The following is a 49,919-nucleotide window of genomic DNA, read 5'->3' as shown; positions in this document are numbered from 1 at the left end:
AATTCGTATTTTTCACATCCTACACGTTTCAAACTGAATAGAGACTGAACAATTTTGGACTTTATTGTGACAAAAAAATAAAAATTCATTTAGTTAAAACTATTATCAATACAATAAAATAAAATCATGACAGAATTTTGATTTCAATTAATGTACTCTTCTTAAGATTAATTAAGCAGCTTGTATTTAGAGCACCAGATTTTTTACTATTGGTTATAAATTATTTATTGATGAGTAATTTTTTATTGCTTGATACAATATGAATTGAACAATAGGTGTATGAACAAAAGTTATCGTTTTTTATTATAGGCTTATGGTGCTAAGATAGAACCTTATTTGTGTGATTGAATACAGTCCTGTTTGACCACTCTCTTGTGAGGCTAAATATTGAGTTCGATATCATATTATAACTGTATAAATATAATATATTGCGGGAACTTTTTTTGATATATGGGAAACATTCTTGTTGGGATATGGCTGTTAGTTTGACAGTATTGGCATAACAAAATGCATTTGACACAAGATTGCTGATGAGACGCCTGAAGGCACGTGGGCGTGCTTGTATTGGTGTAGGGCTTTCAATGGTGTAGGAAAATTGACGTTTGTGAAGATGCACATCGGTAGAGAATTTTTGCATAAGAGCATTTAAATCAAAAGTTTTAACACACTCACTTTCTTCACTACGGGCAAAAGCAAGGTAATCTTCTAACATGTTTTGCGTGTCGCTCACATCTTGTTCAAGCAGCTTGATATCAAAGTCAGTATTTGCTAACGCTTGCTGAAGTTTAAAACGGGTGAGAATGGTTCTTAAATCATGGCTTACACCCGAAAGCATCGTGGTGCGTTGTTCGATATAGTTAGAAGATGGTGAGTGTGTGTATTTTGCTGGACATGAGTTTAGGGTTTTACATACACTGGGGCATTCCCCTGGTCATGTTATTTATTTCAATGAAAAAGAGCGCTTAGCCCTCTTGGGTGATGTTCTCTTTCGTGGTTCTATTGGACGTACGGACTTCCCCTTCTGTTCTTATGAAAAATTGATGCAATCTCTTCGAGAAAAAGTTTTACCCTGAGGCGATGATGTTTGTTTTATATGTGGGCATGGTCCCAAAAGTAGCATAGGCTATGAGCTCCAAAATAATCCTTTTCTTCAAGATTTTAATATATGAGCAAATAAAAAACGCTTTGAAGCGTTTTCTTTGCCATTTAAGACTTTTTAGTAGGGCAGAACAGAAGTTAATGTAGTGGGGCATAACAAACGTGTTCCAAACCAGTACGGTCTCGGAAAGTTCCTGTTTTAGGGTTGAAAGAACGGTATTTTTTCTTGCAATATTGAAGCCAATCAGATTCTAATGATTGCTGGAGTGGCTCATATGCCACCGTTTGCTGCACTTGATAAACTCTTTGATTTTGCGGAACTTTTTGATAAATTACCTGATTTTGTGGTACTATTTGATAAACCACTTGTGGCTGTTCTGGTTTTTTTAAAATTGTACCAAGAATCGTACCTGTTGCAAGACCAAGAATACCCACCGCTAAAGCATCTCCTGAGTTATCTATATGAATATTACTGTGTTTTGTCTTTTTGCGCTCGACGTAATGATATGTTTTGTTTTCAACATGATGATAATGGTGGTGGTGGTGATGATGGTGTTGTTGTTGTTCCGTCTTACTATGTTTGGCTACAGACCTTTCATGTTTGGCTTTAAATCTTCTCTTGTCGTCATCAGAACTCTTGTGGAAATCATCAACAAACTTTTGGAAATCATCAGATAAAAAGCTACGTTTTTTATCAGAACAATGGGAGCGAGAAAAACCGCAAGGCAGAATATCAGCTTTCTTCCTCATTTCCCTTATCGCATCATCTGTTTCTTTACGCATCTTCCTCATCATATCATCTATTTCTCTCGAGATAGAGTCACTACGATTCCATGCCATATCCGCAAGCGTTGCATTTAGCGGCATCAAAACGGTCACAGTTGACATTGCTGATAATACCGCTAACCTGATCACTTTTTTCATAATGATGCTCCTTGTGTAAATTCGTATTTTTCACATCCTACACGTTTCAAACTGAATAGAGCCTGAACAATTTTGGACTTTATTGTGACAAAAAAATAAAAATTTATTTAGTTAAATCTATCGCGGAGACAGTAAAATGAAATCATAACAGAATTTTGATTTCAATTAATGTACTCTGCTTGAGGTTAATTAATAAGTTTGTATTGAGAGTCCACGATTTTTTACTATGGAATATAAACTCTTTATTTAGGGATAATTTTTTATTGTTTGGTACAATATGAATTGAACAATAGGGATATGAATAAAAGTTATCATTTTTTATCATAGGCTTATGGTGCTATGATAAAGTCTTATTTTACTTTATTTGTATTATAGGACAGTGTCCTATTTGAATATTTTCTTGTAAGGATAAATAATATTGAGTTAGATATCAGAGTATAACTGTATAAAGATAATATATTTTAGAAATTTTTTATAAAATGTTCTCTCTCATGTTGTTTTAGACAAATTGAAGCACCCTTGATGTTGGAGGTTGTCTATTTTTCGGATAACGCTGTTTGCTTTTGAGCTTTCGTCTTTTTTTAGAAGAGCTGAAGATTATTTTATGCGGTTTGAAATTTTTTGCTCCTTCATTGATTGCGTTTTTTTCGTTTTATTGTTGCTTGATTAGGGGTGTTTTTACGAGATTTTCCTTTTTGATTTTCCAAAATACCAGTGTCCATGGTTGGTCCCATGTGTGCAAGGTTTGGTTTGGAGAAAAGACTTGGTTGTAATACGCGCTCATGGGTGGATTGTTCGCTATGATGTGTTAAGGGATTTTCCGCGAGTTCTAGTTCTATCTTTTGTAATTGTTTGATTTCATCGCGAAGGTGTGCTGCTTCTTCAAAATTAAGATCAGCAGCTGCTTCATGCATTAATTTTTCGAGGTGTTTAATATGAGATGCTAAATTGTTGCCAACCATATTTTTTTTCTCGATGACATCGGGGATATTTGTACGAATATGGTTGTTTTCATAGCATGAATTGAGAATATCTCCGATATTTTTTTTGATACTTTTCGGTGTGATATGGTGTTCTTCATTATAGGCTATTTGTTTTTGTCGACGTCTTTGTGTCTCCTGTAAGGCTCGTTTTATGGAACCAGTGATCGTATCTGCATAGAGGATAACACGGCCATCTACGTTACGTGCAGCACGTCCGATTGTTTGTATGAGGGAAGTTTCAGAGCGCAAAAAGCCCTCTTTATCGGCATCTAGAATGGCAACAAAACCACATTCTGGAATATCTAAGCCTTCTCGGAGCAAGTTGATACCGATGAGGACATCAAAGGTGCCAAGCCGAAGATCGCGTAGAATTTCAATGCGTTCTAATGTATCAATGTCGGAATGCATATAGCGTACACGAATACCTTGTTCGTGGAGATATTCCGTTAAATCTTCGGCCATACGCTTGGTTAGGACGGTCACTAGTGTGCGGTAGCCTTTTTGAATTGTTTTACGAATTTCATTCACAACATCATCGACTTGATTTTTGGCTGGACGAACCTCTGTTGGTGGGTCAACAAGCCCTGTGGGGCGAATAACTTGTTCTGCAAAAGTACCGTGAGATTGTTCTATTTCCCACCGTCCAGGTGTTGCGGAGACAGCAATCGTTTGTGGGCGCATAGCATCCCATTCTTCAAAGCGCAAAGGACGGTTATCCATACAAGAAGGGAGGCGAAAACCATATTCTGCTAAGGTTGCTTTTCTGCGAAAATCACCTCGGTACATACCACCAATTTGGGGAATGGTTACATGGCTTTCATCGATAAAAACAAGAGAATTGAGTGGAATATATTCGAATAAAGTTGGGGGTGGTTCACCGGGATTTCGTCCTGTTAAATAACGTGAATAATTTTCAATTCCCGGACATGAACCGGTGGTTTCCAACATTTCCAAATCAAAAACTGTACGTTGTTCTAAACGTTGTGCTTCTAAAAGACGTCCAGCTTCGTTCAACTCATCGAGGCGTTGAACGAGTTCCATTTTGATAGATTTCATCGCTTGGTTAAGTGTTGGGCGTGGTATTACGTAGTGTGAGTTGGCATAAATTTTAATTGATTGAAGATCGCCTGTTTTTTGTCCGGTGAGAGGATCAAATTCCGTAATTGTTTCCACTTCATCGCCAAAGAGCGAAATACGCCAAGCACGATCTTCGAGGTGGGCAGGGAAAATTTCGATTGTATCCCCTCGTACACGAAAGGAACCACGAACGAAGTTGATATCTTGTCGATAATACTGTTGAGAGACTAAATCAGCCAAGAGTTTTCGTTGATTGAGTTTGTCCCCTTTTTCTATTTCGAAGGTCATGGCCGTATAGGTTTCTACGGAACCAATTCCGTAGATGCAGGAGACAGATGCGACGATAATAACATCATCACGCTCTAAGACAGCGCGTGTTGCAGCATGGCGCATACGGTCGATTTGTTCATTAATTGAGGATTCCTTTTCAATATAAGTGTCTGAGCGTGCAACATAGGCTTCTGGTTGATAATAGTCATAATAGGAAACAAAATATTCGACGGCATTATGGGGAAAAAAACTTTTAAATTCCCCATAAAGCTGCGCTGCTAGAGTTTTATTGGGAGCTAAAATCAGAGCTGGACGCTGTGTTTTTTCAATGATATTGGCCATTGTATAGGTTTTCCCTGAGCCGGTAACACCCAAAAGCACTTGTGTACGTTCATTTTTTTGAATTCCCTCAACCAGAGTTTTAATGGCTTGAGGTTGATCTCCCGCTGGTTTAAAAGATGTTTCGAGTTGAAATGGAATACCACCTTCAGATTTTTCAGGACGAATGGGGCGGTGAGGTGTCCATAATGCACCATTCTTAAAAAGAGGATTACCTGAAGCAATAAGAGCAGAAAGAGCTTCTACTGTTGCAGTAACACCATTTTTCATTGTTGTATCCTTTGATAGAAAAGTGCTGGTGATTTTAAAGAAAATACTAATTTTTACAAATTTATTACGACAACAGCAAAACGTTATTGAACAGATTTGTTTTGGTTTATTGGAGCCTTCATTAGGATATTGATCAAGTTTTTTATGAGACAAATTCTTCGAAGTATTTCTTTGGAAGGAGCATATTTGTGGTTGTTCGTGAACACTATTGTATTTTTGCCATGATGATATTCAAGAGGGCATAAGTTATTATGGCTGTTATGGAGAATAATCGGTACGTTTGGGCATTAAAGACATTGTATATGTGTGATAAAGATCATTTCCATCTTTAAATGAAAGATAACGAGATGACACCCAACCTATTTGAGTGTTATATCGGATATGGCACCAATTTCCTTCACAGTTTTTAACAAAAACTAATTCTCCAGCAGAGATTAAGCCGCAAAGTGCATATTGAGTGCTGGGACCTGTTCTAAAATTAAGATTTCTCGTAACAAAAGCATCTGCTGCCTCTGATATTGTTGTGGCTAAAAAGAAAGAGCCAAACATAGAAAAAATGACGATTTTTTTCATTTTTCTGTAAAGAATTTCTTTAGAGATTTTCTATCCTTCTCTCTTCATATTCTATATAATTTCTTTTACTAGATTATGATAAAACAGAAAAAAATACAATTCTTTCTTCTTTAGGACACTTTAAAGAGAAGAGTGAAGTTTAACGTTTTAAACACCAAAATGAGATGTTTTAATCACTATTTGTGCATGTTTTGTTTCCTTTATTTATTTTTATATGGAAAACAGCGATACTGTACTATATAATAAAAAAGATCGTAGTTTTCGGATTCCAAAAGTAATTTTGGAAGCCGTTTTTTGTATTTTTATTAAACCTTCCGTGTAATAGAAAGGGACGGATTATGGAAAAAGTTCCGATGACTACAGCTGGTTTTGAGAGTCTTAAAGAAGAGTTGCGTTGGCGTCAACAACAGGAGCGTCCGCGAATTATTGAAGCAATTTCTGAGGCGCGTGCGCATGGTGATTTATCTGAAAATGCTGAGTATCATGCAGCTAAAGAAGCACAAAGTCATAATGAGGGGCGTATAAATGAGCTTGAAGATTATATCGCACGAGCAGAAGTTATAGATGTCTCGCGTCTTTCAGGTGACAAAATAAAATTTGGTGCAACCATTAAACTCTTGGATGAGGATACTGAGGAAAAAAAAGTGTATCAGATCGTAGGGGATCAAGAAGCTGATGTAAAGGTTGGTAAAATCTCTATTTCTTCGCCTATCGCACGTGCACTTATTGGCAAGCAAGAAGGTGATGTGATTGAGGTGAATGCACCAGGTGGTGCGCATAATTACGAGATCATTAAGGTTCAGTACATCTAAATAACATATGGATTATTATGCGTGTATCTTTGGACGAAACTGAAATTATTGCGCCTCACTTTAAAAGGCGTTTGTCGGGAGTAACATCTACGATTATTCAGCTTATTCCACTGCAACGCGAACAGGGTGTGCGTATATCCACTTTGGGGTTTGGTTTACCACGAACTTTACCAACTCTTGCCTTTAGGGACCTTTTCGGACTTTGGAAAAGTCCGAAAGGGAAGCCGTTTCGTATTTGGCATGCACGACGCAATATTGAGATGCTTTGTGGGATCTTTTTGCGCGATGTTTTGCGAATGAAGCTGAAACTTATCTTCACATCGGCTTCACAACGTCATCATAAGCCTTTTACCAAATGGTTGATTCGCTGTATGGATAGGGTTATCGCTACCAGTACACGTACGGGCGTCTATTTAGAAGTGCCTCATAAGGTTATTATGCATGGGGTGGATGTGAGGCGTTTTACTCCACCACACACTCTTGATGATTACTTTTCTTCGACAGGATTTCCAGGAAAATATGCGGTAGGATGTTTTGGGCGTCTGCGCTACTCAAAGGGAACAGATTTATTTGTTGATGCCATGATAGCATTATTGCCTGACTATCCTGAATGGACAGCACTTATCGCTGGTCGTACGACAGAGCAATATTATCATTTTGAAAAAGAATTACGCCAAAAGATTGCTAAGGCTGGTCTGGATGATCGCATTATTTTTCTTGGTGAGATTCTGGACATCCCTTTATGGTACCGTCGTTTAACACTTTATGTTGCACCCTCTCGTACAGAAGGTTTCGGTTTAACACCATTAGAAGCAATGGCATCACAGGTTGCGGTTGTAACGAGTGATGCAGGAGCTTATAAAGAATTGGTTGTAGAAGCGACAGGAACAGTTGTAAAAGCAGGAGATGGAGCGGCTTTAACAGCAGCAATTGAACCTTATTTTGCTGATGTAGAAAAAACATTGGCATCCGGAAAGAAAGCTTTAACCCATGTTCGTACGCACTTTCCTTTGGAAAAAGAGGCAAGCAAGATTGAAAGTGTTTACAAAGAACTGTTTGCAGAAAAAAGACTTTGATTATTATATCAAAAATCTTCTTGAGGAATGATAAAAGTATTTTCCTTAAAGGTTTTTCATAGTTATCAAGAAAACAGCTCAATGATATAAATGTTATTTTACAAAATTTATATTGTCTTTAGTAGAACACTATAAGAAGTTCCCAAAATTTTGGATAAAAGATTAAAAATGTATACGCTTGAGAGCGATATGTAGTTTATGATAAAGCATACTAGGAGAGAAGAAAGCTACTTTTATTCATTGATATTTTAGAATAAGAAAATAATGCTTTAACTCAAGTCTGGGGATTTATGCACTATCTTATACGGGGGCGTGCTGATATTGTTGGTTTTGTAAGACTTAAATAGATAGCAAAAAAACGTTTTCTTGTCTTAAAAAGATAATGATGGTATCTCCATGGATAAAATAGTCGTACATATTTTCAATAAATTCATGATAAGATGGATTTAAGATCAATATATATATATATGATTTTTATAGATAACTTACCTTTTCAATTTGAATAAGAGCTTTGAGTAGCGTAAGATTTTCTTATGTCAAATCTGTTGATATTAACAATGAGAGCTATCTTCTTGCACATCACAATTGGAAGAAGGCATGTGGTGGATAAAAACTATTGAAGACAGGGTGTAAAGAGATTTCTTATAAATTGTCTGAAATGCAGGCTGTTACGACATTAATAGAAAGAAAATAATATGGTGGTACTAATTTATATCTTATTTTTTGGTACCGACTTGCACCTTATTGTTATTTAAGTAAAAATGATGGTGCCCATTTTATATCTTTCATGAGGGCTGTCGTGAAATGGGGGTGATGAGTATTGTGAGATGTTTTTTACAAGCTTGTGAGTTCGTAATATAATAGCATTTTTTTCTATAAGGGTGTAACTCTATTAAAGAGAAAAAACACTTTTATCAGCAAATATTCATATTTTTTGCATGAGAGATTATTCGTAAAAAAGAATGTTCTATGCGTCCACTTTATTTGATAAAGAAGATCAATAAAGTGAAGTTTTATATGTTATGGCTTTGAAAATATTGGTATTTGATTGTTTTTGTTGAATTATTTTATATCATTGATATGATGTTTTGTATGAAATTTTAGGAAATCTTCAGTAGATTGGGTGAGGAGTGAATATTATGACGCATACTGTTCTCGCCTTTTTATCTTGTAAATTTTTTATCATGGTAGCATAAAATATCTCTGCATTAGAATTGTTCACGCCAGAAAGCGGGAATAAAAAGGACGAATATTGTTATGATTTCAAGGCGTCCAGCTAACATTAGAAAACTTAAAATCCATAAAGCATGATCGTTGATTGTAGAGAAATTACCAGTGGGGCCAATAATATCTCCAAAGCCTGGACCAACATTTGAAAGTGCGGTTAAGACCCCCGTAAAGGCAGAGGTAAAGTCAAGACCGGTTGTAAGCAAAAGTGCAGTGCCGATAACAAGGCAAAACATATAAAGACAGACAAAAAACAAAACGGCTTGAGCAACATCATTTGATATATTTGAGTGATCGTAGCGCGCTTTTACAACGACATTAGGAGAAAGAAGTTTTTCTATATTTGTTTGTGTAATACGCCAAAGAATAATGAGGCGATTGATTTTCATGCCACCAGAAGTAGAACCAGCACATCCGCCTGTAAAAGAAACAATAAAGAAAATTCCAAGCGCAAACGGTCCCCAAAGTTGATAATCTTCAGCGCTGTAACCGGTGGTGCTAATAATGGATGAAAGGTGAAAAATGACATCAAGGAAAATCAAGTGGAACGCGCGATGATCATAAAACCGTAGCCATGCCGCTAAAGCAAAGCTGAAAAGGAGAACGATATGGAGAAAAACAATCACTTGTGGGTCAAGGAAGCGTTTAGAGTGTCCAGGAAGGACTAATTTAACATAAAGTACGAAAGGTAAAGCAGAAAGCAACATGAAGATTGTTGAAATAATTAAGATGGCTGGTGTATCAGAAAAATAGCCAAAAGAAGCATCATGCGTTGAAAAACCAGCTGTTGCTACTGTACTCATTGCATGGTTAATGGCATCAAATAAATTCATGCCTGCAGCAAAATAAGAAAGCATACAAGCCAATGTTAACCCAACATAAGCGATGATAATTCCGTTAGCAATTTGGTTGATGCGAGGCAATATTTTTTCAGATTTATCAGATGATTCCATATGAAAAAGTCGCACGCCACCCACACGCAGTGAAGGCAAAATTAAGAGGGCTAAACCGATAAAACCAATGCCCCCAATCCAGCATATAAGAGAACGCCATAATAAAATACTTCGCGATAAATTATCAAGATCAGAAAGGACTGTGGAGCCTGTTGTTGTAATTCCAGAAACAGATTCAAAAATGGCTCCTGCTAGAGAAATGGGAAGAGGAGAAAGATAAAGAGGTAAGGCACCTACGATGCTTCCTGTAAGCCAAAGACAAACAGTGAGCATAAAGCCAAGCCGTGCTGAAAAGCGACAAGTAGCTCCCTTAGTTGCTAAAAGAATCAGCGTTGCTAACATGGTGGTTATGGCACAAGAATAGAGAAAGCTTATCCAATTACGATTGTTGTCGTGCAAATCCACAAAAATTGGCAAAAGCATTGCTCCTCCCATGATTAAGGCAAAACGTGCACAGACATTGATAATAAATTGAAAAATGATCGTTCCCTATCTTTGTATCTCTTTTTATTATGGTTTTGTGCTCATAAGAAGTTACATTTTTCTCTTTATAGGATAAGGATTAATTCTTAACATTAGCGTGCCTTGATGAATTAGTAATCAGACCTTTTCATAAAACTTGAAAAGAAGTATACATAACATAATTAGGGCTCTTGAAAAATATTTTTTTAAAAGGCTGCATTCCGTTATCATTTATAGAATAATTAATTTATAATAAAGTGAAGGGGATTTAATGGTACAATCGCATATTCGTCTGCTGATTATTGGCTCAGGTCCGGCTGGTTATACAGCGGCGGTCTATGCAGCAAGAGCAATGCTTAAGCCTGTTTTGGTGACGGGCTTGCAGCAGGGGGGACAATTGACAATTACAACTGATGTTGAGAATTATCCAGGTTTTGCAGATCCCATTCAAGGACCATGGTTGATGGAACAAATGGCAAAACAAGCTGAGAATATGGGGACAAAAATTGTTTATGATACAATTATAAAGGCTGATTTGTTGAAGTATCCTTTTGTCTTATATGGGGATTCAGGAACACAATATTCTTGTGATGCACTGATTATTGCAACAGGAGCTCAAGCGCGCTGGCTTGGTTTAGAAAGTGAACAGACCTTTATGGGCGGAGGTGTTTCCGCTTGTGCTACATGTGATGGCTTTTTTTATCGTGATAAGGACGTTATTGTCGTGGGAGGAGGAAATACGGCTGTTGAAGAAGCACTTTATTTATCGCATTTGGCTAAAAGTGTAAGCGTGGTTCACAGGCGGGGGCAGTTTCGGGCAGAAAAAATTTTACAAGATAGGTTGCTGGCTTGTAATAATGTGCGTGTTCTTTGGGATCATGTGGTTGAAGAAATTGTGGGGCTGCCAGCTCAAGATTCAATGGGCGCTGTTGTAACAGGGGCACGTCTGAAAAATGTTAAGACAGGTCACGAGATGAAAGTGAATGCAGAGGGCATATTTATTGCCATTGGGCATGATCCTGCTGTTTCTCTGTTTGAAGGACAGCTGAAACAAAAACGAGGCGGCTATTTATGGACAGCACCCGACTCAACAGCAACAAGCATTGCTGGTGTTTTTGCTGCTGGGGATGTGACAGATGAAACATTCCGCCAAGCTGTAACAGCTGCGGGAAGAGGATGTATGGCAGCGTTGGAAGCAGAACGGTTTTTGGATATACCCAGGCGTTAGTCATTCATTGAGAACATAGAGAATATAGAGGTAGAATTAATTGTGGCGCCACCGTTGGATTGGGATAAGTTAAGGGTTTTTCACGCTGCAGCAGAAGCGGGATCTTTTACGCATGCTGCTCAAAAACTTCATTTATCTCAATCAGCCGTTTCACGACAGGTTTCGGCTTTAGAACAAGAGGTTGGGGTATCCTTATTTCAACGTCATGCGCGTGGTTTGATTCTTACAGAACAGGGAGAAACTCTTTATCGTACAGCTCATGATGTTTTGATGAAGCTTGAAAGTGTGCGTTTGCAATTAAGTGAAAGCTATGCAAAACCAACGGGGCACTTGCGTGTGACCTCGACCTTTGGAATGGGGGCAGGGTGGATTGCAGAGCGTATGCCAGAATTTCTTAGTCTTTATCCTGATATGCAGGTTCAGCTTTTGCTTTCCGATGAAGAGCTTGATTTGACAATGTGTCATGCGGATTGTGCTGTTCGCTTACATCAACCCAAACAACCTGATCTTATACAAAGAAAACTCTTTACAATTCATATGCATGTCTATGCTTCGGAAAAGTATATTGCAAATTATGGAAAGCCGGAAAAATTGTCTGATCTCGATGAGCATCGTATTATTTCGTTCGGTGAACCTGTTCCACCTTATTTGTCTGGTTTAAATTGGTTGGAAAAGGCTGGTAGAAGTGATGGATCATTGCGCGTTTCAGTTTTACAAATCAACAATATCATCTCAATAAAGAATGCGCTTATGCGTGATCTTGGGATTGCTGTGCTTCCTGATTATATCGTCAATAATGATGAGCATTTAGTGCGTCTTTTTCCTGATATGGTTGATATTCCTTCTTTTGATACTTCTTTTTGTTATCCTTATAATTTAAAGAATTTGGCAAGGTTAAATGCTTTTCGAGATTATATTTTTTTAAAAGCTCGCCAGTGGTCTTTTTAATATTAATATCTTAATTTATAAGGAATAATTAGCTGTTTTGCAACTTGAGACTCCCGTAATATTCTTTCGTTTCAAATTTGCCTATATTGAATCAATTAAAATTATTTGTTGCACATTAAAAGTGGAGGGAGTCCGTACGGGTAAATATTTTTGAAAAGAGGGATAAATGTTTTTTATGAATACTAGCAACCGTGAGGGTTATTATATATTGAAAAATGGACAATCGTGTGATGGTGTAGTTAACATTTTTACTATTTAATTAAAGAGAGTGGTACATGATGGAGACAAATTTAAAGCTATGTGTTTATTGCATAGCAGATACGCTTAAGTCTTTATTGTGCTTTTCCTTATAAAATGACATAGAATACTATCTCTTGATTATGTTGCCTCCCAGTTTCGTTTTCTTGAGTGTTCCCTTACGAAGATCTATCAGATTGATTTTATCTCTGAGGATTTTCCAAATTTGCCGGACATATGTCCGGCTTTTTTTTAAATTTTTGAAAGAGTCCCTAGAAATTGCAATATATGGGAAGATGATAAAGAAAAAATTTCGAAACTGGTGGATATCCAACAATTTTTTTAAGAATACTAAAATTCAATGAGGAGTTTGAGAGGGGATATTCTATTGTACTGTAAAAGTCTGTCTTTTAGGGGTGTGATATAAAATATTTAAAACCTTATACATGAAGTGCTTTTTATTAGAATGTGAGGTGAATATTTAAGGCAGGTCTTGTTCATAAAGCCTATGAAGTAAATCAAGTAGTTATTAAATAGAACTTAAAGGAAACTGGATTGCTTACACAACGATGGGAGGTGGCTTCTTCTTCGTTTTAGGACGAAGAAGAAGCTGAGAAATAGAAGAGATTTTATTGTAAGGGCCTTTGATTATAAGGGCAATTGTGTTTAAAAGTGCTCGGTCTTTTTTAGAGTTATAAATTGAATGGAGAAAGTAGAATAGGCTTGTCATCTCTTATGATAATAGACCGATTCATTTATTTGATAGCTAAATTTTTTTGATCTTTATCTACAGCATCTATTTTTGTGTTTATTCATAGATATTTTTGCTGAATCGATAGATTTAGACCATGACACAGTTTCAGATATTTTCTCGGATATACTAACATTCGGCAAAAAACAATCACAAGAGATGATATTAAAAATTTTAAATTAAACTGTTGCAAAAACGCTGTATACGTATACAAGCTTTTTCAAGTAATTCTTCTGATGTTGCATAAGAAATACGAAAAGTTGATCCAAGTCCAAAAGCAGATCCTTGGACGACAGCAACAGCTTCTGTTTCTAGAAGCGCTATGGCAAAGTCTTCATCATTCGTAATACGTTGACCATTGGGTGTTTTCTTTCCAATAAGTCCGGTGCAAGAAGGATAAACATAAAAAGCACCCTCAGGCGTTGGACAGTGAATGCCAGGAGCTTGATTTAGCATGGAGACAACGAGATCACGGCGTGCTTGAAAAATACTTTTATTTTTAGCAATAAAGTCTTGTGGCCCGTTGAGTGCTTCAACCGCAGCCCATTGTGAAATGACACTTGTTCCAGATGTTTGCTGTCCTTGAATGGTATCCATGGCTTTAATGAGTTCTTGTGGTCCGCCTGCATAACCGATTCTCCATCCCGTCATCGCATAGGCTTTAGAAACACCATTCATTGTGAGTGTACGCTCATAAAGCGCTGGTTCTACTTGAGCTGGAGTCACAAAGGTAAAACCCTCATATGTGAGATGTTCATATATATCATCGGAAAGGATATAAACATGAGGATATTTTACTAAAACATCTGTAAGTTTTTTCAATTCATTATGTGTATAAGCGGCACCTGATGGATTTGAAGGAGAGTTAAAGATGAACCATTTGGTTTTGGGGGTAATGGCAGCTTCTAGCTCTTGTGGTTGGAGTTTATAAGAAAATTCGGCTTTTGTTTCTAAAAAGACAGGCGTACCATCGTTGAGTGCGACCATTTCTGGATAACTAACCCAATAAGGGGATGGAATGATGACCTCATCTCCTTTATTCAAAGTTGCCATGAATGCATTAAAGAGAATTTGTTTTCCACCGGTACCAACAATAATTTGTTCTGGTTGGTAAAGAAGATTATTTTCTCTTTTAAACTTTGCAGAAATTGCTTGGCGCAATTCTGGAATTCCTGATATGGGAGGGTATTTTGTTTCTCCCCTTCGAATAGCTTCAATAGCCGCGTTTTTGATGTTGTCTGGGGTATCAAAGTCTGGCTCTCCAGCACTTAAAGCAATAACATTGCGCCCTAATGCTTTTAAATGGCGGGCCTTTTGAGAAGCAGCAATTGTTGCAGAAGGTTTGATACGAGACAGTTTGTCGGCAATAAAAGCCATAATTTTAAATCCTTATATTATATCAACAAATGGTTATTGCTTTAAGGATATTCTATAAGAGATTATATTGTATGCAATAAAAAACTTCCAAAATACTCTTACACGGGCTTTATATTCTTCTTTTTTGAGATATTTTACAAGATAATCTCTTCGTAGATTTTATGAAAGTTTTTGAGGAAGTATAAGAGAGGTTTGATAAATTGTGCAAAGGAGATAAGCAGTCTTTTATTTTAACAAGGTAAAATAATGCTTTATACAAAATAAAAAAATCTTCGTCTTTACAGACGAAGATTTCTAAATAAAATATTGCAGAATTTAAACTTTAAAGTGCTGCAAGGTTACCAGCGGCAAATTTTCCTGAACGACGATCTTGAAGAACATCATAAGAGATTTTTTGCCCTTCATTAAGACTGTTTAGACCTGAACGCTCGACGGCAGAAATGTGTACAAATACATCTGCACTACCATCGCTAGGCTGAATGAATCCGAAACCTTTTGTTGTATTAAACCACTTAACTGTTCCTGTAGACATAGGAAACTCCTTAGAATATATAATTATATTGAGCATTGAAGCTTTCATTTCTTCAATACGGTTGTAGATCGAAATTAGGTGGGAGAAGTTTCGTCGAAAGTGCAGATTGCACAGGAAAGAAAGTCACGTAACCGAAAATTCGATGAAACCTCTATAAAAGTTTTTAGAACAAAAAGCAAGTCTTAATCAATTTTTATATAAAGAAAAAATAAGAAAACAGTGTATATTTTGCTAAGTAGAAAAAAATTCAACTAAAATAACTTTGTAGTGAACGTACCTCAAGGTGCCTTTTTTTGAGTGCTTTGATCGCTTCTACGACGGCTTCGGCTCCAGCTATTGTTGTATAATAGGGAACATTTTGCATGAGTGCTGCATAACGTAATGATTTTGAGTCTGAGATGGCACTGGCAGTGCTAGTTGTATTAAAAATCAATTGAATTTGGCGATTACGAATAGCGTCTTCAATATGGGGGTGTCCCTCTAGAACTTTGTTAATTTTTTTTTGCTTCAACGTGGTGTTCGGTGAGAAATTTTTGTGTTCCACTTGTGGCGACAACAGAAAAGCCAAGCTCAGTTAAACGTTTTACAGGATTTAAGATGCGTTTTTTATCTTCATCCCTTACAGAAACGAACAAAGTTCCCTTTTTAGGGAGTTTTACACCAGCTCCAAGTTGGGCTTTAGCAAAAGCAAGCGAAAATTCATAGTCAAGTCCCATAACTTCACCGGTTGAGCGCATTTCTGGACCAAGAAGTGTATCAACACCTGAAAAACGAGCAAAAGGAAATACTGCTTCCTTGACGGCAATATGTTGTTTTTTTGCAAAGAAGGTAATCCACCATAAGCTTCAAGAGCATCATGAAGCGTTTCTCCTGCCATAATACGTGCAGCCATTTTAGCAATAGGGCGACCAATCGTTTTTGCAACAAATGGGACAGTACGTGAAGCACGGGGATTGACTTCTAAGACATAAATGGTGTCATCTTTTATAGCATATTGTACATTCATTAAGCCGCGAACATGAAGTGCTTGTGCTAATGCTTTGGTTTGGCGCTCTAATTCAGTAACTATTTTATTTGAGAGCGTATGGACTGGTAGAGAACATGCTGAATCACCAGAGTGGATACCAGCTTCTTCAATATGTTCCATAATACCAACGATTAGTGTTTCGTTACCATCACATAGACAATCAACATCTACTTCAATTGCTTCTGTTAAATAGGTATCAAAGAGAAGCGGATTTTTACCAAGCAATATATTGATTTGTCCTGTTGTGTCGTTAGGATAACGGACTTTGATATCTTCTGAAATTAATTCAGGGACACTCTCAAGTAAATAATTTTGTAAGCTACGTTCATCACGAATAATTTGCATAGCACGTCCTCCTAAAACATAAGAGGGACGTACAACCAAAGGGAAGCCTAGTTCGTGGGCAATGAGGCGTGCTTGTTCAATGGAGTGGGCAATACCATTTTGAGGTTGTGTTAAATTAAGTTTAAATAACAGTTTTTGAAAGCGGTCTCTATCTTCTGCTAAGTCGATAGCGTCAGGTGAAGTACCTAGGATGGGGATATTGTGTTTTTCTAGAGCGCTTGCCAATTTCAAGGGTGTTTGTCCGCCAAATTGGACGATGACTCCAACCAAATCTCCTTTTTCCTGTTCTGCTTCTAAAATAGCGATAACGTCTTCTGTTGTTAAAGATTCAAAGTAAAGGCGATCAGAGGTATCATAGTCGGTTGAAACTGTTTCAGGATTACAGTTAATCATAATCGCTTCAAATCCTGCATCACGCAGTGCAAAAGCAGCGTGGCAGCAACAGTAATCAAATTCAATACCTTGCCCAATGCGGTTTGGTCCACCGCCTAAAATAGCAATTTTTTTGCGTTCAGAAACGTGTGCTTCCGAGTGCTCTACACCTGCAAAGGGAACTTCATATGTTGAATACATATAGGCTGTAGGAGAAGAAAATTCAGCGGCACAAGTATCAATCCGTTTGAAGACGTGTTTAACATTCAGTGATTTACGTAAAGCTGCGATATAATCGGGTTCTTTCCCTGTAAGGGAGGCTAATCGCGCATCTGAAAAGCCCATAGCTTTTAACATACGTAAATTATCTGCGTCTTGGGGTAATCCATGAATGCGGATACGCTGCTCCATTTCAATGATGGAGGCTATTTGTTCTAAAAACCACGGATCAATTTTGCTAATTTGGTGAATCTCATTTAAGGGTAAGCCTGTGCGCATGGCTTGAGCAATATAGCGTAGACGATCAGGGCTTGGTATGGCAATGGCTGAGCGTATAGAACTTTTTTCATCACCTTCAGCATGCTCTGGAATCACAATTTCATCAAGACCCGTAAGCCCTGTTTCAAGTCCACGGAGTGCTTTTTGTAACGATTCTTGAAAAGTGCGTCCAATTGCCATGACTTCTCCTACAGATTTCATCGCAGTTGTGAGGACAGGTGATGAACCGGGAAATTTTTCGAACGCAAAACGAGGAATTTTTGTCACAATATAGTCAATAGAAGGTTCAAATGATGCTGGTGTTGCACCACCCGTGATATCATTTTTTAATTCATCAAGTGTATAACCAACAGCCAGTTTAGCCGCTACTTTGGCAATGGGAAACCCCGTTGCTTTTGAGGCAAGCGCTGAAGAGCGAGAAACACGCGGATTCATTTCAATAACAATGAGGCGCCCATTTTCAGGATTGACAGCAAACTGTACATTGGATCCCCCCGTTTCAACACCAATTTCTCGCAAAACAGCAATCGAAGCATTACGCATACATTGATATTCTTTATCGGTTAAGGTGAGAGCAGGTGCTACAGTGATCGAATCACCGGTATGAATCCCCATTGGATCAATGTTTTCAATAGAACAAACGATGATACAGTTGTCGTTCTTATCACGAACAACTTCCATCTCATATTCTTTCCACCCTAAAACACTTTCTTCAATTAATACTTCTGTTGTTGGTGAAGCTTCAAGCCCACGTTCAATAATTTCATAGAATTCAGAGCGGTTATAAGCGATTCCACCACCAGTTCCACCAAGGGTGAATGAAGGACGAATAATAGCTGGAAGCCCAACAACATCAAGAGCTTGAACTGCTTTTGCTGTTGCATGAGCGATATAATGTTGTTTGCGATCAGCTTCGGTATGTCGCCAGTTGCGCTCAAGTTCTTCGAGTGCTTTGTCAAGCGCAGCACCAGAAAGTTTTGCTTTAAGTTCAGCACACGTTTTTGCGTGTTGTTGGCGATTTTCTTCTTTCAGTTCTGTTGCATTGGCTAACATAGAGCGTGGCGTTTCCAAACCGATTTTTGCCATCGCTTGGCGGAATAAAGCACGATCTTCAGCTTTATCAATAGCATCAGCATTGGCTCCTATCATTTCAACATGATAGCGGTCTAGAATACCCATACGCTTTAATGATAAAGCAGTATTGAGGGCTGTTTGTCCTCCCATAGTGGGCAAAAGGGCATCGGGACGCTCGTGAGCAATAATTTTGGCAACTATTTCAGGAGTAATGGGCTCTATATAAGTTGCATCAGCTAGATCTGGATCTGTCATAATCGTGGCAGGATTAGAATTTACCAAAATAATTCGGTAACCTTCTTCTTTTAATGCTTTACAGGCTTGAGTGCCTGAATAATCAAATTCACATGCCTGACCAATGATAATAGGTCCTGCTCCGATGATAAGAATAGATTTTATATCTGTGCGTTTGGGCATGACTTTTTCCTATGACAAATATCTGTGTGTGATTGTTGCGGGCAAAATATTTTAGTTCTGAGGCTACCGTCATTTTATAAGTTAAGTGAAAAAGAAAGTAAGCATTAAAATACCTTTTCCATGCTTTTTTTCATAAAATTGAAGATAAATTTCTTTTTTGAGTTGAGTCATCTCGTCAGTTTATCAAAAGTATGACCTTTGATAAAAAATAATAACAGTGCTCCAACAAATTAGAATATTCAAGCATACTGTGGAGCATAAAAAGCCGGAACATCTTTCCAATCCATTGCCGGCATACTTTCTTTGTGTTTTATGACGTTTTTTGCTTAAGAGAGCACGCGCTTTTTCTGTTGCTTGTAAAACATAAGCTATTATTTATGGTTCGATGGGATTTCGTAAAATAAAATGGGAAGCTTATCGTGTTGTTCCGTAAAATACTGCCGTTTAGAGTTGTGATATAAGGTATGAAAATTTACCACATTAAGGTGTTTTTGTTAGAGTGTATGATAGAATTCAGAGCAGGATTTGTCTGTAGAGAGCTTATGAAATAAACCATATCAAATGGGTTCAGTTGGAATCTGTTATATAAAAAGCAAGATTGTTGATAGATCAGCTCTGGTCGAAGTTTCCGTCTTAGGGTAGGAAGAAAGTCAATCTATGTATCTTTCCATTTCATAAAAAGGTGAGAGTGTATTTAATACAATGGCTAAGGAGATAATTTCAGAATGATTTTGTTTGTTTTTAAAAGATAGTGAATACTCTCCCTTTACTTTATGGATGATGTTCAAAACTTTTTAAAATATAAAGAAGGCTAAAATGCTGAATATTTCCCAAACGAGAGTATTCTGTCTGAAAGATGTATCAATAGGAAAGCTTTTGGTGGCTAGGTCTCAAAAAGGGATTTGTCATATAGCGTTAGGAGACACTATAGAGCAATTATTACAGGAGTTTACGATACGCTTTGGTGATGTACAACAAGTTGTAGGTGACAATACATTTAAGAGAGAAGTTGCCCATATTATAGCCATGATAGAAACACCTAAGCTGGTAAAAAAATATAATTTTCCCTTAGATATAAATGGTACAGTTTTTCAACGACAAGTATGGGCAGTATTATGTGATATACCATGTGGTGAAACAATTTCATATGAGATCTTAGCATGCCGTATTGGTATGCCGAAAGCTTTTCGTGCCGTTGCTCATGCCTGTGCACGTAACGAATTGGCTATTATCATTCCGTGTCATCGTGTTGTGCGTAAAAATGGTTTTATTTCAGGGTATCGTTGGGGGGAAAAACGGAAACAGATTTTACTACAACGGGAACAAAATGGAAAAATTTAACTTTGTGTGATGGGCATTATAATCGTTACAGTTGTTCCTTTCATTTCTTTTGAAGTAATTTCAAGTTTTCCTTTGTGGAGTTCTAGCAAGGAGCGTGAAATGGCTAATCCAAGACCTGAGCCCGTATGAGATTTAGTGAGCTGATTTTCGACTTGTTCAAAAGGTTGCCCAAGTTTTTTAATTGCTGATTGGGGAATACCAACGCCTGTATCTGTAATTTTAAAAATAAGGTTATTTTTTTCTTGAAAGCGCAGACATCAATATTTCCGCCAGAAGGCGTAAATTTAACGGCATTAGAGATGAGATTAAGGAAAATCTGTTTCATTGCACGACCATCAACTTCAGCATGAAGTTCTGGGGTAATGTTTGTTGTAACAACAATATTTTTTTCTTGAGCTTGAGGTGTTAGTGTTCGTACTGCTTCACTAATGATGGGCTCAAGATCGGTATTTTTACAATCAAGCGTAAATCTTCCTGCTTCGATTTTTGACATATCAAGGATGTCATTGATAAGGGTTAGAAGATGGGTTCCTGAATTGTAAATATCATGCATATATTCCTTATAGCGTTGTGAACCAAGAGGACCAAAAGTCGATTGCAACATGATATCTGAAAAACCAAGAATAGCATTCAGAGGCGTGCGCAATTCATGAGACATATTGGCTAAAAATTCTGATTTAGCCTTATTAGCACTTTCGGCGCGTTCTTTTTCTGCTTTCAGACTTTTATTAAGTTTTTCAACTTCTGTTGCGCGTTGTTGAGCACTCCCTCGCGCGCGCTTGAGTTCTTGAATGAAAGAGAAAAGACGCCTTTCACTGTCTTCAAATTTTTCCTGTTGTTGTTTAAGCTCAGAAATGTCAGTACCAATACAAACCAATCCTCCATCTTGGGTTCGTCGTTCGTTAATTTTGAGCCAACAACCATCTGCCGTTTGGCGAATACTGGTTAAGTTACCAGTACCATCATCTTTAAGGGGATATTCACTGAGTGCAGGGCGTGCCATGGCTTCGACGGTTGCACGTTGGATACCTGATTGGAGAATTTGTTTAGGAATAGCGGCATATTCGCAAAATTTGCTGTTGGACATGACTAAACGTCCTTCAGCATCCCACAAGACGAAAGATTCTGAAATGTTTTCAATCGCATCACGGATACGAAGGTCGGCTTGCGCTGTTTGTTCAGCCAATTGTTGCTGTTCACTAATATCGAAGGAAATACCAACCAAATGGGGTTCTTCTTCTTCAGTAACTTCGGCACGAATGCGCATCCATACATAATGACCATCAGCATGACGCATAGGAACGTTAATATCGATATGCTTTTTTTTACCGCTCATTAATTCCTGAGCAAGGTCAAAAAAATTCGCATCATTTGGATTGATAATGGCGCTAATTTGGGAAATTGAGAGCAATGCATCTTGAGGGACATAGCCGAGCATTTCGTACATTGCTCGTGACCAGTAGACGCGTCCACTTGCCATATTCCAATCCCATAGTCCACAGCGTCCACGCATCATTGCCATATCAATACGGTTTTGAATTTTTTCTGAAACAAGATCTGTTTTGCGTGCTCGTACAATTTGGTTGTAATAAGCATAAAGAAGAGCAAGGATAACGCCACTAGTTCCAATGAACATGGTTATATTTAACGAGAGAGCTTTCCGCCATTCCATGTAAATATGTTGCATTTTTTCACTGGTGAATACCCCATATTGTCCATTTTCTGTTTGCTGAAAGGAAGCGAGAGCAGGAATATCTTTTCCTATTGTAATTTTCATGATTCCAGCATGTTTTCCTAGAGCTTGTAAAGTAATGCTTTCAGAGGTAAAATTCTGTAAGGGTTTTCCTAAGACAATCTCGGAACTTGATGAAGCTAGGACATTGCCTTTTTGATCGACAATAGCAATAACAGCGCTGGTTTTTATAAAACCTTTGTTACGAAAATTAGTCAGGATATTTTGTAAATGATTATGAGAAAGAGCAGCAGCTTTTCCTTGTCGAGTGGCGGCAAGTAAGTCACGGTCGATTGTATTGGTAATATGAGAAGCTAAGAGAGCGATGGTAGAATGCGTGTTTTTATCAATTGTGTTGCGCCAATCATAGATTGATAGGAAACGGATTGCTGCTAGTATAACAAGAAATGCAAGAATTACAAATGGGAGTGAACGTCGCAGCCAAGGTTCAATAAAAAGAAGTTTTTTATAGGCAGAACCAGAAAACAGATTGGTACGCTCTGTCCGCTCCTTGCGACTTTGAGCGCTTGATTTTGAATCAGCATACACCTCCCTTGGCGCATTATATGCGTCCAATTTAGCCATCTCGCGTTCCTTTAATTCTGGAATAATGTGATTTAAAAACTGCTTCGATATTCATAGTAACCCCATCGAGTGCAATGAATCAAAACAGGAGTCTTCTGTCCAGTCTTTTTTAAAAAAAAATAATTTTACTTTTATGATTTTGGAATATGAAAAGAAAAAAGTACTTTAAACGTGATCTATAAACAGGCTTAGATTGCCTGTTTATAGATTTAATGATGATCGAATAGTTTATAGAATTTATTTTAAAAAATATTATAGCATATTGATTTAAAATAATTTTTTGTTTCAAGTAAGCAGACGGTTGATGATATCAGCAACATCGCTTGATAATTTTGGCGCAGCAGCAATCATTTTTAATTCAGTTTCAAGTTTTTGTTGTCGAATAGGTTCTAATTGTCGCCAAGAGCGCATCATTGTTAATAATCGTGAAGCAAGCTGTGGATTTTTTTGTCAATTTCCAAAATAACTTGGCAAAGAAAATGATAAGATGCTCCATCCATCCTGTTAAAGCCCGTGAGATTGTTAGAGGCAAAAACACCGATTAGAGAACGTACACGATTAGGATTATCTTGTGAAAACAGCGGATGTTGCATGAGCTTTTGAACATTCTCGAGTGTTGATGTGCCAGCAACCATTGCTTGAATAGAAAACCATTTATCCATGACCAAAGGGTCATTCTGATAGCTGTTTTCAAAATCATTTAAGGCATTTTGTGCCTGCTCATTTTCATTAAAACGCTTCACGAGAACAGCGATACTCGCCATACGGTCAGTCATATTATCAGCTGTTGCATACTGTATAGCAGCTCGATTTGGATTGGCTTCAGCAATGGAAAGGTAATCCAGTATGATATTCTTTAATGCTCGCTTTCCAGCTTGTGCAGTGTTTGGTGAATAGGGCTCTTGGGTTTGCATTTGTCCATAGAGTTTTGTTAAGAGCTCTTGGTGAGTTTGTGCAAGTGAAACTAAAAACTGATTGCGGACATAATGAATACGATCTGGGTCAATATTTTTACCGATTGTATGAGCAAGCTCAACTTCACTAGGTAAATTTAAACAGAAGGCACGAAATTCAGGCTCTAAGGTTTCATCTGTTATGATCGTTTCAATCAGCTTTAGCAAAGCAGAAGGGAGTGTTGCTTTTTCTTGTGTTTTATCTTGAATGCTTTGAATCAAAGCTTGCGTCATTAAATGATTAAGAGATTGCCAGCGATTGATGTGATTGTCATCATGTTGTGCAAGAAAAATAAGTTCTCTTTCATTGAATGGAGTGTGTAGAATGATTGGTGCTGAAAAGTCTCGCAGCAGTGATAAAACGGGTTTTTCACGCAGTCCCTTTAATGTAAAGGTTTGGCTTTCCTTGGATAAAAGCATAACATCTGATTGAATATTTGTATCTGCTTCATAGGTGAGGTTTTCTCCGTTAGGTCCTAACAAGCCAAATACGATAGGGATAAGCATAGGCTTTTTTGTATTTTGTTGTGGGGTTGCGGGAATATGTTGCTTTGCATGAATTGTTAAAACACCATCGCTATAATGACTATCGATTTCTACATTGGGTGTTCCTGCCTGTTCATACCATAGCATGAATTGGGAGAAGTCTTGACCAGACACTTCAGCAAAACAGGTAATAAAATCTTCAATTGTACAAGCTTGTCCATCATGACGTTGAAAATAAAGATCAGTGCCTTTACGAAAAAGAGTAGGACCTAAAATAGTCCGTATCATGCGAACAACTTCAGCACCTTTTTCATAAACAGTTGTTGTGTAAAAATTATTAATTTGGCTATATTGACGAGGACGCACAGGATGCGCAAGAGGTCCTGCATCTTCTGCAAATTGCGTCGCTTTTAATGCTTTTACATTTTCAATTCGCTGTAGGCTGCGTACATTTTGATCTGATGAAAATTCCTGATCACGATAAACAGTGAATCCTTCTTTTAAACAGAGTTGAAACCAATCGCGACAGGTAACACGATTACCGCTCCAATTATGAAAATATTCATGTGCAATGACACGTTCAACATTTCTATAATCTTGATCGGTTGCTGTTTCAGGATCGACAAGAACATATTTATCATTAAAAACGTTAAGGCCTTTGTTTTCCATTGCTCCCATATTAAAGTCGGAAACAGCAACAATATTGAAAACATCAAGATCATATTCGCGCCCAAAACATTGTTCATCCCAACGCATGGAACGTTTAAGAGCATCCATTGCATAGGTTGCGCGTTCGGTTTTTCCTTTTTCTACATAGATACCAAGCTCGATACGTCGTCCAGATACAGTTGTAAAATGGTCTTCTAACTTATCAAGATCTCCACCTACTAAAGCAAAGAGATAAGATGGTTTGGGATAAGGATCTTCCCAAATGGCAAAATGGCGATTATTTTCTAAAGTTCCTGTTTCCACCAGATTACCATTTGAAAGCAAGATTGGGATTGTTTGGGTATCTGCTTCAATTTTCACTCTATAGGTAGAAAGAACATCTGGGCGGTCGTAAAAATAAGTAATACGACGAAAACCTTCCGATTCGCATTGTGAGCAATAAACACCATTTGAAAGATAAAGCCCCATAAGTTGGCGGTTGCTTTCAGGATTCAGTTCCGTAACCAATTTCAATGTAAAAGGAACCGTTGGTGGCGTTGTAATTTCTAAACGTGAAGGCGTCACTTTATAAGTGTTTGGGGCTAATATCTCATCATTAATAGAAACGGAAATTAAAGTAAGATCATCACCAGAAAGAACAAGAGGTGTTAATTCTTTTGTATCGTGACGGGATTCAATAGACAATATGGCTGTAACATAGGTTTTTGTCGGTGCTAATTGGAAAGAAAGTTGTGTTTTAGGGATAACGTAAGGGGTTGGTTGGTAGTCTTCCAAACGATAAATAGATGTTATTGGCTGTTTCATAGTTTTTTCCCATTTGTATTTTAAGAGTTAAAGAAGGGTGTGTTAATTTTAGAAGCAATATAGGATTAAAGAATTACAAAAGGCTGTCGAGGCGATTTTTTACTTCTAAGAAGTCTATCCATGTAAGCTTCTTTTGACTAGGGGTTCTAAGAAGGTAAGCTGGGTGGAAAGTTGGCATAACAGGTATTTTTATATTATCCTCGCTTTCATAGATATGCCATTTCCCTCTTGTTCGGATAATCCCATTTTGAGATCCAGTAAGAAACTGTGCAGCAACGCCTCCTAGTGCTATAAGAACACGAGGACGCGCTAAATAAATGTGCCGTTCAATAAAAGGGCGGCACAAGGCAACTTCTCTTGGTGTTGGTGTACGATTTCCTGGCGGACGCCAAGGAATAGTGTTGGCAATGTAAACATTATTTCTTGTTAAGCCAATTGATGCGAGGATTTTATTAAGCAACATCCCGGCTTTTCCCACAAAAGGAATTCCTTGTATATCCTCGTCTCGTCCTGGTGCTTCGCCTATAAGCATCAGGGGGCTTCCTGCTGTTCCATCTGAAAAACAGGTATTTTTTGCTGTCAATTTTAATGAACAGCCATTAAATGCAAGGAGAGCAGATTTTAATTCATCAAGTGTCTTTGCACTTTTTGCACTCTCTATAGCTGTGGATTCATTTTGTATAGTCCTAGAGTTATGCAGCTGATGATGATCTAATTTTACGGTTGGAGATGTTTTGGGAGATGCTTGTTGATTATGAGAAATGTTCACGACAGATATTAATTTTCTCTCTGAACAAGCAGACTGCTTAAAACGATCAATAGGAAAATCTGTCAGAACGGCATCCGCACCACTTTCTTTATAAAAGTTTAAGAGTTCTTCATAGGAAATTGAGCATGGTGTTTGATTTAACATTTTATTTTTTCTAATGATCTAGCGATTATAGATCAAACAAAATTATCCTTCAAGTTTTATTAAATGTATTCGCTAGCCATTAATGTATAAGAACGCTGATAGGATTCTCTCTTTTCACAAAAAAGGCAAATCGTAAAATGCGAATGTTCGCGATTATATACATCTTTAAATGTACAATTTGTTTAAATTGCGCTATTTCAACTTTTTAAACAGACTAAACTCACTCATACTAAAAGAATTTTTTACTGAATGCAAGTGGTGTGATAATATTTTTTATCATTATATTCTATATTTAATACTTAATGAAAGTGAATTTTGTAGTATTTTATTTATAGGATTAATTATAAATTTTATATTATTATATTTTTTTAATAACTTTTATTAAAAAAATTAAATATATTAATTGAAATATATAAATATTACTTTTATATGAGAAAATACTAAGACGTTATAAACTATTTTTACAATGGGTTAAAAGCAATGTGTGGATATATGCTTTTGCTTTTTTTACAGCTGAAATGAGAGGTTCATTTAATGCTAAATGCGCTGCAATAGCGCTTGAGAGAATGCAACCTGTTCCTCGCATTGTTCCTTTTAAACGTGGAGTAGAGATATTTATGACTTCAGTTTTGTCAATGAAGCTATCAATTGCAAGAGGCCCCTCTGCATGTCCCCCTTTTACTAAAATAGAGCGAGCTCCCAATGACAAAAGTTTTTTTGCTTGTTGTATTGCTTGCTTATCATGAGATGCCAATGGACTGTGGCTAAGAAGAGCGAGTTCTTCTCTATTCGGTGTTAAAAGATCAACATGAGGAAGCAGTTTATCGATCATCGTGTCGATGATTGTTTCCGTTATTAGTTTTCCTCCTGATGAAGCGACAAGTACAGGGTCCAAAATAACTGGAACATGGGGATAGTCTTTGAGTACGTTACAGATTGCTGCTATAATTGCTTTTGTCCCCGTCATACCGATTTTTATTGCGCTTATTGGATTTGCTTCTAGGGCAGCACGCATTTGCGCAGCGACGAGGTCCCCACGCATTGGAATGATTTCGACAACGCGATTATCATCTTGTACGTTAACACAAGTAATTGCTAAATTTGCTTTTATTTGAAAATGTGCAGAGGTTTCTATATCACGAACAATACCAGCACCTCCTGTTGGATCAGTGCCCGCAACAATAAGAATAGAAGGTATCAACGCCATGTTTGTGTCACTTTTATCCACTGCTGTACACGCTCTTCTGGTTTTTTATGGAGGATAATATCAGTCACAACAGCAGCACTATTTGCTCCTGCTTTTAAAACACCCACTGCGCGTTCTGGTGTTAAACCACCAATACCCACCAAAGGTAAAGCACCAATCCGCTTTCTCCATTGTTTGATTTTTTCTAGTCCTTGCGGCATCCATTTCATTTTTTTTAAGATTGTCGGATAAATAGGACCAAGTGCAATATACTCAGGATTAGCAGAGAGTGCGATATCCAATTCATGTTCATCATGTGTACTAAGACCAACTTTTATACCACTTTTACGAATTGCGTGAAGATCAGCATTGCTTAGGTCTTCTTGTCCCAGATGAATAAAATTACACTTTTCATCAATTGCTATTTCCCAATGATCATTAATAATTAATTGTGCTCCCAATTTATTGCATATGTTTTTTGCACGCTTGATATGTTGACGGATTATTTGTTGATTTTCATGTTTCATACGCAATTGTACGAGCTTGATACCAAGAGGAAGCAAACGTTCAATCCAATCAGCGTTATCAACGATGAGGTAAAATGGATCCAGTTTCATGAAAATACCGCTTTTCCAATGATTGGTGTTGAAGGGACTGCTACATTGCGTGCTTCGATCATGCCAGCTTTATATCCCATACGTCCTGCTTGAACAGCTTTAGAAAATGCTTCAGCCATTAAGACAGGATCACCTGCTTTAGCAACTGCGGTATTAAGCAGTACTGCATCATAACCGAGTTCCATCGCAATAGCGGCATGTGATGGGCGTCCAATGCCGGCATCAATAACAAGAGTAGCATCAGGAAGATAAGCACGGATAGAACGCAATCCATCAGTATTATGAGGTCCTTTGGCAGAACCAATAGGAGCACACCAAGGCATAATAACACGGCAACCAATGTCAAAAAGTTTTTCAGCAACAATGAGATCATCCGTTGTATAGGCAAAAATTTTGAAACCTTCATTGTTTAAAATTTGAGCTGCTTCGATTAAGGAAAAAATATTTGGCTGTAAGGTGTCTGAATTACCGATAATTTCGAGTTTAATCCAAGCTGTTTTAAAAAGATCTCTTGCTAATTGGGCTGTGGTTACGGCCTCTTTAACAGTATAACAACCAGCAGTATTAGGAAGCACTGTTACCCCAAGTTCTTGAAGAAATTTCCAAAATTGTCCACCTTGTTTTCCACCTGCAGTTTCACGGCGCAAGGAAACAGTTACAATTTCCGTATTCGATTTATGAATAGCATCACGAAGGATTGCTGGTGAAGGATATTGCGCTGTACCTAATAGAAGACGGGAAGAGAATTGTCGTCCATAAAGATTCAGCATAATTTTAGCCTCCTTGCATTGGGCTTAAAATTTCAATTTTATCTCCTTCATGCAAGACAAATTGGCTTCGTGCATCTATGGGAACAACTTCAGCGTTAACAGCAGTTGCAAGCCAATTTCCTTCATACCCCAATTCTTCAAGCAAGAGACCGAGAGTCATAACTTCTGTTTGGACTGTTTCACCATTAACAAATATTTGCATGTTTTATTCCAATGCCAATTCCATTGCTCGTTTTGCCATTTCTGGAGACAACAGAAAACCATGTCTATAAAATCCATTAATAGAAATAAAGTTACCATCTTTATGCACAGAAGGGAAGTTATTAGGATAACATGGACGAACACCAACGCCAGATTCAATAATTTCTGCTTCAGCAAAAGCAGGATGTAAAGTATAAGCCGCGTTGAGCAGTTCCATCATTGATCTTACAGAGATTGCACCATCAAAGTCACTTTCAATCATCGTTGCACCAATCATAAAAATATTATCTTGTCGAGGTACAATGTAAAGAGGAAACCGTGGGTGAAGAAGACGAATTGGACGCGAAATTTTAATATCGGTGCAGCGCACGAGAAGCATTTCACCGCGTACGCCCCGTATATTTTTATCTTTTCCTAAACGTGCTATTCCTGTCGCATCAATAACAATATCAAAATTTTTTTCAGCTATTTCTACATCAACAAAACAGGCTCCATTGTTGAGAAGCTTTTCTTTTAAAGCCATAAGTGCTTTGCGAGGATCAATATGGGCTTCATTTTCATAAAAGAGTGCACAGTTAAAACGTTCCGCAAGATCTGGTTCAAGATGAGCTATTTCTGTATTATCTACGGTTTTGTGATTATGCGTACGCACAGAAAATCGTTCAAGCTCTCCTCTATCTCGTGTAGGTGCAACCACTAAAGTGCCTTTTTGTATGACAAGGTTTGGGAGCGTTTTACGCCACCATTGTATAGCTTGTACACCAAGATCTTCAACAATTTGTTCTGCACTTTCCCTTTCACAGTAAGGTGCAAGCATTCCTCCTGCATACCAACTAGCACTTCCTATAGGTGAATGAGGGGGGGCCGATACAGTAACAGAAGCACCTTTTTGCTGTAACATAAAGGCAACTGTTAAGCCGCCTACACCTGCACCTTTGATAAGAATGTTCTTCAACTATTTACTTTCTTTTTTTGAGGAGGAACAATTTCCATATAAAGGTCACCATTTTTCTGATATTTTTCGGCCATGGCGATCATACCTTCCCCTTTTGTTTTTCTTATTGCGGCTGCCTCACGAATATCATGGGAAATACGCATAGAACAGAATTTTGGTCCACACATGGAACAAAAATGCACCAATTTATGGGCTTCTTTAGGCATTGTCTCATCATGAAAGGCACAGGCTGTTTCTGGATCAAGAGAAAGGTTAAATTGATCATGCCATCTAAAATCAAATCGTGCACGCGAAAGAGCATTATCGCGCAATTGTGCTCTAGGTAAACCTTTAGCAAGGTCAGCGGCATGAGCAGCAATTTTATAAGTGATCACACCAGTTTTTACGTCATTCCTATCGGGGAGTCCTAGGTGTTCTTTAGGTGTTACATAACACAACATAGCAGTTCCAAACCATCCAATCATAGCGGCACCAATTGCTGATGTAATATGGTCATAACCAGGAGCAATATCCGTTGTAAGAGGTCCCAAAGTATAAAAAGGCGCCTCATGACAAAGATCTAATTGTTGCTCCATATTTTCTTTAATTTTGTGCATTGGGACATGTCCTGGTCCTTCAATCATAACCTGTACATCCTTTTTCCAAGCAATTTTTGTCAATTCTCCCAAGGTTTTAAGCTCTGCAAATTGGGCCTCATCATTGGCATCGGCAATAGAGCCAGGGCGTAACCCATCTCCTAATGAAAGAGAGATATCATATGTTTTTGCAATATCACAAATTTCATCAAAATGTTCATAGAGAAAGCTTTCTTTGTGATGATGGAGACACCATTTTGCCATAATAGAACCGCCTCGTGAAACAATACCTGTTACACGATCAATGGTCATAGGAATAAATGGTAATCTTAATCCTGCGTGAATGGTAAAATAATCAACACCTTGCTCTGCTTGCTCAATAAGGGTATCACGGAAAATATCCCATGTTAAGTTTTCGGCAATACCCTGTACTTTTTCGAGTGCTTGATACAGAGGAACAGTCCCGATGGGCACAGGAGAATTTCGAATAATCCATTCACGAATATTGTGAATATTTCGACCTGTAGAAAGATCCATAACTGTATCTGCTCCCCAGCGAATGGCCCAAACCATTTTATCAACTTCTTCTTCCATAGATGAAGTTACTGCTGAATTGCCAATATTAGCATTAATTTTAACACGAAAATTACGCCCAATAATCATGGGTTCGCACTCTGGATGATTAATGTTTTGTGGAATAATGGCGCGTCCACAAGCAATTTCATTGCGCACAAATTCCGCAGTATAAATTTCTGGTATTGATCCAGCAAATGTTTCATTTGATGGTACATTCTGCCGTTCTTCTACTACTAATCCTTCATTTTCTCGTATAGCCACATATTCCATTTCTTCGGTAATAATGCCTGCGCGTGCGTAAGCCATTTGTGTAATTGCTTTGCCATTTTTTGCTCGTAAAATAGAACGTTTTTGCTTAAAGGCTGGAGTAAGGTTTTTATCAGAAGTCAATCCATTATCTTCAGGTTTAACTAATCGTGCAGGATAAGTTTCAGTATCATCCCGCTTAGAGAGCCAAGGCAAGCTAATTGCTGGCAGGCCTTTTGTAATATCAATGATCATATCTTTATCTGTGTAGGGGCCAGAAGTATCGTAGACGTTTAAAGGTTTTTCACCACTGCCATCAGCCAGTGAAATTTCACGCAATGGTACGCGCACATCAGAAAAGAGAAGGCTCTGTTGATAAATTTTGCGTGAAGCGGGAAAGGGGCTACAACTGATTGATGGAGTATTTTTCTGCACAAACTTTTTCCTTATAGACACGGAGTTCAAAAATAGGTTGCGATGTTAATGGAGTTACGATGTTAATGGAGATGTATTCAAATTATCAATCACGAGCATTCAGATGAATAGGGATAGTATTGCTTTGTAGCAAAGAAAACCCAATACAGCTCAAGAAAAGTTATTTTGAAAAACTGATACAATATCTATTCTAATATTTGCATGCCTCCTCCCACTTGAAGTATTTTTGTTAATACGAATATGGTTGGCTTAAATATCTATATTGTCAATCATAAAAATATATTTTAAACGATTTTGGTGTGTTTTTAAGAGTGAAAATAGATATTATGAAGTGATAAACTATGATATTGAAGCTTTTATAAACCAGAATAAAGTTAAAAACGGATTATCAGGGAAAAGTAGATAGTTTATGGCTTTGATTGAGATTTTTTTCATATTAAAATAATAACTCAGAATACCATAAGATCCTCTCATCATATATCTTTTCGTATAAAAACACTTCCTTGCACGTCATAAGTGGGAGCGTATGGGGCAAAGCACTTGAAGAAAGGAAGCCAAATGTCATTTAATGAACATTCTAAGATGTGAGGCTGTCAAAACGTGGGAGCCAACAAAATGTATGATGGATTCCACTTGTATCTTCAAAAGCTTAAAGCTGATGATCTATAATGGCTTGCTATTGTATCATTGACGTGCGCTGTCGTAAAATGAAAGGAGTATATTTTGAGCAATATTTCTTAAAAAGTGCGTAATATGCAATATCATTATATTTTGTTTGGGGTACTTTATTCTTTATGAGGGGGATGTTCCCATTAAGAATGCGATAAACAAAAGCGTGAAACAATACCTAATCTTTATTATTAAAAATAATATTGTTTTGAATGTTTTGAAAATCGTAAGCTGAATTAAAAAATGATGATGAAAATGAACAAAGGCTTTTTATCTTGAAATTTCATCAACAATTTTAAATAGTTGGAAGAGAGAGGAAAGCAAAAGGATGTATCTCAGCACAAAAGTATACGTAAATTCATTTAAGAGCCATATGATATCGTGCAACAATATTTACAGATAAAAAATAACTAATTATGTGTTATATGCAAGAAAAACTTACTACTTATAATGTAATTATCTTATTATTATTATAAAACAAGATAAAAATTGAATAAATTTGCGGAAAAACAATTTTTGAATAAGTAGGGAATTATGAGGAAGAGTAACCAAATTCCCACTAATATTACTGTTATTAACAGTGTTATAAATGGTAGCCATATAAAAGCTGCAGCTATACAGCCAGAGATGATTGGTACACTCCATAGATAGGCAAATGCGCCAACAAGGTCTTCATCGATAAATGCATCAGAGAATTCTTTATTTGGAGTACCATAGCATTTTATAATCGCTTTGCATTGTCCCACTCACATCATAAAACTCGTTATGCACATTATGAAGGATATAAAAACAGCTTGTTTTTTAGGTCTTGTTCAAAAAAACATATTTAAGTAGTGCGACTGCGCTAAATAACGAAGAAAATGCTGGAAGGAATAGAAAAGAACACCTAAAATATTCTTTTTTCCATTCTACTGTAACGATTTTAAGCATCCCGCCCCAATGAAAAGATTGTAAACAAAAATCCTAATATACTACATACGATAAGATCTCCAAAACTCATATTTTCATCTTTCTTTTTGTGTGTTTATTTTGTGGATTCATCAATATATTCATATCAATACGTATTATATCTTTTGTAGAGTAGATCACATTTCATTCATGTATGGTAAGATTATGTATAGCGTTATACATCTATAACGTCTGAAATTACTGGTTTTTTTATTACCTAAAGAAAATATTTCTTACATTAGAAAATATAGCAATAGCTTCAAAAACAGTAAAGAATAATCCCATCTAGAGCTGGTAAAGGCGTGTAAAGGGTGTAGCTAATAAATGATGTGTATTTTAAAAGGAAGATAGAAGTTAAAGGTGCAGAGAACACTGAAAATAAAGTCGGTAATGAGTGGAGGGGATATTCTATTTGGAAAAAACAAGCCATGGATAGTCCAATTGTCTGGCTACTTATGCAAGATTTTGTAAGGTGTTTTCTTTGATAGTTAAGGGTATAGCAAGTGTTAAATCGATGGAGCGTATTTTTTGTTTGGATTGATGAAGCAGATGAGTTAGAAAAACAGTTTAGAGAATGCTTTTTGATATTGCCATGAATTAAAAAGAACACCAATAATTGCAAGATGTTGTTTAGAATGATTTATTGTTCTTGCAAAAAAGATATACATATAATAATATATAGAGGCAGATGTGCTAAGTGTGGGAGGGGAAAAGTTGGTTATGGGGCGTTTAAAAAACAAGGATATTGTTCATAAAAATTGGGGGAGGGGCTGGGTTATGCTTTTTAATTTTTTCCGGATCGGATACAACCTTCAAATTTTGTGAAGGTGTGAGGTGTTTCTTTAGTATTTCAAAGTATTTCATTTTCAGTTCAATGAAAGTGTGGAGCAAATGTCCATATTGAATATATTCTCTGTGATACATTTAGATTGAACAAAAGCTTATTCAAAAAAAACATTGGTGCTAATCTTGTGACACAATTTCAGAAATCAATTGAATAAAATAGAACAAAGTATCTGCATGTGAATAAAAACATAATGAAGCATGCAAAAAATTTGAAGCTAATTTTTAAAGTTTTAATACAAATGATAGCCAAAAGATAGAATTTCTTTGTTTAAAATATATGGTATAAAATATCGACGAGATAGATTTAAACTATTGAAAAAAATAAAAAAAGATAATGTTTAAGTCAGAAACTTTCTATGTGGATGATAAGTTATTACATTCAGTAATGGTTATATGAAATCCATAATAAGAAAAATTTTGGAAGTATTTATAAATTTTGCAACAAGATGCAAGATTGAAAAAATAATTATATAACAACAGCAAAGCAACAAAACAAGATATTAAGTAACCTCAGATGAGGTGGTTACATTATACATTAGAAGAGAAAGCATTAATACTAATGTTATGAAAAGCGTCTGGTGAATTTAGGTTATAAAATTGGAAGGAGTGAAGAGAGATAAAATGCGTAAATAAGGATGGTGCAGTGGTTATGATGTACCAATAAACAACGGCAGCACATTTTAGTGCACAGAACGAGAAGTTGTTAGAAAAACTATGAAAATAATGGGGGATTTAAAATGTCTAATATCTATGATTGGTCTCTAAAGGCTGATGAAAATGCTTATTCAGATAGTATCATTAATTGGGCAGAAGGACAGCCGCCTAGTTCTGTTAATGATAGTGCAAGGGCGATGATGCAGCGCGTGCGCGAATATCTTGCAGATAATGGTGGATCTATTAATTCAAGCTTTATAGTAAATTTGGAAGATAAAACAACATTAATTACCTTAAAGACAGTTTCGCCTATAAAGAAATACAACAATGATATCGTCATACGTTTTAAAGCTTGTGGTGTAAATATTGGCGTGACAACAATAACTGTTAATAATATAGGAGAAAAGCTTATCTATAAAGCCACTGATACGGGGGTTATACCATTAGAAGGTGGAGAATTTCAAACAGATGGCATTTATGAAATGGTATACAATAATGGTGTTTTAATAAAAGAGCATGAGGGTTGGTATTTATTAAACCCTACACCACCAAAGATAGAAAGTTTCCCCTCTGGATTTATTGCAACATTTGCTATGCAAAATGTGCCAAATGGTTGGCTTTTATGTGATGGTAAGGCCTATAAGCGTGAAGATTATCCGCAGTTATTCGAGGCAATAGGTGATAAATGGGGAAAAGACAGCAATAAAACTTTTAAAGTTCCTGATTTTAGAGGCATGTTTTTACGCGGCTTTGATAATGGTCGGGGTTTAGATGGTGGTAGAAAGTTTGCAGATGAACAACAAGATAGCATAAAATCACATACGCATATTGGGAGTATTGAAAACGCAGGCGAGCATGCGCATAATTTTGAGTATCAAGGGGTAGGATGGCCCGTTGGTGATATTGGGAGACTCCCGAATCATTATACTTATAATGCAACCCTGAAAGGGAGAACAGCTTCTGCTGGTGCACATACACACAAGGTAACTCTTTCCCATACGGGTGAGGCAGAAACGCGCCCTGTTAATACAACCGTTGTCTATGCTATAAAATCATGAGTATGTTTAAGTAATAATAATCTATACACCTTGATAATTTTGTTAACGCGGAGCAATTCCGCGTTATTTTCTATACATATGAAAAGGAAATCTATATTGTTAATAGAATACTTGAGAGCGTCAAAAAACAAATTTAAAATGATTGAAAGAAAGAGTTAAGGATATAATTTATTTTATAATTATATGATAACATAGGGAAAATGTTTAAAAATCATTTAAACTGTGCCGTGAAGAGATCTGGAGATATATTTTTTCATAAGGTGTTTTGATAGGGGAAGGTAATAAAATTATTCAACCTGAGGCATAAAAAAGTACAATATTTTTAGCGTTTTTTGTGCAAAAATAGCATACCCCTGTATGAGTTAATTCATCTTATAAATATATTTCTCACCTTGTTGTCGATTTCATTTCTTTGCATTGCCATGGTAGGAGGCTTTATCTGTAAATGATAGTTCCCCTTTGAGTGGAATCATCATTATGCTTATGAAGCAGAAGACAAACGCTATTTCTATACTCTCTCCTCATCCCTATATTCCGCATTGTTTTTGCATTAGGGGGCTTACAAAAAGCGTTATTGAGTTTATTTTAAAGTTTTTATTCAATAGGTTAATTCTTTGTGATATGCCAATAAACAATTTTTTAATAGAGAGAGAAAAGTAAAAATATCATTGTAAATCAATATTTATTTATACAAATAAGCTAAAGTATATGTATTATAAAGAAAACATTACCATTAAAGCTACAAATAAATCTTTTATGCAGGGGAGAAAGGTACTTGATTTCTATATGGTCCTTAGAAGATATAATAATACACCCGTTATTATAACAAAGGCATTTGTACGCATTTCTTGAATCATTTTTATAAAGATAAAAGTGATAGTAAAGAGTAGGAAAACGCATATTTATGTTGTATAAATTCGTATTATCTAACAGTTTGATAGCAAAACAAAACTTCACATGTTTTTAGTTACGTAAAATCTTGAAAGATTTTAAACTGGTAGTTTTTTCCAAAAATATCTTTAGGGTGCTTGGTCTTCTTTTTTAATGATAGATGACAAAAAGGAGTTCATATAAAAATAAAAAAGATTCTTGAATATTTGCGTGTTTTATTTTGCTATGGACTTTAGTTTTTAGATTGAAGCCGATAGCCTAGAGATCTAATTTCATAGGGGGATGTCGTTTGAGGGAGTATAAAAGGGATATCTTCTTTAGGTAATTCAGAAACGTTTAAAGAACAATGATAAACATCGCGGAGATTTTGTGTTGTCAACACATTAGTTGCATTTCCTTCGCAATAAATCTCACCTTCCTTGAGCAAGATCATGTTATCTGCATAATGTGCCGCGAGATTGAGGTCATGAAGAACAGCAAGAACGCCGCCACCAGAATGAGCAAATTGTTTAGCAATATCCATAACGATGATTTGATGTTGAATATCGAGGCTAGCAATAGGTTCATCTAATATCATCCAGCGAGGAATCCCATTATGAACAGGTTTCCAGACTTGGCAAAGTACACGGGCAAGTTGTACTCTAGCTTGTTCTCCACCTGATAATTGGTGATAATACAGGTTGCCATAATCAGAAAGGTCAACGCACTCTAAAGCTTTCTGGATAAGATTTTGCAATTCGGCTTTGGCAATGCTAAATTGGTTTACAGAAAGGCCAAGCCCTACAACTTCATGGACTAAGAATGGAAATACGAGCGTTGTTGATTGTGGTAGTACAGCCCGCATTTTTGCCATTACATGAGTTTTTGTTTGGCATACATTATAACCATTTAAGGTTATTTTTCCACTATAAGGAATTTCACCACTCAGAGCTTTGATAAAAGTACTTTTTCCTGATCCATTAGGACCAATAATAATGGTAAAAGCACCACTTTTAGCTTGAAGATTAATGTGTTTAAGAATCTGCTTCTTTCCGCGCTGAACACAAATATTTGTCGCTTCAATCATGAAAAGTCTGTTCCTCGTTTGCATATAAGGATCCATAGAAAGAAAGGTGCACCAAAAAGTGCTGTTACAATCCCAATCGGCAATTCTGCGGGGGCAACAATTAAGCGTGCAAACATATCAGCAAAAATAAGTAATGCTGCTCCCAAGAGAGCAGAGCAAGGAATGAGATAGCGATGATCAGGACCTATGAGCTGACGTAAAATATGAGGAACAATAATACCAATAAAACCAATACCACCACTGACAGCAACAGCACTACCGCACATAAGAGCAACAAGGGGAATAGCAATATTTTTGACGCGTTGAATATGGAAACCAATATGGCCAGCAACAGCTTCTCCAAGAGCAAGGGCATTAAGTGCTCGTGATAAAAAGGGAGAGAAAAGAAGACCAATAACGATAAAAGGGAGAACAAGCCATACTTTCAACCATGTAGCGCCCGCAAGAGAGCCCAGACTCCAAAAAGTGATATCACGCAGTTGTTGGTCATTTGCGACAAAAATCAATGTTCCGACAACTGCACTGCTTAATGCACCAAGAGCAATACCAGCAAGCAGCATGGTTGCAATAGAGGTAAAGCTGTTATGCGTTGCTATTATGTAGAGAATAATCGTTGATAAAAGTCCACCAAAAAAAGCACCTATGATAACTTTATAAGGCTCTAGAAAAGGTGCAAAAGAAACAGGAAAAGCAATGCCGACAACAATTGCTAAGACTGCTCCAAGTCCAGCACCTGCTGATACACCTACAATTCCGGGATCTGCAAGAGGATTACGAAAAAGCCCTTGCATAAGAACACCGGAGACAGCTAAGGCTGCTCCAATCAATAATCCCAAGATAACACGGGGAAGCCTTATGTCGATGAGCACGAGGTAATCACGCGTTTTACTACTTACCGAAAAATCTTGTGTAAGTATCACATGGAGGAGATCAACGAAAGAAACCTTTGCTGCACCATTCAAGAGCCCACCAAAAATACTGAAAATAAGGAATATTATTAAGCTTAATAATAAAATCTTCCCCTGCTTTGAACGGTTTATTTTTTTACCTTCTTTTTCTTTAGGTAAATGCATCTTGGATGTACCGTCTACCATTTTTATCAGCTCTTACCGTTTTGATGTGCACCATAAAGTATCTCAATAAGCTCTCTTGATGCGTCTGCAGTACGTGGACCAAATCCCAAAAAATACATAGCATCCATCTGTTTTATGGCATGATTTTTCGCTGCAGTTGTTGCTTGAATTGCCGGTATGGCTAAAATCTTATCAATGCTGGTTGATCTTGCACCATGTTTTACAAGCAAAATAACATCAGGATCTGATTTCAATAATGCTTCGCCATTGAGAAGTTTATATCCTTTATAATCGGTGATAGCATTGATAGCACCTGAAAGTTTGATCATACTATCAGCTGCAGTACCTGTTCCAGATGCCATGACGCGTCCATTTTGCACAGAGAAAACAAAAAGGACACGCTTTGGTGTTGTTACTTTCGCCAAAAGCGCATCGTTGTCTAAAAAATTACGCTTCAATTTCTCAATTAACGCCGCGGCTTGCACTTCCCGATGAATGGCTTGACCAACGAGGCGAATCTTTTCTATCACATTTTCACGGGAGTAGTCTTCTGGTATGATCACCAGAGGTATTGATGTTTTTTTGAGAATATCAATTGTTGAAGCGGGACCACTTCCTTCAACAAGCAATATACCCTCTGGAGCAAGTGATAAAACCCCCTCAGGTGAAAGAGCACGCATATATCCAAGCACAGGAAGCTTGAGCGCTTCTTGTGGGTAGACGCTTGTACTATCACGGGCGACAAGTTGATCTTGGGCTCCCAATGCATAGACAATTTCTGTAAGTGCTCCGCCGATAGAAACAATTCGAGCATTTTCAGGAAAACGCGTTGCAGGTTCAGCAATTACTTGTTTAGAAAAACAAGTAAGAGAGAGCAGTAAACACGTAAGAAAAAGGTTTGATAACCTATGTAAAAGAGATATGAACATGTCTAACCTTATCTTATCTTAGGTACTGCTGTTTTCTTGGCATGATGGCAAACTATTCAATAAAGAACGCCAATCTTCACGTTCTTTTTGACCCTCCTTGCGTACGCCAAAAAATTGAATAACCATCTCATCATCTTTATCGAAAACTTCAAGTGAACTGACATAACCATCACGGGTAGGTTTGCGAACATGCCATACTCTAGCAATCCCGGACGTGAGTAAATGAAGGTCAAATCTTGGATCAAGAACATTAAGCCAAGGTCCCATTTGCTTAATATTTTTTACAGTCCCACTAAAAATTTGAATACACCCTTTATTCCCAACAAAACACATGATTGGCAGTTCTTGTTGTGCGACTTGGTTAAGCATTATTTCAACAGCATTTACCTGTAATTCATCGGCAAATTCATTACCAACATATTTTACAGCATGATGTCGATTAATTTTAAATTCGGAAATAATTTTGTGAAGTTGGTGTACATCTGTCATTTTCCGCCAACGATCCCGAAAACTCTCAATATCCAATTCTGTTATGTCACATTGGGCTGGGAGAGAAACGGGAAGAATGTTAAGAACAGGAGACTGATCTTCAAGAAGGAGCTTTTCAACAAGTTTATTCCACTCTTCCATATTTGTCATATCTTTAGAATAGACCTTTAAAATAGCAACGCCATGTTGATCAAAGAATTGCAGACTTTTTGTAGGTTTTCCAAGAATAACGACATCATATTCAAAACCGAACTTCCATTGTTTTGTAAAAATACGCAAATCAATTTCACCAAGTGTGATAGGAATATGTTCGTTTTGAACAATTTTTTCAAAGCGTCCCGTTATTTCGTGAACAGCATATTCATTGCGAGTTAAGACCATGACGGTTCCAAGTCGAGGTGCATTTTCCAAGAGAGTAGCAACATCAGTTTGTAGCCTTTTTGCTTTTCCAATGGTACAATAAGCCGCAATAAGCTCCGCTTCAGATATACCAATCGAAACCGCAAAATCGCGGTTTCGCATTTCTTTTTTTTCTTCACGCAAACGAAGAATCATTTCAGCTGTATGTGCCATGAATTTACCTTATGTTACTTAACTCAAAAACTAACTTTCAAATTTTACAATTCCAAGGCAATAAATTAAATTCTTTTAAGAGTTCAATCTATCACAAAATAACACTCTATCGCCAACAGCTGAGCAATCAAAAAACGATAAAACAGAAAGAATTAAAACTTTTCTACCAAATCTTTGTAATTTTAAAGATGTTGAAAATAGAAACACAATAATTAATCCTTTTATCAATACGATTTTATTGACCGAATAATTAACAGAAGTGACTAAAACTTTTGTACAAACGACACCTTAAAGTTACGACCAGGCTGGCTATAATAATCTTTTGGTGTTGAACTTTTACCTGAAGGAAGTTCAGATACATTCCAATATTTTGTATTGAAAAGATTATAAACACCGGCTCTTAGAATAGGTCCCGTTTCACCGAATGGTTTCCACCACCCTGTCATATCAACGACATGATATCCTGGAATTTTTTGGTAATCAGATTCTCCGGCTACTTTGTCACGTTTAGCTGCCAAAGTAAGGATAATATCGCTTCCCCAAACCTCTTTTGCATATCCTAATCCGATAACTGCTTTCAAAGGAGGAATTGAGTTAAGATACTCCTTTTTATCAAGATCTTTTCCTTGTGAATAAGCAAGAGCAACATTGCTATGAAAACCATTTTTAAGAACTAAATGGGCTTTTGTCTCAACACCAAAAATTTGCACGTGAAAACGATTCATGTAATGCCGACGCGCAAATCTAAATTCCTCTGATGGCCCTCTATCCTCAGTATCTATGAAATTCTTATATTTATTGAAAAAGGCATTGAAGGAACCACCGAAATTTACATTTCCATACCGTAGACCAACATCATACCCATTGCTTGTTTCTGGTTGAAGATCAGGATTCCCTTTCACGTAATAAGCAGAAGGTTTGATATAAGAGACGTAAAGTTCTGAAATACGTGGTGCACGAAAAGCCTGTGCCCACTGAGCATAGAGCGTTACTTGATTACGAACATCCCACTCCACGCGTAATTTAGGAGAAAAGCGTGAACCATTTCTTTCTGGAGGGAATTTATCAGAAATCAGTGCTTTCTCATAAGAAGGTGTTTTCTGAGGAACATATTTGTACCAATCATACCGGATTCCCGGTGTTATACGAAAACGATCATCAACCAACCCAATTTCATCTTCAAAAACAAAACCTAAATTGTAACCATTTGTGTCTGGTGAATCTGATCGATTAGCAGGAACAAAAAGACATCCCCGAGCGTATTCTTTTATATGACAATTGTCTTTACCTAACAAATAGTGATGAAATTTAGATGACGAAACATTCATTACAAACTTTAACGTATGGTTTATAGTGCCAAAATCCACTTTTTTAAGGGCATCAGCATTGAAACCATAATTGATATTACGCAAGAAATTATCTCTCAAATAATCCCCTTTGGGAGCTGAAACACGAACGCCTGTCATAACGTAACGACTTGATTGCCTTTGCCAATAAAGCTGCCCATTAAACGCATCAAGAACTGCATCACCATTACCATTATAATTATAAGAAAGAGAAAAGCGCTCACGAAGTTTATTATCCTGCTCATAAACGGAACCTGGAGCGTATCTTTTAGACGAATTTAATTCATGTGTGTTACTATTATGACCAAAACGCTCTGCGGTAAAACCAAGGCGGTGATTATCACTCAAATATTGATGAATTTTAAAAAGCAAGTTATTTTTATCAAAGTGAGAAGGGTTTTTGCGCGTGCGTTCCTCATACCCTTCTACTGTTCCCATATTTTTGCGCTCATGACCTTCTACATAAGATCCTTGAAAAAGTAAAAATGTCCGGTAATTACGCACAGCAAAAGCTTGATCGATGCGCCAGCTGTTATCAACAGAATTATAACCACCTTTTATAAGGCTTCCCCAATTCTTTTCTTCCACGATCAGGTCTTCAGGATCAAGGGTACGCAACGCAATGATTCCCCCTAAGGCGCCAGAACCATAAAGACTAGAATCTGATCCTTGAATAGTATCAAACGTAGAAAGAGCATTGAAATCAAAAGTTGTGTTTCCACCTCCACCACGGAATATATCATTAAACCATGGAAGAGAAATACCATCCATTGTCGTAAGAACACGGTTTGCATCTAAACCCCGAATAACGAAACTGTTATTTTCTGAGTTATAGGATACGGAAGGATTAAGACGACTCACATCATAAACATCAGTTATTTGTCTTTCATCAATATTCTTGTTGGTCTTACGATCAGTCAGAATGGTTATTGAATTTGAAGCATCTTCTATTTTTTTTCCTTTAATAAGGATTGGTTTGAGTTCAGTGACAGCACTTCCATCTTTATTTTGTGCAAAAACAAATGAAGGTATACAGACCGATAATGCACTTAAAATTACACAGCTTTTATAGATATTTTTTCGTCTTATTTGCATAACACATCATAACCCTTTTAAACATCCCCTCTCTGTTTTGAAATTTTTTAATACAAAAAGGCTGGACTCACTGATTAAAACTTGCCAGCCAAGTAGGAATGATTTTGACAACGGCACAAAATCATTAGAAGACCATATTAAACATGACAAAATCAGTCAAGAAAAAAGTTGCAATTTCAAAATAGCCTGTTTTAATGAGATTGAACACCAATATTAAGCTTAAAATAGTGGCAGAAGAAACGATGATTTTTGCAAATACGAAACAATTATTAACTCTTTGGATTGGTGCATTTATTGGGGCTTTCTTTTTGCATGTATTATTGGCAGCACAGTTTTATTTTCAAAGTACTGGTATAAGTAATGGTTTGCTCTCGTCGGAGATTATGCTGACTTTTATGCAAGAAACTGTATATCCGGATGTTGATACAGACTTGCCAGATATTCATAGAGAGTCGGATATTAATACAGAGCAAGAAGTATTACAGTCTGATCTCCTAGAGCAGGAGTCAGAAGGATTGGAATCCGTGGATGAAGTTCAATCGGAAGAACCTCAGCATATAGTAGAACAAGATGACTTAAAGCCTTTAGAAGAACCCCTACCTCAAAAAGTGGAGCATAAAGCGTTTATCAAAAAAACAATACCGATGCCAAAGGCTGTAGTAAAGCGCTCCAATGCAAAGGCGGTACGTTCTTCTTCCATCAACAAGGGCGGCGGTACAGCAGGGCTTGAAGATATGTTGTTAATGGAGTGGTTAGCAAAGGTACAGTCACAATTAGAAAGGCAAAAAAATTATATTGTGGGACAGCGCACCAATCGTACAAAAGGAACGGTGAAGTTAGAATTTATGGTGCATGAGCAGGGGAGTATTTTTTCTAGTCGTGTAGTAGTCTCTGCTGGTGACCCGGAACTTGATCGATTAGCGATGGCAGCCCTTCGACGCGTTGGTTCTTTTCCACCACCACCACCATCAAAAGTGAATAAAACAATTAGAGTATCCCTAATATTTAGCTGATTTTTTATGCGGGGCGCTTTCTTATAATATATTGATTTATAATGATTGTTTATAATTTTAATGAAAGTTCAAATATAATTTATTCGAATTTTTTTGATGTTGAATCAATCAAAACCATCCGCTTACTTATGATACAAGTTGAGGAGGAGCATGGATAAAAAACTTCTAAAAAGCAGTGAATATACTTCTTATGAGTGCTCTAAATGAAAGGGCTTTTGCAACATTGGGAGTTAAGGGATGATAGAGCTATAGCTTTTATTAATTAAAGGTCTAATCGATTTTTATACCATTCGTGAGAGGATTTTCGTAAGTACTTTTCAGATACACCGTTGTGAAATGGACTTAGAAACATTAAAATAAAAGAGGAATTATAAATAAGAAAAACATACTATTTTGGGATGCTCTGTTTTGTGTGAAGGATGTGAGCTTATATGTAAAAATGAGAAAAAAAGCAAAGTTTCATCTTCATCATTAAAAGATATTGACATATTTCAAAGTCGTAGAACCGAATGAAAGGGAAGGGGCAGAAGAGAATTGTTTGTCTTTAAGGCTTTCTAACTCAATGAGTCTGTCTTTCTGTTATCAGAGATAATCCAAACGATATATATAATAACGTGCTCTTATTTGGTATAGAAATGTTATAAGCAGGAAAAATAGTCTTAAAAGATGCTGTTTCACAAGATTTGAATATTGACTAATAAGCAACAGTAAAAGGATGAGCTATTTGTTTCACTCTTCTCTTATATTTGTAATCTCTATGATATTGTCGTCTATGTTGAGAAGAAATGAATTATTTGTACTACCTGTTGATTTATAATGATAATTCATCATTTCGAATTTATTAATACTGAATCAATTAAAATTACTTTCTTATACGTCCTAAGAAAGTGGGTATGGTACTATTTAAAAAGGAATAAAAACACTTCTTATCAACGCTTTCAAATGCTATTTGGGAAGTTAAGGCATATTATTTCCGTCGACCAGAAAGCAAGTCGGTTTTTATATCTATTTTCCCAGTGAGTCTTGCTTTGTAGACACCATAATTTTCCATGACACGCATCACGTAATTACGTGTTTCTGTATAAGGAATACGTTCAATCCAATCAATGACGTTATCGAGAGATTGACCTCGAGGATCGCCATAACGTTTTATCCATTCATTGACTCGACGGGGACCCGCATTATAGCCAATAAGAGTTAGTATATAGGATCCATTAAAACGTTCTAATTGTTCATTGAGAAAATGAGCACCTAATGTTGCATTATAATGAGCATCACTGCTAAATTTTTTAGGAGACCATGCGATTGAGTATTTTTTTGCCAGTGCTTTTGCTGTTGTAGGAAGCAATTGGAGTATACCTTGTGCACCTGCTTTTGATATGGCTGTTGGATTAAATTCGCTTTCTTGGCGTGCAATGGCATAGATAAGCGATTTTTCTTCTACAGAAATATTAGCAGAAGCTGGTATAGCTCCCAGAGGATGAGAGAGTGCACCGACATTTTTCCCCTGAAAAACAGCCATTTTTCCAATTTTGAGGCTGGTATAATAGTCTCCATTTTTTTCTGCCATAACAGCCAGAAGAGCTAATTCACCGGGGCTTTCTATTTTTTTCCGAGCTCTCTATAAAAAATTTTAGCAAAATCAGCATAGCCGGCTGCTTCAAGACGTTGAATTGCTTTGATCGCTTTTCGTGCACTAAAATGTTGTCGCTCAGCGGTTGTTGGTTTGGGAAAGAAAACTTTAAGCTTTTTTTGGTTGAGTCGTGCAGCGGCTAATTGACCATAGTAAGTTGCACCAAAATGAGCTGCGCGATGAAAGTATTGCTGGGCATTTTGATGTTCTTCTAGCGTTTCTGCTGTTCGTCCCATCCAGTAATATCCACGTGATGCATAAAAAGGTAAAGAAGAGAGTTGAGGAATACGTGAAAAATGCTGCATTGCCAATTTAGGGTTATGAAGAAACCGTAGTGCATACCACCCTGCATGAAACTCAGCATCGACGGCTAATGCAGATGTTATACCAGTGTGCATTGCAACAAGTTGATAAGCAATTTTTGGTTTGTTTAAATCGAGCATTTCACGAGAAAGGGCGCGTTGTTCTTTCCACAATGAATGAGGGTTCATAAGGCGGAATGCATCTTTTGATGTTTTCATCATGAGTGCTGCTGCTGCATCATATTGCTCTGTTCGTCGAAGATGGCGTATTCGAGCAAACTGAAAAAGAGGATCTTTTTGCCATGATCTCTCTACAGCTTTTAATTTTTGTGTAGCTCTAGGATCATTTTTTTCAACGGCCACAAAAGCATTAAAAAGAGATTGAGCATGGGCTAATTTTGCAACGCGTGCTGCTGAATCAAAACGATGTGCATAGAGCATAAACTGCATGCGTCTCAAATGATCAATAGGTTTTAATGCAGCGTTTGCATTTTTAAGAACAAATACTTCTTCTTTTGCATTAAGCTGTGTTTTATGCCACCATGGCGCAATAACGTGTTGAGCACGAGTGGTTTGTCCCGTTGCGATAAGTGCTTTAGCGAAGAGAGCCATCCCTTGTGCTGTTTGGGGCGGGTGATGAGAAAATTTTTGGATGATTGCGCGTGTGACGTTGGTTTCGTTAAGAAAAGCACGTTCAGCATTGCGTTGCATCGTTTCTATACCGGGCCATCCTTTTAGCATGTTGATTGCATTAAATATTTCAGAACTGGGTATATTAGCTTGGTTTGACACCCCCAGCGCCCATGTCAAAATATGACGATCAAGGCTATGTTTTTCCATTGAATTACGAAGATTTATTGTTTTTGCAATATTGTTGTTTGCTAGTGCATCTAGCCCAGTTTTCAGTTGCTGAAGTGTAGCAGTATTGTGTGATGTAGTGTGTATCTGTTGAAGAGATTCTTGAGCTTCTTTTGCGGTAAAGGGAGTAGGGCGAACCAAAGGGATTGGTACTTTCCCTTGCAAAAGGGGTGTTTGCGCGTATGCACTTGAAAATAAAATTCTTATTGCCAGTATAAGTGTAGTAAAGGTTGATACGAAAAGAGAGGTGGATAATACACGCATAGAGAAAAGACCTTGAGACCTTGCTTTTTGTAAAAACTTAAGGATTTATAGAACACAAGCATGAAAAACGCGTTAATATAGACGGCTTATTTTAAAGAAATGTTCAACATTTAAGGAGGGACATTTTCATCTTATGGGGGCTTTTTTTGAAATTCATCTTGCTTCAATGATAGAGCAAGATTATGTTCTATTTAAAATTTATAAAAGGCGATTATAAAAAAATAAAAGCAAACATTATAGGGAGTTTATCATGCTCAAGGGAGCTATAACTGCGCTTATCACACCGTTTGATAACAAGGGCGCGATTGATGAGAAGGCGTTTTGTGATTTTGTTGAATGGCAGATCACACAAGGGATTAACGGTGTAAGCCCTGTTGGGACAACAGGTGAATCAGCAACGTTAAGTCATGAAGAACATAAGCGGATTATAGAATTGTGTGTTGAGCAGGTTGCAAAGCGTGTTCCTGTTGTTGCTGGAGCGGGATCAAATAGCACAAGCGAGGCTGTAGAGCTTGCACAATACGCGCAAAAAGCTGGTGCAGATGCAGTTTTGGTTGTCACTCCCTATTATAATAGACCAAATCAATCTGGTTTATACAAGCATTTTTCTTCCATTGCCAAAGCTGTTTCTATTCCGATTATAATTTATAATATTCCTGGTCGTTCTATTATCGATATGGCTGTAGAAACGATGAAAGACCTTTATCAAGATTTTAACAATATCATTGGTGTTAAGGATGCAACGAGCAGAATTGAGCGCGTTAGTGAACAAGGTGAAAAGTGTGGAAAAGATTTTGTGCAGCTTTCCGGTGATGATTGTACGGCGTTAGGTTTTAATGCACATGGAGGTATGGGGTGTATTTCAGTTTCTTCTAATGTTGCTCCAAAGCTTTGTGCTGAACTTCAAGCCGCTTGTTTTCGTGGTGATTATAAAACAGCACGAGAATTAAATGATCGCTTGATGCCTCTTAATCGTGCTGTGTTTATTGAACCTAGTCCAGCAGGTATTAAATATGCTGCTGCAAAATTAGGATTTTGTGGTGATACTGTGCGTTCTCCTATTGTTCCATTAACAGAAAGAACAAAGAAGATTATTGATGCAGCCCTCAGTCATGCTGGTCTTTTAAAAGCATAAAATGATATTGACAAAGCCATGAATAAAAAAAAGAACGCGCCCGTACGGAAAATAATTGCTGACAATCGTAAAGCACGTTTTAATTTTGAAATCCTTAATAATCTCGAGGCTGGTCTTGTCCTTCAGGGAGCGGAAGTGAAGTCCTTACGTTCTAATCATGCCAATATTGCTGAAAGCTATGCGAGTTTTGAGAATGGGGAATTATGGTTAGTAAACAGCTATATTCCTGAATATACGCAGGCTAATCGTTTTAATCATGAACCACGACGTTTGCGCAAATTATTACTTTCAAAACGTGAGATGGCACGTTTTTTTAATGCAACGTCTCGTGAAGGAATGACACTTGTTCCTCTCAAACTTTATTTTAATGAACGAGGGCGCGTTAAGTTGGAGATCGCTCTAGCGCGTGGGAAAAAGCTTCATGATAAGCGCGAAACGGAAAAAAAACGCGATTGGGGACGTGAAAAAGCAAGACTTTTAAAAAGATATGGCTAATGGATGCGATCTAGATATTCTTTATTCATAGCGCTGTTTAAAACAGTTTTAGCATTGATCTAAGTATGTTTTTGCTGCTTGAAAGATTTGGTGAAACATGGCGTCTGTCAAGCGCCCAGTATTTGTATTATAACGAGAACAGTGATAGCTCGAAAAGATGCGTAATCTGCCGATGTTATTGATTTCACCGTGTCCAAAAGGGTGAGATAAAACTTTTGCATTAAGGGCACGTATCGTTGAATGGTGCGCAATGGTGCCTAAGGTAATAACGGCTTTAAGTTTGGGAAGATTTGTTAAAAGAGGTGAAAAGAAATAGCGGCACGTGTTAATTTCTGCACCGGTGGGTTTATTTTCTGGTGGAACGCAACGAACAGAGTTAACAATTGCTGCATCAATAAGTTCAAGAGTATCGTCTGCTCTTTCTTCAAAGGTTCCTTGGGCAAAACCAAACTTTTTTAAAGTTGAATAAAGTAAGTGCCCAGCATAATCACCAGTAAATGGACGTCCAGTTCGATTTGCTCCGCGTAATCCAGGAGCAAGCCCAACAATAAGAAGGCGTGTTGTATCTGGCCCTTTATAAGGAAAGAATGGGCGCACCGGTGCGTTATACCAACTTGGTTCTTTTACACGCCAGCCAGCGATAAATTGATGAAGCCTAGGACATAAAT

28 protein-coding genes and 6 pseudogenes (1 of these 34 cut by a window edge) are annotated in these 49,919 nt (G+C 37.1%); 10 read left to right on the top strand and 24 right to left on the bottom strand.

Annotated elements, in window-relative coordinates:
* Positions 1 to 454: 454 nt before the first annotated feature.
* Positions 455 to 853: pseudogene (locus tag ACFIMM_RS05420) on the bottom strand (two-component sensor histidine kinase); the annotation flags it as partial.
* Positions 854 to 857: 4 nt separating this feature from the next.
* On the opposite strand from ACFIMM_RS05420, the pseudogene ACFIMM_RS05415 reads away from it, so the two are divergent.
* Positions 858 to 1,169: pseudogene (locus tag ACFIMM_RS05415) on the top strand (MBL fold metallo-hydrolase); the annotation flags it as partial.
* A gap of 67 nt (positions 1,170 to 1,236) precedes the next feature.
* Here the strand turns inward: ACFIMM_RS05415 and ACFIMM_RS05410 are convergent.
* The 3 genes from ACFIMM_RS05410 to ACFIMM_RS05400 all read right to left on the bottom strand — a co-directional run bounded on the left by ACFIMM_RS05410 (position 1,237) and on the right by ACFIMM_RS05400 (position 5,534).
* On the bottom strand, positions 1,237 to 2,022 hold the full coding sequence (locus ACFIMM_RS05410; RefSeq protein ID WP_375692652.1) for a BA14K family protein: 786 nt from the start codon (positions 2,020 to 2,022) through the stop codon (positions 1,237 to 1,239).
* 629 nt (positions 2,023 to 2,651) lie between these two features.
* A complete protein-coding gene (gene uvrB / locus ACFIMM_RS05405; protein WP_375668215.1) occupies positions 2,652 to 4,961 on the bottom strand; it encodes an excinuclease ABC subunit UvrB in 2,310 nt (769 codons plus the stop codon).
* Between the two features lie 258 nt (positions 4,962 to 5,219).
* Positions 5,220 to 5,534 (bottom strand): SH3 domain-containing protein, encoded by a 315-nt coding sequence (locus tag ACFIMM_RS05400; protein ID WP_375692651.1) that lies wholly within the window; start codon positions 5,532 to 5,534, stop codon positions 5,220 to 5,222.
* A 338-nt stretch (positions 5,535 to 5,872) separates the two neighbouring features.
* On the opposite strand from ACFIMM_RS05400, the gene greA reads away from it, so the two are divergent.
* Entirely contained in the window at positions 5,873 to 6,346 is a 474-nt protein-coding gene (gene greA / locus ACFIMM_RS05395; RefSeq protein WP_007347010.1) for a transcription elongation factor GreA, read from the top strand.
* A 17-nt stretch (positions 6,347 to 6,363) separates the two neighbouring features.
* Complete coding sequence (locus ACFIMM_RS05390; protein ID WP_375668214.1) at positions 6,364 to 7,422, top strand: glycosyltransferase family 4 protein; 1,059 nt, start codon at positions 6,364 to 6,366, stop codon at positions 7,420 to 7,422.
* A 1,208-nt stretch (positions 7,423 to 8,630) separates the two neighbouring features.
* Here ACFIMM_RS05390 and ACFIMM_RS05385 read toward each other — a convergent pair.
* Positions 8,631 to 10,025 carry a TrkH family potassium uptake protein gene (locus ACFIMM_RS05385; protein ID WP_375631664.1) on the bottom strand — a complete coding sequence of 465 codons (1,395 nt, stop codon included), beginning with the start codon at positions 10,023 to 10,025 and terminating at the stop codon, positions 8,631 to 8,633.
* Between the two features lie 310 nt (positions 10,026 to 10,335).
* Here ACFIMM_RS05385 and trxB point away from each other — a divergent pair, with 310 nt between their 5' ends.
* Entirely contained in the window at positions 10,336 to 11,292 is a 957-nt protein-coding gene (gene trxB, locus ACFIMM_RS05380; RefSeq protein ID WP_375638079.1) for a thioredoxin-disulfide reductase, read from the top strand.
* 42 nt (positions 11,293 to 11,334) lie between these two features.
* Positions 11,335 to 12,240 carry a LysR family transcriptional regulator gene (locus ACFIMM_RS05375; RefSeq protein WP_375683600.1) on the top strand — a complete coding sequence of 302 codons (906 nt, stop codon included), beginning with the start codon at positions 11,335 to 11,337 and terminating at the stop codon, positions 12,238 to 12,240.
* Positions 12,241 to 13,402: 1,162 nt separating this feature from the next.
* On the opposite strand, the gene ACFIMM_RS05370 is transcribed toward ACFIMM_RS05375, so the two are convergent.
* From ACFIMM_RS05370 to carB, 3 genes and pseudogenes are all read right to left on the bottom strand, one after another.
* Positions 13,403 to 14,605: a pyridoxal phosphate-dependent aminotransferase gene (locus ACFIMM_RS05370; RefSeq protein ID WP_375612967.1), complete on the bottom strand. Its 1,203-nt coding sequence runs from the start codon at positions 14,603 to 14,605 to the stop codon at positions 13,403 to 13,405.
* 322 nt (positions 14,606 to 14,927) lie between these two features.
* Positions 14,928 to 15,137, bottom strand: a complete 210-nt coding sequence (locus ACFIMM_RS05365; RefSeq protein ID WP_012754908.1) for a cold-shock protein — start codon at positions 15,135 to 15,137, stop codon at positions 14,928 to 14,930.
* A gap of 247 nt (positions 15,138 to 15,384) precedes the next feature.
* A pseudogene (gene carB, locus ACFIMM_RS05360) lies at positions 15,385 to 18,870 on the bottom strand (carbamoyl-phosphate synthase large subunit).
* 816 nt (positions 18,871 to 19,686) lie between these two features.
* On the opposite strand from carB, the gene ACFIMM_RS05355 reads away from it, so the two are divergent.
* On the top strand, positions 19,687 to 20,211 hold the full coding sequence (locus ACFIMM_RS05355; protein WP_375611196.1) for a methylated-DNA--[protein]-cysteine S-methyltransferase: 525 nt from the start codon (positions 19,687 to 19,689) through the stop codon (positions 20,209 to 20,211).
* On the opposite strand, the pseudogene ACFIMM_RS05350 reads toward ACFIMM_RS05355, so the two are convergent.
* The 9 genes and pseudogenes from ACFIMM_RS05350 to thiC form a co-directional block, all read right to left on the bottom strand.
* Positions 20,208 to 22,528, bottom strand: a pseudogene (locus tag ACFIMM_RS05350) (ATP-binding protein). The gene ACFIMM_RS05355 and the pseudogene ACFIMM_RS05350 sit on opposite strands and share 4 nt — an antisense overlap.
* Before the next feature lie 285 nt (positions 22,529 to 22,813).
* Positions 22,814 to 25,440 (bottom strand): annotated as a pseudogene (gene pepN / locus ACFIMM_RS05345) (aminopeptidase N).
* Between the two features lie 73 nt (positions 25,441 to 25,513).
* Positions 25,514 to 26,353, bottom strand: coding sequence for a uracil-DNA glycosylase family protein (locus ACFIMM_RS05340; protein ID WP_273791211.1), 840 nt, complete (start codon positions 26,351 to 26,353; stop codon positions 25,514 to 25,516).
* Positions 26,354 to 26,801: 448 nt separating this feature from the next.
* Complete coding sequence (locus tag ACFIMM_RS05335; RefSeq protein ID WP_375638083.1) at positions 26,802 to 27,560, bottom strand: hydroxymethylpyrimidine/phosphomethylpyrimidine kinase; 759 nt, start codon at positions 27,558 to 27,560, stop codon at positions 26,802 to 26,804.
* The gene (locus ACFIMM_RS05330) at positions 27,551 to 28,156 is read right to left on the bottom strand and encodes a thiamine phosphate synthase (protein WP_375611199.1); all 606 of its coding nucleotides are present in this window, start codon (positions 28,154 to 28,156) and stop codon (positions 27,551 to 27,553) included. The genes ACFIMM_RS05335 and ACFIMM_RS05330 overlap by 10 nt, the downstream gene beginning before the upstream one ends.
* Positions 28,153 to 28,926, bottom strand: a complete 774-nt coding sequence (locus tag ACFIMM_RS05325; RefSeq protein ID WP_375629378.1) for a thiazole synthase — start codon at positions 28,924 to 28,926, stop codon at positions 28,153 to 28,155. The genes ACFIMM_RS05330 and ACFIMM_RS05325 overlap by 4 nt, the downstream gene beginning before the upstream one ends.
* A 4-nt stretch (positions 28,927 to 28,930) precedes the next feature.
* Positions 28,931 to 29,128, bottom strand: a complete 198-nt coding sequence (gene thiS / locus ACFIMM_RS05320) for a sulfur carrier protein ThiS (RefSeq protein WP_273791115.1) — start codon at positions 29,126 to 29,128, stop codon at positions 28,931 to 28,933.
* A 3-nt stretch (positions 29,129 to 29,131) separates the two neighbouring features.
* On the bottom strand, positions 29,132 to 30,082 hold the full coding sequence (thiO, locus tag ACFIMM_RS05315) for a glycine oxidase ThiO (RefSeq protein ID WP_375631685.1): 951 nt from the start codon (positions 30,080 to 30,082) through the stop codon (positions 29,132 to 29,134).
* On the bottom strand, positions 30,079 to 31,914 hold the full coding sequence (gene thiC, locus ACFIMM_RS05310; protein WP_375682461.1) for a phosphomethylpyrimidine synthase ThiC: 1,836 nt from the start codon (positions 31,912 to 31,914) through the stop codon (positions 30,079 to 30,081). Before thiC ends, thiO begins: the two co-directional genes overlap by 4 nt.
* A gap of 3,200 nt (positions 31,915 to 35,114) precedes the next feature.
* Here thiC and ACFIMM_RS05305 point away from each other — a divergent pair.
* Entirely contained in the window at positions 35,115 to 36,089 is a 975-nt protein-coding gene (locus ACFIMM_RS05305) for a tail fiber protein (RefSeq protein WP_375611203.1), read from the top strand.
* 1,123 nt (positions 36,090 to 37,212) lie between these two features.
* Here the strand turns inward: ACFIMM_RS05305 and ACFIMM_RS05300 are convergent.
* From ACFIMM_RS05300 to ACFIMM_RS05280, 5 genes are all read right to left on the bottom strand, one after another.
* On the bottom strand, positions 37,213 to 38,046 hold the full coding sequence (locus tag ACFIMM_RS05300) for a heme ABC transporter ATP-binding protein (RefSeq protein WP_375681755.1): 834 nt from the start codon (positions 38,044 to 38,046) through the stop codon (positions 37,213 to 37,215).
* Complete coding sequence (locus ACFIMM_RS05295; RefSeq protein WP_375638085.1) at positions 38,043 to 39,140, bottom strand: FecCD family ABC transporter permease; 1,098 nt, start codon at positions 39,138 to 39,140, stop codon at positions 38,043 to 38,045. Before ACFIMM_RS05295 ends, ACFIMM_RS05300 begins: the two co-directional genes overlap by 4 nt.
* A 5-nt stretch (positions 39,141 to 39,145) precedes the next feature.
* The gene (locus tag ACFIMM_RS05290) at positions 39,146 to 40,048 is read right to left on the bottom strand and encodes a hemin ABC transporter substrate-binding protein (protein ID WP_375612957.1); all 903 of its coding nucleotides are present in this window, start codon (positions 40,046 to 40,048) and stop codon (positions 39,146 to 39,148) included.
* A gap of 18 nt (positions 40,049 to 40,066) precedes the next feature.
* Positions 40,067 to 41,110 carry a hemin-degrading factor gene (locus tag ACFIMM_RS05285; protein ID WP_375681756.1) on the bottom strand — a complete coding sequence of 348 codons (1,044 nt, stop codon included), beginning with the start codon at positions 41,108 to 41,110 and terminating at the stop codon, positions 40,067 to 40,069.
* Between the two features lie 263 nt (positions 41,111 to 41,373).
* Entirely contained in the window at positions 41,374 to 43,551 is a 2,178-nt protein-coding gene (locus tag ACFIMM_RS05280) for a TonB-dependent hemoglobin/transferrin/lactoferrin family receptor (protein WP_375611208.1), read from the bottom strand.
* Positions 43,552 to 43,793: 242 nt separating this feature from the next.
* On the opposite strand from ACFIMM_RS05280, the gene ACFIMM_RS05275 reads away from it, so the two are divergent.
* On the top strand, positions 43,794 to 44,564 hold the full coding sequence (locus ACFIMM_RS05275; RefSeq protein ID WP_375611295.1) for an energy transducer TonB: 771 nt from the start codon (positions 43,794 to 43,796) through the stop codon (positions 44,562 to 44,564).
* A 967-nt stretch (positions 44,565 to 45,531) separates the two neighbouring features.
* On the opposite strand, the pseudogene ACFIMM_RS05270 reads toward ACFIMM_RS05275, so the two are convergent.
* Positions 45,532 to 47,621, bottom strand: a pseudogene (locus ACFIMM_RS05270) (lytic transglycosylase domain-containing protein).
* A gap of 250 nt (positions 47,622 to 47,871) precedes the next feature.
* Between ACFIMM_RS05270 and dapA the strand changes: the two are divergent.
* Both dapA and smpB read left to right on the top strand, forming a co-directional pair.
* Positions 47,872 to 48,756: a 4-hydroxy-tetrahydrodipicolinate synthase gene (gene dapA / locus ACFIMM_RS05265; protein WP_375612952.1), complete on the top strand. Its 885-nt coding sequence runs from the start codon at positions 47,872 to 47,874 to the stop codon at positions 48,754 to 48,756.
* 18 nt (positions 48,757 to 48,774) lie between these two features.
* The gene (gene smpB, locus ACFIMM_RS05260; RefSeq protein WP_012231306.1) at positions 48,775 to 49,251 is read left to right on the top strand and encodes an SsrA-binding protein SmpB; all 477 of its coding nucleotides are present in this window, start codon (positions 48,775 to 48,777) and stop codon (positions 49,249 to 49,251) included.
* A gap of 48 nt (positions 49,252 to 49,299) precedes the next feature.
* Here the strand turns inward: smpB and ACFIMM_RS05255 are convergent, their stop codons facing one another.
* Positions 49,300 to 49,919: the 3' portion of a uracil-DNA glycosylase gene (locus tag ACFIMM_RS05255; RefSeq protein WP_375638131.1), read on the bottom strand. 49 nt of this gene lie beyond the right edge of the window; 620 of the gene's 669 nt are visible here — the last part of the coding sequence; the start codon falls outside the window, past its right edge — the gene reads right to left on this strand; its stop codon occupies positions 49,300 to 49,302.

The organism is Bartonella sp. AP258QHHD, from assembly GCF_042196145.1.
GTDB lineage: Bacteria > Pseudomonadota > Alphaproteobacteria > Rhizobiales > Rhizobiaceae > Bartonella.
Note: the sequence above shows the minus strand (reverse complement) of the source record. Positions and strands in the feature narration are given on the sequence as shown.

Excerpts from the sequence above, each read along its gene's own strand:
- dapA (WP_375612952.1), top strand. The coding sequence starts at position 47,872 with ATGCTCAAGGGAGCTATAACTGCGCTTATCACACCGTTTGATAACAAG.
- ACFIMM_RS05390 (WP_375668214.1), top strand. The coding sequence starts at position 6,364 with ATGCGTGTATCTTTGGACGAAACTGAAATTATTGCGCCTCACTTTAAA.
- ACFIMM_RS05305 (WP_375611203.1), top strand. The coding sequence starts at position 35,115 with ATGTCTAATATCTATGATTGGTCTCTAAAGGCTGATGAAAATGCTTAT.
- ACFIMM_RS05355 (WP_375611196.1), top strand. The coding sequence starts at position 19,687 with ATGCTGAATATTTCCCAAACGAGAGTATTCTGTCTGAAAGATGTATCA.
- ACFIMM_RS05365 (WP_012754908.1), bottom strand. The coding sequence starts at position 15,137 with ATGTCTACAGGAACAGTTAAGTGGTTTAATACAACAAAAGGTTTCGGA.
- thiS (WP_273791115.1), bottom strand. The coding sequence starts at position 29,128 with ATGCAAATATTTGTTAATGGTGAAACAGTCCAAACAGAAGTTATGACT.
- ACFIMM_RS05285 (WP_375681756.1), bottom strand. The coding sequence starts at position 41,110 with ATGGCACATACAGCTGAAATGATTCTTCGTTTGCGTGAAGAAAAAAAA.
- ACFIMM_RS05290 (WP_375612957.1), bottom strand. The coding sequence starts at position 40,048 with ATGTTCATATCTCTTTTACATAGGTTATCAAACCTTTTTCTTACGTGT.
- ACFIMM_RS05275 (WP_375611295.1), top strand. The coding sequence starts at position 43,794 with ATGATTTTTGCAAATACGAAACAATTATTAACTCTTTGGATTGGTGCA.
- ACFIMM_RS05385 (WP_375631664.1), bottom strand. The coding sequence starts at position 10,025 with ATGCTTTTGCCAATTTTTGTGGATTTGCACGACAACAATCGTAATTGG.
- ACFIMM_RS05330 (WP_375611199.1), bottom strand. The coding sequence starts at position 28,156 with ATGAAACTGGATCCATTTTACCTCATCGTTGATAACGCTGATTGGATT.
- trxB (WP_375638079.1), top strand. The coding sequence starts at position 10,336 with ATGGTACAATCGCATATTCGTCTGCTGATTATTGGCTCAGGTCCGGCT.
- ACFIMM_RS05410 (WP_375692652.1), bottom strand. The coding sequence starts at position 2,022 with ATGAAAAAAGTGATCAGGTTAGCGGTATTATCAGCAATGTCAACTGTG.
- ACFIMM_RS05280 (WP_375611208.1), bottom strand. The coding sequence starts at position 43,551 with ATGCAAATAAGACGAAAAAATATCTATAAAAGCTGTGTAATTTTAAGT.
- ACFIMM_RS05300 (WP_375681755.1), bottom strand. The coding sequence starts at position 38,046 with ATGATTGAAGCGACAAATATTTGTGTTCAGCGCGGAAAGAAGCAGATT.
- smpB (WP_012231306.1), top strand. The coding sequence starts at position 48,775 with ATGAATAAAAAAAAGAACGCGCCCGTACGGAAAATAATTGCTGACAAT.
- uvrB (WP_375668215.1), bottom strand. The coding sequence starts at position 4,961 with ATGAAAAATGGTGTTACTGCAACAGTAGAAGCTCTTTCTGCTCTTATT.
- ACFIMM_RS05295 (WP_375638085.1), bottom strand. The coding sequence starts at position 39,140 with ATGGTAGACGGTACATCCAAGATGCATTTACCTAAAGAAAAAGAAGGT.
- greA (WP_007347010.1), top strand. The coding sequence starts at position 5,873 with ATGGAAAAAGTTCCGATGACTACAGCTGGTTTTGAGAGTCTTAAAGAA.
- ACFIMM_RS05335 (WP_375638083.1), bottom strand. The coding sequence starts at position 27,560 with ATGGCGTTGATACCTTCTATTCTTATTGTTGCGGGCACTGATCCAACA.
- ACFIMM_RS05370 (WP_375612967.1), bottom strand. The coding sequence starts at position 14,605 with ATGGCTTTTATTGCCGACAAACTGTCTCGTATCAAACCTTCTGCAACA.
- ACFIMM_RS05325 (WP_375629378.1), bottom strand. The coding sequence starts at position 28,926 with ATGCTGAATCTTTATGGACGACAATTCTCTTCCCGTCTTCTATTAGGT.
- ACFIMM_RS05340 (WP_273791211.1), bottom strand. The coding sequence starts at position 26,353 with ATGTTAAATCAAACACCATGCTCAATTTCCTATGAAGAACTCTTAAAC.
- ACFIMM_RS05400 (WP_375692651.1), bottom strand. The coding sequence starts at position 5,534 with ATGAAAAAAATCGTCATTTTTTCTATGTTTGGCTCTTTCTTTTTAGCC.